58 protein-coding genes and 5 pseudogenes (1 of these 63 cut by a window edge) are annotated in these 54,211 nt (G+C 67.8%); 44 read left to right on the top strand and 19 right to left on the bottom strand.

Annotated features, from left to right (window positions below; genetic code table 11):
• The 4 genes from WT16_RS18270 to dapF all read left to right on the top strand — a co-directional run.
• Positions 1–578, top strand: the 3' portion of a protein-coding gene (locus WT16_RS18270) for an anti-sigma factor (RefSeq protein WP_059929915.1). The gene continues 223 nt to the left of window position 1, outside the view; 578 of the gene's 801 nt are visible here — the last part of the coding sequence; its start codon lies beyond the left edge, outside the window; its stop codon occupies positions 576–578.
• A 43-nt stretch (positions 579–621) separates the two neighbouring features.
• The gene (locus WT16_RS18265) at positions 622–1,671 is read left to right on the top strand and encodes a YceI family protein (RefSeq protein ID WP_063533905.1); all 1,050 of its coding nucleotides are present in this window, start codon (positions 622–624) and stop codon (positions 1,669–1,671) included.
• Between the two features lie 40 nt (positions 1,672–1,711).
• Entirely contained in the window at positions 1,712–2,071 is a 360-nt protein-coding gene (locus WT16_RS18260) for a hypothetical protein (protein WP_063533904.1), read from the top strand.
• A gap of 327 nt (positions 2,072–2,398) precedes the next feature.
• Positions 2,399–3,253 (top strand): diaminopimelate epimerase, encoded by an 855-nt coding sequence (gene dapF / locus WT16_RS18255; RefSeq protein WP_063533903.1) that lies wholly within the window; start codon positions 2,399–2,401, stop codon positions 3,251–3,253.
• Between the two features lie 153 nt (positions 3,254–3,406).
• Here dapF and WT16_RS35040 read toward each other — a convergent pair.
• Positions 3,407–3,684: pseudogene (locus tag WT16_RS35040) on the bottom strand (hypothetical protein); the annotation flags it as partial.
• A gap of 129 nt (positions 3,685–3,813) precedes the next feature.
• Between WT16_RS35040 and WT16_RS18245 the strand changes: the two are divergent.
• The 4 genes from WT16_RS18245 (at position 3,814) to WT16_RS18230 (ending at position 8,947) form a co-directional block, all read left to right on the top strand.
• The gene (locus tag WT16_RS18245; RefSeq protein ID WP_006027303.1) at positions 3,814–4,323 is read left to right on the top strand and encodes a sigma-70 family RNA polymerase sigma factor; all 510 of its coding nucleotides are present in this window, start codon (positions 3,814–3,816) and stop codon (positions 4,321–4,323) included.
• Positions 4,320–5,324, top strand: a complete 1,005-nt coding sequence (locus WT16_RS18240; RefSeq protein ID WP_063533901.1) for a FecR domain-containing protein — start codon at positions 4,320–4,322, stop codon at positions 5,322–5,324. Before WT16_RS18245 ends, WT16_RS18240 begins: the two co-directional genes overlap by 4 nt.
• A 132-nt stretch (positions 5,325–5,456) precedes the next feature.
• Positions 5,457–8,051: a TonB-dependent receptor gene (locus WT16_RS18235; protein ID WP_063533900.1), complete on the top strand. Its 2,595-nt coding sequence runs from the start codon at positions 5,457–5,459 to the stop codon at positions 8,049–8,051.
• A 95-nt stretch (positions 8,052–8,146) separates the two neighbouring features.
• Positions 8,147–8,947, top strand: a complete 801-nt coding sequence (locus WT16_RS18230) for a hypothetical protein (RefSeq protein ID WP_059930297.1) — start codon at positions 8,147–8,149, stop codon at positions 8,945–8,947.
• A gap of 63 nt (positions 8,948–9,010) precedes the next feature.
• Here WT16_RS18230 and WT16_RS18225 read toward each other — a convergent pair whose 3' ends face one another.
• The 4 genes from WT16_RS18225 to WT16_RS18210 are packed head-to-tail and all read right to left on the bottom strand — an operon-like array spanning position 9,011 to position 13,893.
• Positions 9,011–9,982, bottom strand: a complete 972-nt coding sequence (locus tag WT16_RS18225) for an ABC transporter permease (protein ID WP_059929901.1) — start codon at positions 9,980–9,982, stop codon at positions 9,011–9,013.
• Positions 9,975–11,075 carry an ABC transporter permease gene (locus tag WT16_RS18220; protein WP_063533899.1) on the bottom strand — a complete coding sequence of 367 codons (1,101 nt, stop codon included), beginning with the start codon at positions 11,073–11,075 and terminating at the stop codon, positions 9,975–9,977. Before WT16_RS18220 ends, WT16_RS18225 begins: the two co-directional genes overlap by 8 nt.
• On the bottom strand, positions 11,072–12,856 hold the full coding sequence (locus tag WT16_RS18215; RefSeq protein ID WP_063533898.1) for a sugar ABC transporter ATP-binding protein: 1,785 nt from the start codon (positions 12,854–12,856) through the stop codon (positions 11,072–11,074). Before WT16_RS18215 ends, WT16_RS18220 begins: the two co-directional genes overlap by 4 nt.
• Positions 12,853–13,893, bottom strand: coding sequence for a sugar ABC transporter substrate-binding protein (locus WT16_RS18210; RefSeq protein ID WP_063533897.1), 1,041 nt, complete (start codon positions 13,891–13,893; stop codon positions 12,853–12,855). The genes WT16_RS18215 and WT16_RS18210 overlap by 4 nt, the downstream gene beginning before the upstream one ends.
• A gap of 647 nt (positions 13,894–14,540) precedes the next feature.
• Between WT16_RS18210 and WT16_RS18205 the strand changes: the two genes are divergently transcribed.
• Together WT16_RS18205 and WT16_RS31790 are read left to right on the top strand one after the other, a co-directional pair.
• The gene (locus WT16_RS18205) at positions 14,541–15,233 is read left to right on the top strand and encodes an isoprenylcysteine carboxylmethyltransferase family protein (protein ID WP_015602682.1); all 693 of its coding nucleotides are present in this window, start codon (positions 14,541–14,543) and stop codon (positions 15,231–15,233) included.
• Between the two features lie 173 nt (positions 15,234–15,406).
• Positions 15,407–15,730, top strand: coding sequence for a hypothetical protein (locus tag WT16_RS31790; protein WP_015602490.1), 324 nt, complete (start codon positions 15,407–15,409; stop codon positions 15,728–15,730).
• Positions 15,731–15,823: 93 nt separating this feature from the next.
• Here the strand turns inward: WT16_RS31790 and WT16_RS18195 are convergent, their stop codons facing one another.
• The 3 genes and pseudogenes from WT16_RS18195 to WT16_RS18185 all read right to left on the bottom strand — a co-directional run bounded on the left by WT16_RS18195 (position 15,824) and on the right by WT16_RS18185 (position 18,270).
• The gene (locus tag WT16_RS18195) at positions 15,824–17,083 is read right to left on the bottom strand and encodes an acyl-CoA dehydrogenase family protein (RefSeq protein ID WP_063533896.1); all 1,260 of its coding nucleotides are present in this window, start codon (positions 17,081–17,083) and stop codon (positions 15,824–15,826) included.
• A gap of 131 nt (positions 17,084–17,214) precedes the next feature.
• Positions 17,215–17,694, bottom strand: a pseudogene (locus tag WT16_RS18190) (MFS transporter); the annotation flags it as partial.
• A 327-nt stretch (positions 17,695–18,021) separates the two neighbouring features.
• On the bottom strand, positions 18,022–18,270 hold the full coding sequence (locus WT16_RS18185) for a hypothetical protein (RefSeq protein WP_006027291.1): 249 nt from the start codon (positions 18,268–18,270) through the stop codon (positions 18,022–18,024).
• Positions 18,271–18,770: 500 nt separating this feature from the next.
• Between WT16_RS18185 and WT16_RS18180 the strand changes: the two genes are divergently transcribed.
• The gene (locus WT16_RS18180) at positions 18,771–19,043 is read left to right on the top strand and encodes a DUF4148 domain-containing protein (RefSeq protein ID WP_063533895.1); all 273 of its coding nucleotides are present in this window, start codon (positions 18,771–18,773) and stop codon (positions 19,041–19,043) included.
• 38 nt (positions 19,044–19,081) lie between these two features.
• Here WT16_RS18180 and irlS read toward each other — a convergent pair whose 3' ends face one another.
• From irlS to WT16_RS18145, 7 genes are all read right to left on the bottom strand, one after another.
• A complete protein-coding gene (gene irlS, locus WT16_RS18175; RefSeq protein ID WP_063533894.1) occupies positions 19,082–20,437 on the bottom strand; it encodes a heavy metal sensor histidine kinase IrlS in 1,356 nt (451 codons plus the stop codon).
• Positions 20,434–21,123: a heavy metal response regulator transcription factor IrlR gene (irlR, locus tag WT16_RS18170; protein ID WP_006027288.1), complete on the bottom strand. Its 690-nt coding sequence runs from the start codon at positions 21,121–21,123 to the stop codon at positions 20,434–20,436. The genes irlS and irlR overlap by 4 nt, the downstream gene beginning before the upstream one ends.
• Positions 21,124–21,129: 6 nt before the next feature.
• The gene (locus WT16_RS18165; RefSeq protein WP_063533893.1) at positions 21,130–24,363 is read right to left on the bottom strand and encodes a CusA/CzcA family heavy metal efflux RND transporter; all 3,234 of its coding nucleotides are present in this window, start codon (positions 24,361–24,363) and stop codon (positions 21,130–21,132) included.
• Positions 24,364–24,447: 84 nt separating this feature from the next.
• Positions 24,448–25,917, bottom strand: a complete 1,470-nt coding sequence (locus WT16_RS18160) for an efflux RND transporter periplasmic adaptor subunit (RefSeq protein WP_059929886.1) — start codon at positions 25,915–25,917, stop codon at positions 24,448–24,450.
• Between the two features lie 10 nt (positions 25,918–25,927).
• On the bottom strand, positions 25,928–27,310 hold the full coding sequence (locus WT16_RS18155) for a TolC family protein (RefSeq protein WP_059929883.1): 1,383 nt from the start codon (positions 27,308–27,310) through the stop codon (positions 25,928–25,930).
• A gap of 80 nt (positions 27,311–27,390) precedes the next feature.
• Entirely contained in the window at positions 27,391–27,636 is a 246-nt protein-coding gene (locus WT16_RS18150) for a hypothetical protein (RefSeq protein WP_006027284.1), read from the bottom strand.
• A gap of 211 nt (positions 27,637–27,847) precedes the next feature.
• Entirely contained in the window at positions 27,848–27,988 is a 141-nt protein-coding gene (locus WT16_RS18145) for a hypothetical protein (protein ID WP_009914975.1), read from the bottom strand.
• Between the two features lie 281 nt (positions 27,989–28,269).
• On the opposite strand from WT16_RS18145, the gene lepB reads away from it, so the two are divergent.
• On the top strand, positions 28,270–28,956 hold the full coding sequence (gene lepB, locus WT16_RS18140) for a signal peptidase I (RefSeq protein ID WP_063533892.1): 687 nt from the start codon (positions 28,270–28,272) through the stop codon (positions 28,954–28,956).
• A 60-nt stretch (positions 28,957–29,016) separates the two neighbouring features.
• On the opposite strand, the gene WT16_RS18135 is transcribed toward lepB, so the two are convergent.
• Complete coding sequence (locus WT16_RS18135) at positions 29,017–29,505, bottom strand: adenosine-specific kinase (RefSeq protein ID WP_015603292.1); 489 nt, start codon at positions 29,503–29,505, stop codon at positions 29,017–29,019.
• A gap of 212 nt (positions 29,506–29,717) precedes the next feature.
• On the opposite strand from WT16_RS18135, the gene WT16_RS18130 reads away from it, so the two are divergent.
• Both WT16_RS18130 and WT16_RS18125 read left to right on the top strand, forming a co-directional pair.
• Entirely contained in the window at positions 29,718–30,692 is a 975-nt protein-coding gene (locus tag WT16_RS18130; RefSeq protein WP_009914977.1) for a cysteine synthase A, read from the top strand.
• 99 nt (positions 30,693–30,791) lie between these two features.
• Positions 30,792–31,277 (top strand): YbaK/EbsC family protein, encoded by a 486-nt coding sequence (locus tag WT16_RS18125; protein WP_063533891.1) that lies wholly within the window; start codon positions 30,792–30,794, stop codon positions 31,275–31,277.
• Positions 31,278–31,400: 123 nt separating this feature from the next.
• Here WT16_RS18125 and WT16_RS18120 read toward each other — a convergent pair whose 3' ends face one another.
• Positions 31,401–31,739, bottom strand: coding sequence for a DUF3693 domain-containing protein (locus tag WT16_RS18120; RefSeq protein ID WP_059641215.1), 339 nt, complete (start codon positions 31,737–31,739; stop codon positions 31,401–31,403).
• Positions 31,740–32,127: 388 nt separating this feature from the next.
• On the opposite strand from WT16_RS18120, the gene WT16_RS18110 reads away from it, so the two are divergent.
• The 17 genes from WT16_RS18110 (at position 32,128) to WT16_RS18020 (ending at position 45,115) form a co-directional block, all read left to right on the top strand.
• Positions 32,128–32,988 (top strand): dATP/dGTP pyrophosphohydrolase domain-containing protein, encoded by an 861-nt coding sequence (locus WT16_RS18110; RefSeq protein ID WP_015602157.1) that lies wholly within the window; start codon positions 32,128–32,130, stop codon positions 32,986–32,988.
• The gene (locus tag WT16_RS18105; RefSeq protein ID WP_015601415.1) at positions 32,985–33,485 is read left to right on the top strand and encodes a hypothetical protein; all 501 of its coding nucleotides are present in this window, start codon (positions 32,985–32,987) and stop codon (positions 33,483–33,485) included. Before WT16_RS18110 ends, WT16_RS18105 begins: the two co-directional genes overlap by 4 nt.
• Positions 33,486–33,515: 30 nt before the next feature.
• Positions 33,516–33,701, top strand: coding sequence for a hypothetical protein (locus WT16_RS18100; protein WP_015601027.1), 186 nt, complete (start codon positions 33,516–33,518; stop codon positions 33,699–33,701).
• The gene (locus WT16_RS18095; protein ID WP_009897093.1) at positions 33,698–33,919 is read left to right on the top strand and encodes a hypothetical protein; all 222 of its coding nucleotides are present in this window, start codon (positions 33,698–33,700) and stop codon (positions 33,917–33,919) included. The genes WT16_RS18100 and WT16_RS18095 overlap by 4 nt, the downstream gene beginning before the upstream one ends.
• A 522-nt stretch (positions 33,920–34,441) precedes the next feature.
• Positions 34,442–34,642, top strand: coding sequence for a hypothetical protein (locus tag WT16_RS31785; RefSeq protein ID WP_082874914.1), 201 nt, complete (start codon positions 34,442–34,444; stop codon positions 34,640–34,642).
• A gap of 270 nt (positions 34,643–34,912) precedes the next feature.
• Entirely contained in the window at positions 34,913–36,322 is a 1,410-nt protein-coding gene (locus WT16_RS18080) for a DNA cytosine methyltransferase (RefSeq protein ID WP_063534888.1), read from the top strand.
• A gap of 10 nt (positions 36,323–36,332) precedes the next feature.
• Positions 36,333–37,730: a hypothetical protein gene (locus WT16_RS35035; protein WP_231892080.1), complete on the top strand. Its 1,398-nt coding sequence runs from the start codon at positions 36,333–36,335 to the stop codon at positions 37,728–37,730.
• Between the two features lie 205 nt (positions 37,731–37,935).
• Entirely contained in the window at positions 37,936–39,729 is a 1,794-nt protein-coding gene (locus WT16_RS18065; RefSeq protein WP_063533888.1) for a replication endonuclease, read from the top strand.
• 15 nt (positions 39,730–39,744) lie between these two features.
• Positions 39,745–40,011, top strand: a complete 267-nt coding sequence (locus WT16_RS18060; RefSeq protein WP_015600468.1) for an ogr/Delta-like zinc finger family protein — start codon at positions 39,745–39,747, stop codon at positions 40,009–40,011.
• Positions 40,008–40,214 (top strand): ogr/Delta-like zinc finger family protein, encoded by a 207-nt coding sequence (locus WT16_RS18055; RefSeq protein WP_063533887.1) that lies wholly within the window; start codon positions 40,008–40,010, stop codon positions 40,212–40,214. The genes WT16_RS18060 and WT16_RS18055 overlap by 4 nt, the downstream gene beginning before the upstream one ends.
• 89 nt (positions 40,215–40,303) lie before the next feature.
• Positions 40,304–40,957 carry an AAA family ATPase gene (locus WT16_RS18050; RefSeq protein ID WP_009914986.1) on the top strand — a complete coding sequence of 218 codons (654 nt, stop codon included), beginning with the start codon at positions 40,304–40,306 and terminating at the stop codon, positions 40,955–40,957.
• 74 nt (positions 40,958–41,031) lie between these two features.
• Entirely contained in the window at positions 41,032–41,313 is a 282-nt protein-coding gene (locus WT16_RS35030; protein WP_231892079.1) for a hypothetical protein, read from the top strand.
• A gap of 103 nt (positions 41,314–41,416) precedes the next feature.
• Positions 41,417–41,950, top strand: coding sequence for a PAAR domain-containing protein (locus WT16_RS18040; RefSeq protein ID WP_063533886.1), 534 nt, complete (start codon positions 41,417–41,419; stop codon positions 41,948–41,950).
• Positions 41,947–42,684, top strand: a complete 738-nt coding sequence (locus tag WT16_RS18035) for a VRR-NUC domain-containing protein (protein ID WP_015601730.1) — start codon at positions 41,947–41,949, stop codon at positions 42,682–42,684. Before WT16_RS18040 ends, WT16_RS18035 begins: the two co-directional genes overlap by 4 nt.
• A 14-nt stretch (positions 42,685–42,698) precedes the next feature.
• Complete coding sequence (locus WT16_RS18030) at positions 42,699–43,814, top strand: DUF3396 domain-containing protein (RefSeq protein ID WP_041861678.1); 1,116 nt, start codon at positions 42,699–42,701, stop codon at positions 43,812–43,814.
• Positions 43,815–44,459: 645 nt separating this feature from the next.
• Positions 44,460–44,756, top strand: a complete 297-nt coding sequence (locus WT16_RS18025) for a type II toxin-antitoxin system RelE/ParE family toxin (RefSeq protein WP_006027262.1) — start codon at positions 44,460–44,462, stop codon at positions 44,754–44,756.
• A 2-nt stretch (positions 44,757–44,758) separates the two neighbouring features.
• A complete protein-coding gene (locus tag WT16_RS18020; RefSeq protein ID WP_004202809.1) occupies positions 44,759–45,115 on the top strand; it encodes an addiction module antidote protein in 357 nt (118 codons plus the stop codon).
• 43 nt (positions 45,116–45,158) lie between these two features.
• Here WT16_RS18020 and WT16_RS18015 read toward each other — a convergent pair whose 3' ends face one another.
• Both WT16_RS18015 and WT16_RS18010 read right to left on the bottom strand, forming a co-directional pair.
• Positions 45,159–46,214, bottom strand: a complete 1,056-nt coding sequence (locus tag WT16_RS18015) for a phage portal protein (protein ID WP_063533885.1) — start codon at positions 46,212–46,214, stop codon at positions 45,159–45,161.
• The gene (locus WT16_RS18010; RefSeq protein ID WP_063534887.1) at positions 46,211–47,980 is read right to left on the bottom strand and encodes a terminase ATPase subunit family protein; all 1,770 of its coding nucleotides are present in this window, start codon (positions 47,978–47,980) and stop codon (positions 46,211–46,213) included. Before WT16_RS18010 ends, WT16_RS18015 begins: the two co-directional genes overlap by 4 nt.
• 143 nt (positions 47,981–48,123) lie before the next feature.
• On the opposite strand from WT16_RS18010, the gene WT16_RS18005 reads away from it, so the two are divergent.
• The 13 genes and pseudogenes from WT16_RS18005 to WT16_RS17950 all read left to right on the top strand — a co-directional run.
• Positions 48,124–48,933 carry a GPO family capsid scaffolding protein gene (locus WT16_RS18005; protein WP_063533027.1) on the top strand — a complete coding sequence of 270 codons (810 nt, stop codon included), beginning with the start codon at positions 48,124–48,126 and terminating at the stop codon, positions 48,931–48,933.
• A 44-nt stretch (positions 48,934–48,977) separates the two neighbouring features.
• Complete coding sequence (locus tag WT16_RS18000; protein ID WP_063533028.1) at positions 48,978–49,991, top strand: phage major capsid protein, P2 family; 1,014 nt, start codon at positions 48,978–48,980, stop codon at positions 49,989–49,991.
• Positions 49,988–50,677, top strand: a complete 690-nt coding sequence (locus WT16_RS17995) for a terminase endonuclease subunit (RefSeq protein WP_063533029.1) — start codon at positions 49,988–49,990, stop codon at positions 50,675–50,677. Before WT16_RS18000 ends, WT16_RS17995 begins: the two co-directional genes overlap by 4 nt.
• 99 nt (positions 50,678–50,776) lie before the next feature.
• Positions 50,777–51,256 carry a head completion/stabilization protein gene (locus tag WT16_RS17990; protein WP_063533030.1) on the top strand — a complete coding sequence of 160 codons (480 nt, stop codon included), beginning with the start codon at positions 50,777–50,779 and terminating at the stop codon, positions 51,254–51,256.
• Positions 51,256–51,507 carry a hypothetical protein gene (locus WT16_RS17985; RefSeq protein ID WP_063533031.1) on the top strand — a complete coding sequence of 84 codons (252 nt, stop codon included), beginning with the start codon at positions 51,256–51,258 and terminating at the stop codon, positions 51,505–51,507. Before WT16_RS17990 ends, WT16_RS17985 begins: the two co-directional genes overlap by 1 nt.
• The gene (locus WT16_RS17980) at positions 51,504–51,710 is read left to right on the top strand and encodes a tail protein X (RefSeq protein ID WP_063533032.1); all 207 of its coding nucleotides are present in this window, start codon (positions 51,504–51,506) and stop codon (positions 51,708–51,710) included. Before WT16_RS17985 ends, WT16_RS17980 begins: the two co-directional genes overlap by 4 nt.
• Before the next feature lie 14 nt (positions 51,711–51,724).
• Positions 51,725–52,069, top strand: a complete 345-nt coding sequence (locus WT16_RS17975; protein WP_004553021.1) for a putative holin — start codon at positions 51,725–51,727, stop codon at positions 52,067–52,069.
• Between the two features lies 1 nt (position 52,070).
• Entirely contained in the window at positions 52,071–52,343 is a 273-nt protein-coding gene (locus WT16_RS17970) for a phage holin family protein (protein ID WP_004524440.1), read from the top strand.
• The gene (locus tag WT16_RS17965; protein WP_063533033.1) at positions 52,340–53,152 is read left to right on the top strand and encodes an N-acetylmuramidase family protein; all 813 of its coding nucleotides are present in this window, start codon (positions 52,340–52,342) and stop codon (positions 53,150–53,152) included. Before WT16_RS17970 ends, WT16_RS17965 begins: the two co-directional genes overlap by 4 nt.
• A pseudogene (locus WT16_RS17960) lies at positions 53,149–53,439 on the top strand (LysB family phage lysis regulatory protein); the annotation flags it as partial. The gene WT16_RS17965 and the pseudogene WT16_RS17960, both read left to right, overlap by 4 nt.
• Positions 53,426–53,697: pseudogene (gene lysC, locus WT16_RS35025) on the top strand (Rz1-like lysis system protein LysC). The pseudogenes WT16_RS17960 and lysC, both read left to right, overlap by 14 nt.
• Positions 53,690–54,106: a phage tail protein gene (locus tag WT16_RS17955; RefSeq protein WP_063533035.1), complete on the top strand. Its 417-nt coding sequence runs from the start codon at positions 53,690–53,692 to the stop codon at positions 54,104–54,106. The pseudogene lysC and the gene WT16_RS17955 overlap by 8 nt, the downstream one beginning before the upstream one ends.
• Positions 54,103–54,211: pseudogene (locus WT16_RS17950) on the top strand (phage virion morphogenesis protein); the annotation flags it as partial. The gene WT16_RS17955 and the pseudogene WT16_RS17950, both read left to right, overlap by 4 nt.

The following is a 54,211-nucleotide window of genomic DNA, read 5'->3' as shown; positions in this document are numbered from 1 at the left end:
CGTGCATCGTGCTGCGCGTGCGCACGCCGTGGTGGCGGCGCGCCGCGTTCGCGGGCGGCGCGCTGGCGGCGGGCGTCGCACTCGGCTGGCTGGGCGGTGCGCTCGCGCCGCAATGGGGCGCGCCCGCGGCCGTGCAGGCCGCGTTCGCGCATGAGGCGGATCACGCGTATGCGGTCTACGCGCCCGACGCGCGGCATCCGGTCGAGATCGCCGGCGGCCGCGACGGTGCGCTCGCCGCCTGGCTGTCGACGCGCGTCGGCCGCCGGATCGCCGCGCCTTCGCTCGACGAGTACGGTTTCGCGCTGCTCGGCGGACGGCTGCTGCCGGGCGCGACCGGCCCCGCCGCGCAGTTCATGTATGAAAACGCGGCCGGGGGACGGCTCGCGCTCTACGTGAGCGCGTCCTCGCAGCGCGAGACGGCGGTCCGGCTGCTGCGCGACGGCGAGCGGCGCACGTTCTACTGGGTCAGCGAACGCACCGCGTACGCGCTCTCCGGCCAGATCGCCGAAGACCGGCTGCGCGCGATCGCGGCCGACGTCTGCGGCGAGCTCGGCGGCCATCCGGAGCGGTGGCGATAGGCGCGAGCCGGGCCGCGACGTCGAGGCAACCGAAGAGTCGATCATGGGGGCCGCCGGTTCATCCGCGAAAGCAGTCGTCGCGGCGCTTGCGTGCGCGGTCGGCGCGTGGCTCGCGGCGGGCGTGGGCGCGGCGGGCGCGTCGGGCGTCTCGGGCGTCTCGGGCGTGTTGGGCGTGTTGGGCGTGTTGGGCGTGTTGGGCGCGGCGGATGCGTCACGCCCGTCAGGCACGTCCCGCGCATCGGGCACGTCGGCTCCGGCCGGCGCGGCAGACGTGTCCGGCGCCGAGCCGGCCGGCACGCTCGCCGCGTCGCCGCATCCCGCTCCGCGCTACCGGCTCGACCCTCGGCACTCCGGCGTCACGTTCCGCGTCGACAATTTCTGGCACGCGCATCTGACGATGCGCTTCACGCAAATGCACGCGGAACTGGCCGGCGGCGACGACGATCGGCTCGCGAGCCGCGTCGACGTGACGGTCGATGCGGCGAGCCTCGGCGCGAACGTGCCGTTCGTCGCCGCGCTCGTGAAGGGTTCGGCGATGCTCGACGTCGCGCGCTACCCGGAGATCCGCTTCGTCGGCACGCGATTCGAGCGCACCGGCGCGGCGACGGCCCGCTTGACCGGCGATCTGACGATCCGCGCGACGACGCGGCCGATCACGCTCGCCGTGCGCTTCGACGCCGGGCAGCCGGGCGCCGACGCGCGCGACGGCGACGCGCGCGACTCGGCCTGGCGGCGCGAGGCGCGGGGCCGGCGCGAATTCGGGCCATACGATGCGCGCCCGCGCGATGCGGCGCTGGACGATGCCGATTCGCCCGATGCGATGCCGCGCGACGCGGATGCGAGCCGGATTGTCCCGAGCGGCAACGCCGTTCGGCAGCGCGCGGCCCGGCGCGGCACCGAACCGCCGGAATCGCCCGAATCGCGCGAATCGCCCGGGCGACCCGCGCCGGACGCGGCGCGCACGCTCGCGTTCGTCGCGGACGGTCACTTCAGCCGGACCGCGTTCGGTCTGTCGCGCTGGCTGCCCGCCGTCGGCGACGACGTGCAACTGCGCATTCGCGCCGAGTTTGTCAGGGCGCGCGCAGGTCCGTAAGCCCGCACGTGTGTTTTTCTTCATTGGAGGAGCAGTCCTCATGATCAAGATTCTGCTGATCGCGATCGCGTGCGCGGTGCCGGCCGCAGCGCTCGCGGAGCCGCCGAAGGAGTCGAACGGCATGGTCGTCGACGACGACGGCATGACGCTCTACACGTTCGACCGGGACACGATGCCCGGCCAGAGCGCGTGCACGGGAGGCTGCACGGCGAATTGGCCGGCCGCGCTCGCCGACGCGTACGACAGGCCGGGCGGCGGCCTCGGCTTCATCGCCGCGGCGGGCGGCAAGCGCCAGTGGACGTACAAGGGGCATCCGCTGTACCGGTTTTCCGGCGATACGAAGCCCGGCCAGCACAACGGCGACGGCTTCGGCGGCATGTGGCACGTCGCGAGGCCGTGACGGAGCGGGGCGGCGGGCCCGAGGAACCGCCGCGCCGCATCGCCGGAAATGGCCCGCCGCGTGTTCCTCGGCGCGGGTGCGGGCGGGGCGTGCCGTGCCTCGTCAACGCGCGCGCCGACGCGGTTTCGGGCGCGCTGACGGGCGTGCCGTCGGCCGCGAGGCGAAGCGGCGGCAGGCGGCGGCACGCACGGAGCGGTCCCTCGTCTGACGAGGCGCATTCGGGGATTCACGTAGAATCGGCTGCGGAAGCGGCATGATGGGCGAGGATCGGGCGATCGGCGCCGAGATCGCCGTTGGAAGACCAATCGATCGAAAACGGGACATCGCGTGACAATACGATTTGCCAAGATGCATGCGCACGGTGACGACTTCGTCGTGATCGACGCGCGCGGCGGGATCGATCCGATCACGAGCGAAATCGCCCGGCGCCTCGGCGACCGCAATCGCGGCATCGGCTTCAATCAGCTCGCCGTCGTGCTCGACTGCGACGATGCGACCGCGCGCGTGCAGTTCTGGAATGCGAACGGCACGGCTCTCGACACCTGCGGCAGCGCCACGCGCGGCGTGGCGGACATGCTGATGCGCGAGGCGGGGACTTCGTCGGTCGTGCTGAGCACCCGCCGAGGCTTGCTGACCTGCGCGCGGGACGCGGCGCAACGCGTGTCGGTCGACATGGGCAAGCCGCTGCTCGGCTGGCGCGACATCCCGCTCGCCGAGCCGGCAGACACGAACGCGTTGCCGCTTCCCGGCAGTCCGACCGCGTGCAGCATGGGCAATCCGCATTGCACGTTCTTCGTCAGCGATCTGGCCGCCGTCGACGTGGCGGCCATCGGGCCCAGGATCGAAGCCGATCCGCTGTTCCGCAACAGGACGAACGTGCACTTCGTCCAGGTGATCGACCGCGGCCGCATTCGCCTGCGCATCTGGGAGCGCGGCGGCGGCATCCCGCTCGGATCGGGCTCCTGCTCGTGCGGCGCGGCGGTCGGCGGGATTCGGCGCGGCCTGCTGGACGATACCGTCGACGTCGAATGCGACGGGGGCGCGGTGACGGTGCAGTGGGACGGGCGCAGCGGCGTGGTCCTGACCGGCTCCGTCGAGCCGGTCTTTTGCGGGACGGTCGCAAGCCGGCTTTTGCCGGCGATCGGGGCCGGCGCGCCCGTCGCAACAACGCCTTCAACCTGACGGCCGGATCGGCGAGCCGGTCCGGCGCGAACGCGTCGCCGCGCTCGACGATCATCCGCGCGAGCTTCATCTCCTTCGCGAATCCGGCCGCCGGGCCGAAGCCGCTCGCGGCAACGAGCCGCTCGTTCACATCGAAATGGAAGTGGATCTCGGCGCCGACGGATCGATCCGCGCGATCGTCGCGACGACATGCCCGATGCGGTCGTCGCGCCACGCGGCGAGCGGGCGCAAGCCGCACTGTCCAGCGCCGCGCTCGCCCGTCAGTACCGCTTTCGACAGCGGCGGCCGCTCGTACGGCGATGCGGTTCCGCGCCAATCAGCACGATCCGGCCGGGCCATCCCGCCTCGCGCAGCGCCTGCGCCGCGCGACCGCTGCACGGGCGCCGGAATGACGCGTCGTCGTCGGCTTCCGGCTGGAGCCGGCGCTGCAGCACCGAAGCGTCGAGACGGCCCCACAGACCGGGTCGTCTCGTTCACCGTCCGGTTACAAGTTTGTATATAATAATCATTCGCATTTACAAAACAGCATCCCGGCACGATGGTCCGGGGGGATCACGTCCATGCCGGCCAACACTCTGCACCTGCAGCGGGAGATCGCTGCGCTCTACTCCGGTCATCGCGGCTGGCTGCACGGCTGGCTGTCGAAGAAGCTCGGCTGCGGCGAGCGCGCGGCCGATCTCGTTCACGACACGTTCATCCGCCTGCTCGCGCGCGACGAGCCGATCGGCGCGGCCGAGCCGCGCGCGTTCCTGACGACCGTCGCGCAGCGCGTGCTGTACAACCACTGGCGGCGCGAGCGGCTTGAGCGCGCGTATCTCGACGCGCTCGCGCAGTTGCCGGAGGCGGTCGCGCCGTCGCCGGAGACGCGCGCGATCCTGTTCGAGACGCTCGTGGAGATCGACCGGAGGCTCGACGGGCTGCCCGCCGCGGTCAGGCGCGCGTACCTGCTCGCGCAGCTCGACGGGATGACGCACGCGCAGATCGCGGCCGAACTGCGCGTGTCGCTCGCGACCGTCAAGCGCTACCTGGTGAAGGCGGGCGCGCAGTGCTACTTCGCGATCGCCGCATGAGCGGCGCGAAGCCGGCCGGCGGCCCGCCCGCGGTGCCCGCGCCCGTCGCGCGCCGCGCGGTCGAATGGTGGGTCGAGCTCGGCTCGGGCCACGCGACCGACGCGATGCGCGCGCGTCTCGCGCGCTGGCGCGCCGAGCACCCGGCGCACGACGCCGCGTGGCGGCACATCGAGGCCGTCAACGGGCGGCTCGGCCATGTCGCCGATACGCTGAGCGCGCAGGCCGCCCGCGCCGCGCTGCTGCCGCCGCGCTCGCGCGGACGGCGCGCGGCGGTCAAGGCGCTCGCGGCGCTGCTGTTCGCGGGCGGCGCCGCCTGGACGGGCGGCGCATACGCGCCGTGGCGCGCGTGGGGCGCGGACGTGCGCACGGCCGTCGGCGAGCGGCGCACGATCGCGCTCGCGGACGGCACGACGGTCGTCCTCGACACCGACACCGCGATCGACATCCGTTTCGACGACACGACGCGCGGCGTGCGCCTGCTGCGCGGCGAAATCATGGTGACGAGCGGCCACGACGCGGCGCGCGCGGTCGCCCGTCCGCTCGTGATCGCGACCGCGCACGGCGACGTGCGCCCGGTCGGCACGCGCTTCTCGGTGCGCGAGCGCGGCGACGCGACGCGCGTCGACGTGTTCGACGGCGCGGTGCGGATCGCGCCGCTGCGCGCGGCGGGCGAACCGCCGTTGATCTCTGCGGGGCAGCGCGCGGACTTCACGCGCGACGCGCTCGCCGGGCCGCCGCGCGCGATCGGAGGCGACGCGGGCGCGTGGGCGGACGGCATTCTCGTCGCATCGAACCTGCGCCTCGCCGAGCTGCTGGCTGAGGTCGAGCGCTACCGCCCAGGCCGCGTGCGTTGCGGCGCGGCGGTCGCGAACCTGCGCGTGTCGGGCACGTACCCGCTCGACGACACCGACCGCATCCTCGACACGCTGCGCGAGACGCTGCCCGTCGACGTCGAGTACCTGACCCGCTACTGGGTGACGGTCGTCGCGGCGCGCGAATGAGCGCGCGCCGAGCGCTTTTGGAATCCTGAACGCTTCCGAAAAAAATTCCCGCCGGGCCTGAGCTGTTTTCGATGTTCGCGTGACATGGGAAATGAAGGCTGCATTCCACCCATCGTCAACGAGTCATCGATCATGGATTCATTCCGCAATCGCCATTCTCGCCACGCGTGCGCCGGCGCGCCGGCCGCTTCGCTCGAGCCGGCCGCGTCCGCCGCGCGCATCGCGCGCGCGCCCAGCCGTGCGCATGCGGCGCAGCGCGGCGGGCGCCGGCGAAGCAACGTGGCTGCGCCACGGTTCGCGCCGCGCCGCGTCGTCGCGAGCGTGGCCGCCGCCGCGCTGTTCTCGGCATTCGCCGCGCCCGGCGCATCGCGTGCGGCCGAGCCGGCCGCCGCGACGCGCACGTACGACATTCCAGCCGGGCCGCTCGACGCCGCGCTGACCCGCTTCGGCCGCGAGGCCGGCATCCTGCTGTCGTTCCCGGGCGAGCTGACCGCGGGCCTGCACAGCCCCGGCCTGCACGGCCGCGCGGAGGCGGCCGCGGCGCTCGACCGGCTGCTGACGGGCACGGGCCTCGTCGCGGCCCGGCAGCCGAGCGGCGGCTACACGCTCGTCAGGCTGCCCGCCGCGCCGGCCGCACCGGGCGCGGGGACGGCGCTCGCGACCGACACGACGCTGCCGACCGTCGCGGTGCGCGCGAGCGGCCCGCATGCGGACAGCTATCGCCCGCCGCGCGAGGCGGCGGGGCTGCGCAGCGACGCGCCGCTCGCCGAGGTGCCGCAGGCCGTCAACGTGGTTCCGCCGCAGGTGCTGCGCGACCAGCGCCCGCGCAACCTCGACGACGCGCTCGCGAACGTGAGCGGCATCACGCAGGGCAACACGCTCGGCAGCACGCAGGACACGGTGATGAAGCGCGGCTTCGGCGACAACCGCGACGGCTCGGTGATGCGCAACGGGATGCCGATCGTGCAGGGCCGCTCGCTGAACGCGACGGCGGACAGCGTCGAAGTGCTGAAGGGGCCGGCGTCGCTGCTGTACGGGATCATGGACCCGGGCGGCGTGATCAACGTGGTCACGAAAGAGCCGCAGCTCGCGCGCCGCCACGTGGTCTCGGTGCTCGGCTCGACGTACGGGCACGGCAGGAACGGCGGCGAAGCGACGTTCGACTCGACGGGCGCGATCGGCGATTCGCGGCTTGCGTACCGGCTGATCGTCGATCAGACGAACGAGCAGTACTGGCGCAACTACGGCGAGCATCGCGAGACGCTCGTCGCGCCGTCGCTCGCGTGGTATGGGCGCGATACGCAAGTGGTGCTGTCCTACGAGTACCGGCGCTTCCTGATGCCGTTCGACCGCGGCACCGCGCTCGATCCGCGCACCAACGCGCCGCTCGCGATCCCGGCGCGCCGCCGGCTCGACGAGCCGTTCAACGACATGCGCGGCGAATCGAATCTCGCGCAGCTCACGGTCGACCACCAGCTCGCGCCCGGCTGGAAGGCGCACCTCGGCTACAGCTACAACCGGGAGACGTATGACGCGAACCAGATTCGCATCACGGCGGTCGACCCGGCCAACGGCACGCTCACGCGCAGCAACGACGCCACGCATGGCTCGCGCAGCACCGACAGCTACGCAATGGCGTACCTCGATGGCCGCGTGACGCTCGCCGGGATGCGGCACGACGTGCAGTTCGGCGTCGACAGCGAATACCGGCAGGTCTACCGCGCGGACATGCTGCGCCAGTCGATCAGGACGCCGTTCAGCTACCTGAACCCGACCTACGGGCTGATTTCGCCGTCAACGAGCGTGTCGGCGTCCGACAGCGACCAGAGCGACACGCTGCACACCGCCTCGGTGTTCTTCCAGGACAGCATCCACCTGACCGACAAGTGGATTCTCGTCGGCGGCGCGCGCTTCGTCCGCTACAGCCAGCTCGCGGGGCGCGGCCGGCCGTTCCAGGTCAACACGAACCTGAGCGGCACGAAGTGGCTGCCGCGCGCGGGCATCGTCTACAAGTGGAACGACGCGCTTTCGCTGTACGGCAGCTACACGCAGTCGCTGAAGCCGACGTCGAAGATCGCGCCGATGTCGGGCGGCTACGTGATCGACGGCTCGACCGCGCCCGAGGAGGGCGCGTCGTGGGAGCTCGGCGCGAAGCTCGACATGCCGGGCGGCCTCGCGGGCACGCTCGCGTTCTTCGACATCGACAAGAAGAACGTGCTCGTGTCGCAGTACAACGACGCGACGAGCCAGACCGACTGGCGCACGTCCGGCCGCGCGCGCTCGCGCGGGATCGAACTCGACGTGTCGGGGCGGATCGGCGAGCGCTGGAACGTGATCGCGAGCTACGCGTACATCGACGCGAAGACGACCGAAGATCCGCTGTACGCGGGCAACCGGCTGTGGAACGTCGCGCGGCACACGGCGTCGCTCGCGGCCGTCTACGACGTGGGCACGGTGTTCGGCGGCGACGATCTGCGCGTCGGCGCGGCGGGGCGCTACGTCGGCGCGCGGCCGGGCGATTCGGCGAACAGCTTCACGCTGCCCGCATACGCGACCGCCGACGCGTTCGCGACCTACGACACGCGGATCGGCAAGCAGAATCTGCAGTTCCAGTTGAACGTGAAGAACCTGTTCAACCGCACGTATTACCCGTCGAGCGTGAACCGGTTCTTCGTATCGGTCGGCGACGCGCGGCAGGTGTCGCTGCTGACGACGCTGCAGTTCTGAAGCGTGGCGCCGTTTTTCAAGGCGGATTTTTTTGAATCGACGACGCGCGCTTCGGGCCGTGCGCCGCACGGCGCGAAGCGCGCTTGGAGAAACCGATGAAGCAACGATCTGATCGTCCGGCGCCCGCGCGCCGCCGCGTGCTGCGCGGCCTGGGCGGCGCGGCGCTCGCATGCGGCGTTGCCGCTGTTGCGGCGGCCGTTGCCGCGGCGGCCGCGCCCGTTTCCGCGCATGCGGCCGAGGCGACGCCCGCGCCCGGCGACGCGCCGAAGGTGGGCGCGGGCAAGCGCATCGCGATGCTCGTCCAGCTCGGCGGGCCCAACCTGAAGACCGACGAGCAGGCGAAGGCGCATCTGGAATCGCGCGGCTACGCGGTGCGGCTCGTCGACGAAGCGCAGCCCGTGGAAGCCGCGGCCGACGCCGACCTCGTGATCATCTCGTCGACGGTGTCGAGCAAGCGCGTCGCGCGCGGCTGGCGCACGCTCGCGAAGCCGCTGCTGACGTGGGAGAACGATCTGCTCGACGATCTCGCGATGACCGGCAAGCGTCACGACGTCGATTTCGGCGAGACGGGCAAGGAGCGCCATCTGTGGCTCGTGAACGCGCCGCATCCGATCGCGGCGGGGCTGCCGGCGGGCGCGACGAACGTCTACGGCCGGCGCGCGTCGATGAGCTGGGGCAAGCCCGGGCTTGGCGCGAGCATCGTCGCGACCGTCTACGGCGAGCCGGACAAGGCGGCGATCTTCGCGTACGAAAAGGGCGCGACGATGGATTACGAAGCGCTCGCGCCCGCGCGCCGCGTGATGTTCTTCCTGAACAACGACACGTTCGGCAACCTGTCGCCGGAAGGCGTCGCGCTGTTCGACGCGGCGCTCGACTGGACGGCGGGCCTGCGCTGAGCGGGCGCGGCATCGGCCGGGCCGTCGGTCGCGCGGGCGGCGCACGCGCTGCGTCCAGGCGATCTATCCCGCTTCCCGCGCGAGCCGCCCCCGCCCGAATCCCGAGCCGAGCACGAGCACCGCGAACACGAGCGCGCCGCTCGCCACTTGCTGCCAGTAGAAGTTCCAGCCGATCAGCAGCAGCCCGTTCGCGACGAAGCTCACGAGCAGCACGCCGATCAGCGTGCCGGCGACGTTCGGCCGGCGAGCCGCGGACAGCGTCGCGCCGATGAACGTCGCGCCGATCGCGTTCAGCAGATACGCGTTGCCCGCTTGCGGCGCGTACGACTTGACCGTCGACGACAGCACGAGTCCCGCGACGCCGTAGACGAGCGCGCTCGCGACGAACGCTCCCGCGGCCAGCGCGCCGACGCGCAGCCCCGAATGGCGCGCGACGCCCGGCTGCGCGCCGAGCGCGCGCGCCTGCCGGCCGGGCGTCGAGTGCTCGAGCGCGACGTGCAGCGCGAGCGCGAGCGCGGCGACGATCCACAGCGGCGCCGCGACGCCGAGCCAGGCGCCGTGCGCGAGCGCGTCGAACGCGGCCGGCGGGGCGGCGCTCAGCAGATAGATCGGCTGCCCGCCGCCCGTCGCGAGCTGCTGGATCGTCTGGCCGATGAAGAGCGTGCCGAGCGTCGCGAGAAACGGCGCGATGCCAAGCCGCGTGACGAGGAGCGCATTGCCCGCGCCGACCGCGAGCGCCGCGCCGAGGCCCGCGAGCGCGGCGCCCGTGAAGCCCGCGCGATGCGCGAGCGCCGAGACGAACGCGAGGCTCGCGACGTCGATCGCGGTGCCGAGCGACAGATCGATCGCCCCGATCGACAGCGCGAGCGTCATCCCGAGCGCGGCGATCGCGAGGAGCGCGAAGTTGTTGACGAGCACGCGCTCGACGTTCGCGAGCGTCGCGAAGCCGGGCGCCGCGGCTGCGAAGAACGCGAGGACGGCGACGAGCGCGCCGAGCGCGGCGAAGCGCGACAGACGATCGGCTGCGTCAGGCATCGAACGGCCCCTCCGACTGGCGTCGGCGCAGCAGCGCGACGGCCGCGACGACGGACAGGATCAGCGCGCCCTCGACGCCGCTGACCCAGTAGCTCGACACGTTGTTCAACTGAAACCCGTTCGCGAGCATGCCGACGAACAGCACGGCGACGAGCGTGCCGGGAATCGTCGGCACGAGCCGGCGCGAGAACACGACGCCGAGCAGCACCGCCGCGACGACGGGCAGCAGATCATCGCTCGCGCCGGGCGCGCTGCCGCTCAGCAGCGCGGATGACGCGAGTGCGGCGAGCGCGGCGGACAGGCCGCTCGCGACATAGCTCGACGCGACGTAGCGGCGCGCGTCGACGCCCGCGGCGAGCGCCGCCGCGCGATGCGCGCCGACCGCGTGCAGCCGCAGCCCGTAACGGGTGCGATGGACGAGCGCGCCGAGCACGGCCGCGACGCCGACGAGCGCATACGCGAGCCACGGCGCACCGAACGGCCCCGCGCCGGCGAGCGCGGCGACGAGCGGGCTCGCCGACGATACCGGCGTGTTCTCGGTCAGCACGAGCTCGAGGCCCGCGCAGACGTTCATCGTCGTCAGCGTCGCGAGGAGCGGCAGGATGCGCAGCCACGCGACCGCCCACGCATTGAGCGCGCCGACCGCGACGCCGGCCGCGCAGGTCGCGGCGAGCGCGAGCGCATCGCTCTGGCCGCCGCGCGTGAGCGTCGCGAACACGGCCGCGCACAGGCCGAGATTCGCGGCGATCGACAGATCGAGCCCGCCCTTGATCGCGTCCGCGCCGCCGCCGATCATCACGATCGTCAGGCCGAACGCGAGCAGGCCGGTGACGGCGCTTTGCTGCAGCACGTTGCCGAGGTTCGCGAACGTGAGGAACAGCGGCGAGCTCGCGGAAAAGCCCGCGAACACGAGCGCGAGCGCCAGCCATGCGCCGCCGCGCAGCAGCAGGCGCCGGTCGATGGCGCGCTCGCGCGCGTGCGCGTGCGCGTCTTGCGCGGAAGGCGCGGAAGGCGCGGAAGGCGCGGAAGGCGCGTCCCGCGTGCGTTGCGTCGCCGCGCTCGCGCGGCCGAGATCGAATGCGCCGCCGCTCATGCCGCCGCCTCCGCCGCGGGCGGCGCCGCGTTTGCGTTGCCCGGCGCTGCGGCGCGCTCCACCGCATCGTGCGCGCCGGCGCCGCCGTGCCGCGCGCCGCGCGCGAGCGTCGCCCACGCGAGCACGTCCTGCGTCGTCGTCTCGGCGGATGCGCACTGCGTGACGATCTCGCCGCGCGCCATCACGTACACGCGGTCCGTCACGTCGAGCAGCTCGGTCAGGTCGCTCGAGAACAGCAGCACCGCCGCGCCCGAGCGCGCGAGCGTATCGATCAGCGCGTAGATCTGCGCTTTCGCGCCGACGTCGACGCCGACCGTCGGCTCGTCGAGCAGATAGACCGTCGACGCGCGCCCGAGCCACTTCGCGAGCGCGACCTTCTGCTGGTTGCCGCCCGACAGGAAGCGCACCGGCCAGTCGGCGCGCGCGGGGCGGATGTCAAGCTGCCGGATCAGCGCCTGGGCCGCGCCGGCTTCGCGGCGGCCGCGCACGAAGCCGAACCGCGACACGCTCGGCAGGCTCGCGAGCACGACGTTCTCGCGCACCGACAGCGCGAGCGCGACGCCGTGCGCGGCGCGGTTTTCCGGCACGAGCGCGATGCCGTGCGCGACCGCGTCGCGCGGCCGGCGCACGCGCACGGGGCGAGCGTCGATCGCGATGTCGCCGCGCACGCCGCGCGCGAGGCCGAACAGCGCGCGGATCACGTCCTTGCCGCCCGAGCCGAGCACGCCCGTCAGCCCGACGACTTCGCCGCGCCGCACCGTGAGCGACACCGGGCCGAAGCGGCCGGGCAGTGCGAGGTCGCGGGCTTCGAGCGCGATCGCGCCCGGCGCGCGCGGCGCGGCGCGCCCGCCGGGCTGCGCGGGGGCGGAGCCGGTTGGCGCGTCGGGCCGGGCGTCGGCCTGGATGCCGTCGCCCGCGCCGGCGCGGGCGACGGGATGCGGCGCGCCGATCATCGCGGCGACGAGCGCGTCGCGCGATACGTCGCGCGCGTCGAAGTGCGCGACGTCGGCGCCGTCGCGCAGCACGCTCACGCGATCGCACACGCGCGCGATCTCGTTCAGGTAATGCGACACGTAGAGGATCGTGTGCCCGTCGGCGCGCAGCCACTCGATCGTCTGCAGCAGCCGGTCGACCTCGCTCGACACGAGCGCCGCGGTCGGCTCGTCGAACACGAGGATCTCGTGGCGCCCGATCAGCGCGCGCGTGATCTGCACGATCTGCTGCTCGGCAACGGACAGCTCGCCGATCAGCCGATCGGGCGGCAGATCGACGCCGAATTGCGCGTGCAGCACCGCGCGACAGTCGCGGCGCATCCGCCCGACGTCGAGCGGCAGCAGGCGGGCGAGCCGCGACGCGCGGCCGCCGAGCGTCGGCGGGTGCGGGAAGAACAGCGCCTCGGCGACCGTAAACGTCGCGGGCAGCAGCCGCTCCTGGTGGATGAAGCCGATTCCCGCGGCGCGGCGGCGGGCGAAGCCGCCATCGGAGACGGAACCGGCGCCGCCCGCGGCGAGCGGCGCGCCGCCGACCGCGATCTCGCCTTCGTCCGGCGCGTGCAGGCCCGCGAGGATCTTGACGAGCGTCGACTTGCCCGCGCCGTTCTGGCCGATCAGCCCGTGCACGGTGCCGCGCGGCACCGCGAGAGACGCGCAGCGCAGCGCGGCGACGCCGCCGAAGCGCTTGACGACGCGCCGCACGTCGAGCGCGAGCGGCGCGTCGGCGGCGCCGTGGGTGGCCGCGGGCGTGGAGGCGGACGCCGCGGACATCGGGGGCGCCGCCGTCATCGCCGCACGACTTCGGCGGCGGCGGACGTCTGCCCGAGCGTGCGCGGCGCGCCGCCCGCGTCGTCCTTCGTGACGAGCACCGACGGCACGAACGTATACGCGGGCAGCGACCGGTCGCCCGCCAGATAGCGCGCGACGTTGCGCACCGCGGTGCGGCCGATCAGCGCCGGCTGCTGCGCGACGACGGCCGCCGCGCTCGATTTCGGATTCTTCACGAGCGCGACCGCCTCGGGGCTGCCGTCGACCGCGTACGTGCGGATCTCGCCGCGGCCGGCCGCGTCGACCGCCTGCGTCGCGCCGACCTGCGGAATGTCCCACGCGGCCCAGATCGCCGAAATCGAGCCTTTCGGATATTTCTGCAGCAACTGGCTCACCTGCGCATACGCGTTCTGCGCGGTGTTCGGGATCACGTCGCGCAGTTCGGGCTCGATGATCCTCACCTTCGGATACCACTTCAGCACCGCTTTCAACTGGTCGTAGCGGATCGCGCACACGGGCACGCCGTAGAAGCCGTTGAACACGAGGATGTTGCCTTCGCCGCGGATGTCGTTGACGAGCTTCAGCGCAAGCTGCGAGCCGATCACGAAGTTGTCCGACGTGACGACGTTCACGCTCGACGGCGAAGCCGTGTCGATCGTGAAGAGCGGGATGCCCGCCTGCCGGATTTTCCGGAGCCACGGCTCGAGCACGGAGGCGGTGCCGAGCTGCTCGATGATCGCATCGGGCTTCTGCGCGATCAGCGTCTGGATCTGCGCGATCTGGCGGCTGTCGTTGCGGCCGGCGTCGAGTGCGATCGGCGTGCCGCCGAGGCGCTTCACTTCGTCGACGGCGCCCTGGTATGCCTGCAAGTCCCAGTAATGATCGGTGCCGGCCGCCGTGATGCCGATCCGCTTGCCGGCGAGCGGCAGCGGCGCGTGGCCGGACGGGCCGGGCGGCGCACCGGCGGTAGCGGCGGACGCGGAGGCGATGCCGATCGCGAGCGCGGCGGCGAACAGCGTGGACAACAGGCGGGCGAGCGGAGCAAGCGGGCGTGACATGATTCGTGGGCGCGGGATGCGGACAGTGAGACGAACGAACGATTCTGTGCAACAGCGCCGGCGAAGGGAACGATGGATTCGTGCTTTGGTTATGGGATTGCCGCAAATGCTCGGGCCGCACAAGCAAAGATGCGCAGCGGGAATCGGCGGCGCGGTGGACGGCTTCGCGGACGAGGTCGATGTCGGTGATCGGTGTGAACCCTCGATCGTCATCTCGATTTTGTCGGTGCAATGAAAAATAAACTTCAGCGGAATGCCAAATAAATCGAGCGGCGCACCGTTAAATCGAATGGGCTTGATTGCAGGCGAGCCGGAAAATGTCGGCGATTGCAAAGAATCCGATAAAGCAAAATCCTCCGTGAGTGCTTCCGGAATGACCGGATCCCGCGCCAGACGTGCTGGAAAACCCGTATGAACAGCCCGCGCGCGGGTGATTCGGCGAAGATCGCACGGTTCGTTTTGACGAGAGATTCGCAAACGATTGCATTTGACGGAGTCGGGAAAATCGTCGTCTCGATTTTCGAACAATTAACCTAATTTTTAGATTCGGCGTGCGGGTGCGCGGCGGCAGCGTGATAAGCTCGACCCACATAAAAGCAGTGCGCGACGAACAGGGGGGCGCGATGGAGCACGAGGTCCGACCATCGATGGCCACGACGCGGCGGCACGGCGCCACGGCCGCGCTGGCGGCGGCCGCCCGTCCGTGCGCCGCGCCCCGGGCCGCCGGTTTCTGCGGCATCCTGATCGAAGTGTTCGCGCGCGTCGTCGCGGCGCTCGCGCTCGGGGTTTTCGCGTATGCGGCGTACACGCAGTGGCGGCTCGATCCGTCGCGCATCACGCTGATCCTGCTCGCGGTCTCGACGACGCTGACGGTCGGCCTGTCGCTGTTCGCCGAGCCGCCGAAAAAGCGCGACTGGAGCCCGCTCGCGCTGTTCTTCTCGCTCGGCGGCACCTTCTACTATCTCGTCTTCCAGCTCACCGCGAGCCGGCAACTGATTCCGGAAACGGCGGGCGCGGCGATCCAGTTGTTCGGCCTGTTCTGGCAACTGTTCGCGAAGGTGTCGCTGAGAAAATCGTTCGGCATCCTGCCGGCGAATCGCGGCGTCGTCTCGCGCGGCGCGTACCGGTTCGTCCGGCATCCGATGTATCTCGGCTACCTGATCATCGACGCAGGCTTCCTGCTCACGAACTTCAGCGCGCGCAACCTGATCGCGGTCGCGCTGCAGATCGGATTGCAGGTCGGCCGGATTCGTCGCGAGGAGCGGCTCTTGTCCGAGGACGCCGCGTATCGCGCCTACAGGCGCTCGGTCCGCTACCGGGTGATTCCGGGCCTGTTCTGAGCAGACCGCCGCGCCTCTGCATCGGCCGGCCCGATCGGACGCCTACCAGAAATGCTAGGTTCGCGAGGCGGACGATGGCCTAGTATTCGAACTGGCTTCACGGGCTGGCGGGGCGCGTTCCGGCGGGCCGGCGCCGCCAGCCGCCGCAACCCGGCCCGCCTGGGAGATGCGACATGGCTTACAAGAATCTCGTCAATCAAAGTGGATTGCCGCTCAACATCGAGCTGGTGACTCGCCAGGGTTCCGATCCCAGCCAATCCGGCTCGACGATCGCCGTATCGTTGGCCGTCAACGGAAAGCAGACGGTCGAATATGGCAACAACCAGAATCCGTACCTGAACGGGCTCGTCATCACGGCGGCGGCGAACGGCGCGTTCGCGAACGGCTCGCAGATCGTGACGACGCGCGGCAGCACGTGGGACAACGTGCTGAACACCAACAACACGCTGACGTTCAGCGGCGCGGGCGGCCTGAACGTCGTCGGCAGCAACACCTGACGCCGGCGCGCTAGCGGTCGGCCCGCCCGCCGCACGCACGGGCGACGGGCGGGCATGCGCGGCGTTCCGCGACGCGTCGCGCGCCGACGTCCGTCATGCCGCCTTTTCCTGATCTTCCCGCGTGCCGGGTCCCGTGCCGATCTGCCAGACGTACGGCGGCTCGGTCCCGTTGACGGCGCGATCTCCGACGATCCTCGCCTTGTAGACGAGCGGATTGTGCGACGCGACCGTGCGCGCGTTGCGCCAGTGACGATCGAGCGCCTTCGTCGCGCTGATCGCCGATGCGCCGAGCGCGTCGAACAGATGCGTCGCCGCGCGCAGCACGAGCTCCGACACCACCAGTTGCCCTTGCGCCGATTCAATTTCGGCCGCGACGTTCGCATCGTGCACGGCGGCCGCGTCGCCGCCGGCGTGCGCTTCGTAAGCGCGTTGCGACGGCTGCGCGGCGCGCAGCGCGATCGCCTCGGCCGCGTACGCCCACGCCGAGATTTCGCCGACGACCTGCAGGATCTGCGCGTCGTCGCTCACGCGCGGCGCGTTGCCGTGGCTGTAGATCCGCTTGCGCCCGCGCACGAACGCGCTCGCGTCGCGCTCGACCGCGCGGCCGATGCCGGCGAGTGTCGCGAGGTGGAACAACTGATAGAACGCGGTCTGGTACTTGAAGCGCCGCGCGAAATCGACGACGTTCGCTTCGTCGACGTGCGCATCGACGAAGCGCGTCGTGCCGCTGCCCGTCGTCGCCTGGCCGAAGCCGTCCCAGTCGTCGTCGCGGATCACGCCGTCCTGATGCGTCGCGACGGCGGCGATCACCGGGCTGCCGTCGTCCGCGCGCTGCGCGTAGACATCGATCCAGTCGGCGAAGATCGCCCCTGTGCTGTAGTACTTCTCGCCGTTCACGACCCAGCGGCCGTCGCGCTTCGCCACCTTCGTGCGCACTTCGCCGAGCGCGACGTCGCCGACCTCCGTCCACGCGTTGCCGACGAGCTGGCCGCTTGCGAAGCGGTCGAACCACGCCTGCCGCGCGGGGCCGGCCGGCGCGTTCAGCCAGTCCTCGACGAACGCGAAATGGCCGCGCAGCGCCTGCGGGAGATTCGAATCGGCGGCCGCGAGCTCGATCAGCAATTCAAAAAGCTGCGGGATCGACGCGCCGGCGCCGCCCGCGTGCACGGGCACGCGCACCGCGCCGAATCCGGCTTCCTTCAGCCAGCGAATCGGCTCGTGCGGCAGCGCGCGCGTGCGGTCGCGCTCGATCGCGCCTTCGGCGATGCGCGCGAAGATCGGCCGGAAGCGGGCTGTGAGCGACGCGTAATCGGCGCCGGTCGAGATCGCCGGATCGGCAGGGGCGTGAGACATGGCTGAGTCCTCGGGTGAGTGAACGGAAAGTGATTCGACGCAAGGCGGGCGATTCGCGCGCGTTGCATCGGCGCGGGGCGGTCGGCGGCGGTCGTTCGCTGCGCGAATGCCGAACGCAGCCGCCATGCCGCCTACGCCGCTTCTCGCACGCGCGTCCGATCGCCTTCGGGATGCGCGTCGACATCGACATCGCGCGCGGTCGGCTCGAAGCGAATCGCCGCCAGAAACACGATCGGCACGAACGCGGCGATCGACACGATCCAGAACATGCCGGTGCCGAGGCGCGCGTTGAGGATCGGCAGCACGAACAGCGCGAACGCGCTGCCGATGCCTGTCAGCGCGCGCGCGAAGCCGAGCCCCGTGCCGCGAATCGACGTCGGATACGACAGCGCCGGATAGATCATCATCTGCGCGCCGGGGCCGAAGCCCTCGGCGAACAGCCACAGACCGAGCATCAGCACCGCGGCGCCGATCCCGAGCGCGGTCTGCGGATGGCCGAGCAGCGCGAGCGCGACGAGCGCCGCGACCTGCAGCGCGAAACCCGCGATCGCGACGCGCCGCGACGGCAGCCGGTACGCGAGCCGCATCCCGAGCAGCCCGCCCGAGAGCGCACCCGACGCGTTGATGAGGCGCGAGACGTCGCTCGCGGAGCGGATCGGTGTCGAGATCGGCGCGTCGAGATCGAGTGTGCTCAAGGGGGAAGCTCTTCGGTTGGGTCGGTTCGCATGGCAAGTCGCAGTTATACGAAGATACGAAGCGGGCCCGTAAAACACAAAGAAGCAGTTCGCGATTCGTTATGAAACGCGGCGCGATAAGCAATCGACGGGGAAGGGCGGATGAGGGAAGGGCGGTGAGGCGATGACGGCGAACCGCTGGCCGTCGGGCCGCGAATCGGCACGATCGGACGTGGGCGCGGCATGCAGCGCAAGCCTGCTGATTCAGCGCTGCAACCGGGGAAAGATGCACGGATGCATCTTCACGTACAGCGTCTGATTCACGCACGGACGTCCCGCGTAGTCGACGACTGCGTTCGCCGGGCGTCGCGATTCGCTCGCCGGATTGTCGCCGCCGCCCCGCTCCGGCGAGGCGACGGACGGCCCCGCTGCGCCGGAGCGGGGCTCCTGGCGAAGCGGGGCGCAGGCTGCCAGCGCGATGCCGAACGCGATTGCGATGATCGGCGCTTTCATGATGCTCCTCTTGTTTCGTATCGTTCGATTCGGCCTCGACGCGGCTCGGTGGAGCGGTCGCGTCGATGTCGATGTGCGGACATGTTGCGTGCGCGCCGCTGCGCGAACGTGATCCGAACATGACGAGGATGTCGCCGAAGCAGGACGTGCGATAGGCGCGGGTGCTTCGGCAATGCGGCGCGCGCATCAAAAAAAGGCCGGACAGGGGAACTGTCCGGCCAAAGAGCGATAGCACCTGCTGGTGCCAATGCGCCTCGCGTGCTCGAGGGGAACCCAGAACCTCGGTCCAATTTCGTCTGAGCGGCGATCTTGGAATGCAGATGCTACGGGATCGTCGCAGCGCCACGCTGACGCGAACGTGACATTTCCGTCATCGAATCGATGTCGCGTAGCGCGCAGATGACGGATTTGTCATCGCACGCTCATGGCTGCGTACCGTCCGACGGTCAAAGTGGAGGCTACTGTCGCCCGACAGGGATCTACTCGATGGAGCACTCGCGATGAACACGAAAAAACTGATGGCATGGGCCGCCGCCGCGGCGCTGACGACGCTGGCCGTCTCGCCCGCCGCATTCGCGCAAGGCAAGACGCGCGACGAGGTTCGGCAGGAACTGATTCGCGCGCAGCACGAGGGCATCGTGCCCGCCGGCAAGAACGACTATCCGCCGAGCGAGGCGCTCGTCCAGCGCAACCAGGAGCTGCACGCGATCTCGGTGCACAACGGCAAGAGCAGCCTCGCGCTCGATCAGCACGATCGGGCCGTCGCGCGCTGACGCGCGGGCGAACGGCGCAGGGCGGGCGGCGCGCCCGGTCAAGCCGCGTGCGCGGGAAATGTCAGCCAGAACGTCGTGCACACGTGCGGCTCGCTGTCGACGCCGCACGTGCCGCCGTGGTTTTCCATGATCGAGCGCACGATCGCGAGGCCGAGCCCGGTGCCCGACGCCGAGTTGTGCCGCGCCGGATCGACGCGATAGAACCGCTCGAAGATCCGCTCGCGGTGTTGCGGCTCAATGCCGTGGCCAGTGTCCGATACGCGGACCGTCGTCGCGCTGGCGGTCTGCGTGCAGTCGATCGTGATCGTCGAGCCGCGCGGCGCGTGATTGAGCGCGTTGCTGATCAGGTTGCTGAGCGCGCGGTGATAGAGCAGCGCGTCCGCCCGCACGCCGGCCTTGCCGCGCACGACGATGCTCACCTCCGCGTCTTCTGCCATCGGCTCGTAATAGCCGGCGACGCGCCCGGCCTCCGCCGCCGCGTCGAGCGTGCGGATCGCCAGATGGCGCTGAGCGTTGTCGGAGCGCGCGAGGAACAGCATGTCCTCGATCATCCGCGACAGACGCTGATATTCGTCGATGCTCGATTCGATCACGTCGCGGTACTCGTCGGCCGTGCGCGGCTTCGACAGCGCGACCTGCGCCTCGGCGAGCAGGTTCGTGAGCGGCGTGCGCATGTCGTGCGCGAGATTCGACGAGAACTGGCTCAGCCGGACGAACGATTCGTCGAGGCGCTTGAGCATCCCGTTGAACGCATGCTCCATCTCCTTGAGCTCGCCCGACGTATCGAGCTCCGGCAGCGGCTGCGCGAGCCGGCTCGACGACATCTGCTCGGCGCGCGCGACGAGCCGCCGCAACGGGCTCAGGCCGAGCATCGCGATGCCGTAGGCGAGCGCCGCCGTCAGCACGACGGCGAGCACCTCGATCACGACGACCGTGTAAGCATACGCGCGCAACAGCGCACGGTCGTTCTTGCCGTCGTACTGCACGACGACGCGCGCGGTGCGCGTCCCGGCGCCGCGCAGCGGCGCGTCGCCCGCGAGATAGCCGAACGTCGTGCCGGCGGGCGCCGCGCGCGGCGCGACGAAGCCGCGTGTCGCGAACAGCAACCGGCCGCCGGTATCGTAGATCGCGAGATCCAGATTCTGGTGGCCGTGCAATTGATCGACCCATAGATCCGATTTGCGCGGGATGTCGTCGACGTTCTCGACGTTCGCGAGATGCGTGCGCATCGCCGCGAGCGTCGCGGACATTTCGTGCGACGACATGTCCGCGAGCCGGTTGTGCAGCGCGCTGTAGAGCGCGATGCCGCTCAGCGCGAGCGTCGCCGCGGTCGACAGGATGATGAGCGCCGTCAGGCGCGCGCGCAGCGTGCGGGGCAACAGGCGTCTGATCATCGGCCGGGCGCGCTCCCGCCCCTGACTTCGAGCACGTAGCCCATCCCGCGCACCGTGTGGATCAGCTTCGGCTCGTACGCGTCGTCGATCTTCGCGCGCAGCCGGCGGATCGCCGCGTCCACGACGTTCGTATCGCTGTTGAAGTTCATGTCCCACACCTGCGACGCGATTGTCGCGCGCGGCAGGATCTCGCCCTCGCGGCGCATCAGCAGCCACAGCAGCGCGAACTCCTTCGCGGTCAGCAGCACGACGTCGCCCTGGCGCGTGGCCTTGCGCCGCGTCAGGTCGAGTTCCAGGTCCGCGATCCTGAGGACCGTCGATTCGCGCGCCTGCCCGCGGCGCAGGATCGAGCGCACGCGCGCGACCAGCTCGACGAAATCGAACGGCTTGACGACGTAATCGTCCGCGCCGAGCTCGAGCCCCTTCACGCGGTCGCCCACGTCGTCGCTCGCGGTCAGGAACAGCACGGGCGTCGAGCGCTCGCGCCGCAGCCGCTCGAGCACGGTCCAGCCGTCGTGGCCGGGCAGCATCACGTCGAGGATGATCAGGTCGTATTCCTCGGTCTCGGCCTGATGCAGGCCCGTCACGCCGTCCTCGACCCAGTCCGCGACGAAGCCCGCCTCGGTCAGCCCCTTGCGCAGGTACATGCCGGTCTTCGGCTCGTCTTCCACGATCAGTATTCGCATCCGGATTCACCTCGATGATTCGCGCCGACGGCGCAGCACGGCCGCGGGCTCGAGCCCCGCGAGCCGGTCGATAAGACGTTCGCTAAGCGTCGCGCGCAGCGACGCCGAGTGCGCCACCCGATAGAGTACCGGCAAAACGAGCAGCGTCAGCGCGGTCGACGACAGGATGCCGCCGATCACGACGGTGGCGAGCGGGCGCTGCACCTCCGCGCCCGTGCCCGTGGCGAGCGCCATCGGCAGGAAGCCGAGCGACGCGACGAGCGCCGTCATCAGCACCGGCCGCAGCCGCGTGAGCGCGCCGTCGCGCACGGCGGCGTCGAGCGGCACGCCTTCGTCGCGCAGGTTGCGGATGAACGAGATCATCACGAGGCCGTTGAGCACCGCGACGCCCGACAGCGCGATGAAGCCGACCGCGGCCGTGATCGACAGCGGAATCCCGCGCAGCCACAGCGACGCGACGCCGCCCGTCAGCGCGAACGGGATGCCGGTGAACACGAGCAGGCCGTCCTTCGCGTTGTTGAACATCACGAACAGCAGCACGAACACCATCGCGAGCGCGAGCGGCACGACGATCTTCAGGCGCTCGCTCGCGCTTTGCAACTGCTCGAACTGGCCGCCCCACGACAGCCAGTAGCCGGCCGGCACCTGGACGTCGGCCGCGATCCGCTCGCGCGCGTCGGCGACGAACGAGCCGACGTCGCGCCCGCGCACGTTCGCGCTCACGACGACGCGGCGCTTGCCGTCCTCGCGGCTGATCTGGTTCGGCCCGGGCGAGACGTCGACCGTCGCGAGCTCGGCGAGCGGCACGTAAGGCGCCTGGACGACCGGGCCGCTCGCGCCCGCCGGCGCGGGGAAGGGCAGCGCGATCGGCAGCCGCTTGATGGCCTCGACATCGGTGCGCAGCTCGTCGGGCAGCCGCACGACGATGTCGAAGCGGCGATCGCCCTGGAACAGCAGGCCCGCCTTGCGCCCGCCGACCGCCGCGGCAACCGCGTCCTGCACGTCGCCCACCGTCACGCCGTAGCGCGCGAGCTTGTCGCGATCGAGGTTGACGGTCAGCACGGGCAGGCCCGTCGTCTGCTCGACCTTCACCTCGGACGCGCCCGGCACCTTCTGCAGCGCGGCGGCGATCCGCTCGCCCGTCGCGTCGAGCACCGCCATGTCGTCGCCGAAGATCTTGACCGCGACATCGCTGCGCACGCCGGAGATCAGCTCGTTGAAGCGCAACTGGATCGGCTGCGAGAACTCGTACGCGTTGCCGGGCAGCTCGGCGAGCACCGCCTCGATTTCCTGGCGCAGCGTGTCGCGCGACTTGCGCGGATTCGGCCACTGGTCGACGGGCTTGAGCATGATGTAGCCGTCGGACAGGTTCGGCGGCATCGGATCGGCGGCGATCTCCGCGGTGCCGGTGCGCGCGAACACGCGTTCGATCTCGGGGAAGCGCGCCTTCAGCGCCTTCTCGATCGACTGCTGCATCGCGACCGACTGCGTGAGGCTCGTGCCCGGAATGCGCTGCGCGGACACCGCGAGGTCGCCTTCGTTCAGGCTCGGGATGAACTCGCTGCCGAGCCGTGTGGCGAGCACGAGCGCGAGCGCGACGACGGCCGCCGCGCCCGCGAGCACCTGCCTGGGCCGCGCGACGAACGCGTCGAGCGCGGGCGCGTACAGGCGCTTGGCGGCGCTCATCAGCCGGTTTTCCTTTTCCTCGATGCGGCGGCCGATGAAGAGCGCGACCGCGGCCGGAATGAACGTGACGGTGAGCGCCATCGCGGCCGCGAGCGCCATCACGACGGTGAGCGCCATCGGATGGAACATCTTGCCCTCGACGCCCGTCAACGCGAAGATCGGCAGATAGACGACCATGATGATCAGTTGCCCGAAGATCAGCGCGCGGCGCGCTTCCTGCGACGCGGCGAACACCTCGGCGAAGCGCTCGTCGCGCGTGAGCGGGCGGCCCGCCGCGTGCTGCGCGTGCGCGAGCCGGCGGATGCAGTTCTCGACGATCACGACCGCGCCGTCGACGATGATGCCGAAATCGAGCGCGCCGAGGCTCATCAGGTTCGCGCTGACCTTCGCGTTGACCATGCCGATGAACGTCATCAGCATCGACAGCGGAATGACGAGCGCGGTGATCACCGCCGCGCGGATGTTGCCGAGGAACAGGAAGAGGATCGCGATCACGAGCACCGCGCCTTCGAGCAGGTTCTTCTTGACCGTCTGCACGGCCTTCTCGACGAGCACCGTGCGGTCGTACACGGGAATCGCGCGCACGCCGGCGGGCAGCGTGCGGTTCACGTCGGCCATCTTCGCGGCCACCGCCTTCGCGACCGCGCGGCTGTTCTCGCCCATCAGCATGAACACGGTGCCGAGCACGACTTCCTCGCCGTTGGCCGTCGCGGCGCCCGTGCGCAGCTCGCGGCCGATGTCGACTGCGCCGACGTCCTTCACCCGCACCGGCACGCCGCCCACGTTCGTGAGCACGATGTTCGCGATGTCGTCGACCGAGCGCGCCTGGCCCGGCACGCGCACGAGGTACTGCTCGCCGCGCTTTTCGATGTAGCCCGCGCCGACGTTGTCGTTGTTGCGCTCGAGCGCGCGCACGACGTCGGCGAGCGTGAGCCCGTACGACATCAGCTTCGTCGGGTTCGGCGCGACGCGGTATTCCTTCACGTAGCCGCCGATCGAGTTCACCTCGGTCACGCCCGGCACGTTGCGCAACTGCGGGCGCACGACCCAGTCCTGCAGCTCGCGCAGGTCGGCGCTCGTGTAGCGCGCGCCGTCCGGCTTGCGCGCGGCCGCCTCCGCTTCGACGGTCCACAGGTAGATCTCGCCCAGGCCCGTCGACGTCGGCCCCATCGCGGGCGCGACGCCGGGCGGCAGCTTGTCCTTCGCCTCCTGAATGCGCTCGTTGACGAGCTGGCGCGCGAAGTAGATGTCGGTGCCGTCCCTGAAGATCACGGTGACCTGCGACAGCCCGTAGCGCGAGATCGATCGCGTTTGCTCGAGGTTCGGCAGGCCGGCCATCGCGGTCTCGACCGGATACGTGATGCGCTGCTCGGCCTCGAGCGGCGAGTAGCCGGGCGCGGACGTGTTGATCTGAACCTGGACGTTCGTGATGTCGGGCACCGCGTCGATCGGCAGCTTCTGGTAACTGTAGACACCGAGCGACGCAGCCGCGGCGATCGCGAGCATCACGAGCCAGCGGTGCGCGATCGCAAAGCGGATCAGGCGCTCGAACATGGTGGCGGTCCTCTGGAATGCGAAGAAAACGATGCGCGCCGACGCGAGGCGCAAGGCGCAGCGGCGAGCGGCGCGAGCGGCGCGTCAGTGCTCGTCGGCGACGCCCTTGCCGAGCTCCGCCTTCAGCACGAAGCTGTTCGCGGCGGCGTAGGTCTGGCCGGGCGCGAGGCCCTTGACGACCTCCACCGTCTTGTCGTCGCGCCGGCCCGTCTCGATCGCCTGCGCGACGAAACCCTTCGGCGTTCGAACGAACACGGCGGGCGCGCCGTCGACGTCCTGCAGCGCGTCGCTCGCCACGGCGACGGGCACGTTCTGCGTGCCGGCGTCCACCGTCACGTTGACGAACATTCCGGGCCGCCACGCGCCGTCGGGATTCGGCAGCACGACGCGCGCGGGCGCGGTGCGGGTCTGCTCGCCGAGCAGCGCGCCGACATACGCGATCGGCCCGCCCGATTTCGATTCGAACGCGGCCGCGCTGACGCTCGCGTGGCGGCCGACGCGCACGTCGTTCAGGCGCTGCGCGGGCACGGCCATTTCGGCCCACACCGACGACAGATCGGACACGACGAATACGTTCGCATCGGCCGCGATCGCCTCGCCGGGCGCGATGTGCTTCTCGACGATCGTGCCCGCGAACGGCGCGCGCAGCTCGTAGCGGTTGAGCGCGCCGGGCGCGGCGCGCGCGTTCAGCGCGGCGAGCTTCTGCCGCGCGTTCGCCGCGGCGATTTCCGCCTCGCGCAATTGCACCTGCGCCTGCAGGTAATCCTGCTCCGCAGAGATGCGCTCCTCCCACAAGGTCTTTTCGCGCGCGTACGACGTGCGCGCGGCCTGCAGCCGGCGCTCCGCCGTCATCAGCTCGCTGCGCCGGTCGGCGAGATCCGCGCTCGCGATCACGGCGAGCAGTTGCCCTTGCCTGACGTGCTCGCCGATCGACACGGCGACCCGCTCGACGATCCCCGCGACGCGCGGCACGACGTGCGCGGTGCGGTCCTCGTTGAACTTGATCTCGCCGGGCAACTGGAAGCTCGTGACGATCTGCGCGGGGGCCGCGCGCGCGACGCCGATCTTCGCCGCGCCGATCTGCCCGTCGTTCAGCGCGATCGCGCCGTCCGCGCGCGAGAACGGGAACGACGCGCGGCGCGCGCCGACCTTCACGTCGATCGACGCGTCGAACACGTGCGGCTTCGCGATCGGCTGCGCCGACGTGTATTTCGCGCCGGCCTGCGTGAACTGCAACGCGATGCGGCCGCCGTCGTGGCGGGTCAGCGTGCCGGAGACAGTTGCGCCTTTGTCGACGGGCTTGCCGTCGACGAACGGATAGACGACGAGGCGCGCATCGTCCGGCTTCTCGGACAGCGCGATTTCGGCGGACAGCGCGCCTTGCGCGCGCATCGCGCCGCCGTGCGGCCCGGTTGCGCCGGATGCGGCAGCGGCGGCGCCGGCCCCGGAGGCCGCCGACGTGGACGGCGCGGACGGCGAGCGCGCGAGCGCCAGCGCGATGGCGAGGACGCCGGCCGCGGCCGCGCCGGCGACGATCAGTTGCGTGCGTTGCATGGCGAGTTATTCAGCGAAGTTGGGCGAGGGGGCGGGCGGCGTCGCGCGCCGGCGCGCCGATGACGCGCTCGATATCGGCAAACGACTGATGCGCGTCGGCGAGCGCCTGCACGTAGCGCGACTGCGCGTCGAACAGCGTGCGCTGCGCGTCGAGCACGTCGAGGAAGCTGAACTTGCCGAGCTGGTAGCCGCGCGACATCGCGTCGAGCGACTGCCGCGCGGCGGGCAGCACGTCGGCCTTCAGCCGCCGCGCTTCGCTCGTCGAGCGCTCGTAGTTCGCGTAGGCTTGCGCGAGATCGAGCCGCAGGCGCGCGCGCTCGGCGTCGAAATCGGCGTTCGCTTTCGCGGCCTGGTGGACGGCTTCGAGAATCGCGCCCCTGTTCGTATCGAAGAGCGGCAGCGGAATCGACACGCCGACGACCGCCTGATTGTCCGGCGCGCCGCCCGTGACGACGTGCTTGACGCCCGCGCTGACGGTGATGTCCGGCACGCGCTTCGCGCGCTCGATCGCGATCTGCGCGTTCGTGCGCAGCATGTCGGCCTTCGCCGCGCGCGCTTGCGGCGCGTCGTCGAGCCGGCCGAGCAATTGCGGCAGCGGCTCGACGCCCGGCAACGCGTCGAGATCGCCCGACGCGACGCGGCCGCGCACGTCCGCGCTGCGCGTCGCGTTCGCGAGCCGCGCGAGCGCCGCCGACACGCGCGTTTGCGCATTCGACAGATCGATCTGCGCGGCCGTCTGCGCGACGCGCGCCTTCGTCGCCTCGACGGGCGACACCTTGCCGGCGCGGGCGCGCTTGTCGGCCATGTCGGCCGAGCGCGCGGCGATCGCGGCGGATTCCTCCGCCACTTGCAACTGCCGCTGCGCGGCGAGCACGCCGTAGAACGCGCCCGTCACGTCGGCGCGCAGCGCGGCCGCGCGGCCGTCGAGCGACGCGAGCGCGAATGCGCGGCCATACGACGCGGCGTCGATGCGCGAGCGCCGCTTGCCGCCGAGCTCGATCGTCTGGCTGACGAGGCCCGTCGTCGTCCGCTCCCGCCGGTCGAAGCCTTCCTGCAGGAACGACACGGTCGGATTCGGCCGCGCGCCCGCCTGGACGAGCGCGCCGACGGACGCGTCGGCGCCGGATTGCGCGCTTTTCAGCAGCGGATTGTTCGCCGCGGCGAGAGTCAGCGCATCGTCAAGCGACAGCGCGGGCGAAGCGGCGGATGACGCCGAAGTCGACGCAAGCGGCGCGGGGAACGCCGAACGCGCAGCGGGCACGGAGGACGCGCGGGCGTCGGACGATGCGGCGGCCTGGCGGTCGGGCGCGGATGAGGCCGGCGCGGGCTGCGCTTGCGCCGCCGACGCCGTGATCGCAGCCGACACGAGTGCGGCGAAGATACGCTTGGGCATGAGTGATCGGGTTCCGGTGAAACGCGATCGATGCTACGGGCGTGCCGCAATGCAAACATGAGGCGAGCATGACATTTTTGTCACGTTCGCGACGGCGGGTTCGCGCCCGGCGCGCTGCGGTCTCGCTGCGACAGCGTCGCGCGGGCCGACGGGCAGCCGGATGCGCAGCCGCTCGACGGCGCGTCGCGATGCGGCTGTTGCCGGGGCGTCTCCGCGCGAATCGGCTTGCGCTCCTTGAACACGCGCTCGGGCATTCCGTGCGCGAACGCGGATGATGCGGCGAAGGCGAAGAGCGCCGCGAAGGCCGTGGATGTTGCTCGTTTCATCGAATATCTCGCTCGGGTAGTGTCGCCGCAACGGCGGACCCGTTCAGTGTGACGACAGAGCGGAGCGCGGCGATGACCGCGAGGTGACAAGTCCGTCAGGAAGGCGGCGCGGCGCGCGGATCGTGCGGGTTTCGGCGGCGGGCCGAATCGCTTCCGTTTGTTTCCGATCGCTGCCTGGAAAGCGCGCCGGCCTCGTTCGATCGCGACGCGGTCAGCACCCGCCCCGGCAGTCGGCCACGCCGAACGCGATCAGATTCCCGGCGACTTCGCGCAGCAGATGCTGCGTGAGCGCGCCGGCGCCGCCTTGAGCGAGACGAAGCAGTTCGATGAGATCTTGCGCAGCGAGGCTCATGTTGGTCTCCTTCACCGCGGCGCCTCTCGAGCGCCGCCGCAGAACATGAAATTCTCTTTGTTGTGACCCAAGTATCGTCGACGCAATGGGCCGTTCCAATCAGCGGGCGACGAACTTCGAGTCATCCGGCGCGGCTGTTTGTCGGTGATTTCCTACGCCATGCCCGGCGGAAATCGGGAAGCGCAGAGCGGGGCGGAGAGCGCGCTCACGCGCCCGCGCGCCGGCGCTTGCGATATAGTTCCCGCACACACGGCTACGGCGCGCACGCGCAACCTGACAGCATGATGACGATTTTGGCGTGGTGGAAGGAGTACAGGAAGCTGATCGCCTTCCTGTTCTTCATGGTGGTCTTTCGCAGCGCGGTGGCCGACTGGAACGTCGTGCCGGGCGGATCGATGTTGCCGACGATCAGGCTCGGAGACCGCATCTTCGTCGACAAGCTCGCCTATGACCTGCGCGTGCCGTTCACGCACGTTCGCGTCGCGCATCTGGGCGATCCGCAGCGCGGCGACATCGTGACCGTCGATTCGTCGGCCGCGCACGAACTGCTCGTCAAGCGCGTGATCGGGCTGCCCGGCGACGTCGTCGAGATGCGCGACAACGTGCTGTACATCGACGGCAAGCGGGTGCGCTACGCGCCGCTCGGCGCGAATCTGCTGTCGAGCGACGCGACTGCCCGGGGCGAATACCGGGCCGAGCGGCTGGCGGGCGCGACGCACGTCGTCCGTCTGTCTCCCGACGCGCCGAGCCCGCGCAGCTCGTTCGGGCCGGTGGTCGTGCCCAACGGCGCTTACCTGATGCTCGGCGACAACCGCGACGACAGCGCGGACTCCCGCTATTACGGCTTCTTCCCGCGCGACGAGATCATGGGGCGCACGCGCCGCGTGGCGTTCTCGCTCGATCCATCGCGATTCTATCTGCCGCGAATCGGGCGGTTCGGCGCACGCCTCGACGGCCCGCTCGGCTGATCGGAATCGAGCCGGCGCGCGGCAAGCGCGCCCGGCTCGCCATCCGGTGACGCGCGGCGGCTACGCCTTGTAGCCGATGCTGCGCAGCAGTTCCTTCCGCCAGCGCACGTCCTCGTCGTTTTCGACGCCGAGCGGCGGAAAGCCGTCGACAACGCCGAGAATGGCGCGTCCCTGATTGGACTGCGCGACGATGACCTCGGTCGGATTCGCGGTCGCGCAGAAAATCCGGCAGACCTCGGGCACCGCCTTGATCGCGTTCAGCACGTTGAGCGGATAGAAGCCGTCGCCGAGAAAGACGAGAAAGCAATGGCCGGCGCCGATCGCGGTCGCGTTCCGGCAAGCGAGCTCGGTCAGCGCGCCGTCGGTGCCGGAATGGCGCACGAGGCGCTTGCCGGACGCCTCGCAGAACGCGAGGCCGAACCGGATGCCGGGCACGGCGCCGACGAGCGCCTCGTGGATGTCCTCGACCGACTTGATGAAATGCGTCTGGCCGAGAATGAAGTTCGTCGTCTCGGGCTTGTCGATCGCAACGGTGAGCAATTGCAGCATGTCGCACCTCGTTTCGTAGTGACGCGAGCGCCCGCGTGGACGCGCCGACGGGCGAGCGCCGCGGCGCAATCGCGTTCCGGCTCGTTTTCCAGCTTAGTACGCGGCGTCGGGCGACGAAAGCGCGGTGGCGGCCGGCGCGGTCATCTATCCTTGTGTGTAGGCCGCGCCACCTGCGGGGCCAAGCGCGCAAGGGCGGGGAAGGAGGAGCGATCATGGACGTGCGGCATGGTTTCGTCGACTGCGTGGGGCGCACGCCGCTGATCCGCCTGGCGAAGCTCAGCGCGCAGACGGGCTGCGAAATACTCGGCAAGGCCGAATTCATGAACCCGGGCGGGTCGGTCAAGGATCGCGCGGCGCGCTACATCATCGAAGACGCCGAGCGGCGGGGCGTGCTGAAGCCGGGCGGCACCGTCGTCGAGGGCACGGCGGGCAACACCGGCATCGGGCTCGCGCATCTGTGCGCGGCGCGCGGCTATCGCTGCGTGATCGTGATTCCGCAAACGCAATCGCCGGAAAAGATGGAAGTGCTGCGCACGCTCGGCGCGGACGTGCGAGCGGTGCCGGCCGCGCCCTACAAGGATCCGGACAACTATCAGAAGATCGCCGGGCGGCTCGCCGCCGAACTCGACAACGCGATCTGGGCCAACCAGTTCGACAACCTCGTCAATCGCCAGGCGCACTACGAGACGACCGGCCCGGAGATCTGGCGCGACACGGCCGGGACGGTCGACGCGTTCGTCTGCGCGACGGGAACGGGCGGCACGCTTGCGGGCGTGAGCCGCTACCTGAAGGAGCGCAATCCGGAGATCCGCATCGTGCTGGCGGATCCGCACGGAAGCGGGCTCTACAGCTACGTGAAGACGGGCGAGATCCGGGTCGAAGGCAATTCGATCACGGAAGGCATCGGTTCTAGCCGCGTGACGGCCAATCTGGAGGGCACGCCGATCGACGATGCGGTGCGCATCGACGATCTCGCTTGCGTGGCGATGGTTTACCGGCTGCTGCGCGAAGAGGGCCTGTACGTCGGCGGATCGAGCGGCATCAACGTCGCGGCGGCCGTCTGGCTGGCGCAGCAGATGGGGCCGGGGCACACGATCGTGACGTTGCTGTGCGACCGCGGCGACATCTACCGCACGCGGCTCTTCAACCGCGACTGGCTGCGGGAAAGAGGGCTGGAACCGACATAGATGCGGCGATGCGGGATTGTTCGGACGAGCGAACGCGACCTATGCTAGAAAGATCCTGCCAACCGGCGGAGATCAACGTTTATCAGACGGAGGTGTGCCATGTCGATGTCCGCCACCTTGCAGGACTGCCTGCGCCAGAAGGCTTCGCGATACGAAGTCATTCATCATCCGTACAGCCACTCGAACATGGAGGCGGCCGCGGCCGCGCATATTCCGGGCGATCGTCTCGCGAAGACCGTGCTGCTCGAAGATGCGCAGGGCTACGTGGCGGCCGTGCTGCCGACGACGCATGCGGTGCGGCTATCGGAGCTGTGGGCGAAGACCGGACGCCATCTTGTGCTCGCGAAGGAAGTCGAGCTGCGCGAACTGTTCAAGGATTGCGACGTGGGCGCGCTGCCGCCCGTATGCATGGCCTACGGGATGCAGACGTTCCTCGACGATAGCCTTGCGCAGCAGCCGGACGTGTATTTCGAGGCCGGCGATCACGAAGAGCTGGTCCACATGGATCGCGACGAGTTTCTTTCGCTGATGGACGAGGCGGAACGGGCGAGCTTCTCGCACAAGATTCAGGGGGTGGTTTCCTGACGGAAGTGAACGGCCGGGATGGATGCGGCTGGAGTTGGGGCTGAACGGCGGGCTGGGATGGGGAGTCTGTCGGCGCCTTTAATTTGACATAAGGTAAAAAGGGATCGCTAACTTTAGCTGGCGTTACACCTGCGGGACCAAGGCCCCGCAAGCGTTAGCGGGTAGCGCCAGCCACCGAAAACCCTGGAGGCCCTTGGAAAAAACTTCCAATGCATGAACCCAAATTGCCTTCGTGCGATCGTCGCGCGAGCTTTCGGCATGCGCGGTGGCGATCACTTCGAACGGATCGACGCCCAGAATTTCCGCAACGCGGATAGCTGTTTTCTCGTCGAACACTGATTGCTGGTTGCGGTACTTACTGACCGCGCCACGCGTCACCCCCAGCACTTTCGCTGCTGCGTAATCGGAGGGAAGGTCGAGGCGAGCTTTCACCGCGTCGAGCCAATCGACTGTCGTTTTCATAGACAACCCCTATCGAATCAAAGTCAACCCGGCGTCAAAGGTACTGCGACGCTTCACCAGATGCAACTGTCACTGTGCATGAGACGTATCAGCCGTTGACACGTTTCATCAAATGAGACTATTCTCCGCCTGTCGACACGGCAGCCGGTTCCCAACCCCGCCGGTGCTGGACTAGCTATCCAGCCGCCGGTCGACTTTCAAGCCGTAACCGTTCAAGGGGTTGAGAAAGGGGAAGTCAAATGCACGTTTCGCTGCAACAAACGCTTACACCTTCGGCGCTGGTGCGCCAGACGATCGAGCCGTATTTCCGTGCGTTCATGGACGCAATGATCGGATTAGTCCAAAAGTGGACGCAAATGCCGGCCGCGTTCCGCGGAGGATGGGCGGCATGAAGACGATCATGAACGAACTGCGCGACGAGTTGCGCGTCGCGCACATCATCATCCGCAGCGCACTTTCAGTTGCCACGTTCGACCAGAAGATGGAATGGGCGAACATGAACGAGCGTGACGCCGTAATCGGAGAGGGCATCACGCGTGCCAACGAACGGCAAGCGGCGATTGACGGTGGCAGCGTCGATGCGCTGTGTCGCGAGTTGACCTGCGCAGATCGGATCATCGCGAACGCCAAGGCGTTGCTGTCGGAGCACCAGTGCGAGCTGTGGGATGTCGCGATTCGCCACGCGGGCGTGGTATCGCGGCGCCAGGCGTGGGACGAAGTGCGCGGTGAGGTGTTGGCCCGCGCGGCGAACGCACTTGCCGTTGCGAGGATTGGGTTAGATGTGGGTGATTGCGATGGCGGCCGAACCGTCGTCGTGATCAAGCCTATTCGCGAACTGTCGCCCGACGACGTGGCGGCGCTGCGACGCGTGGTCGAAAGTCATGCCGGACAGTCGCGCGGCATGCTGACCAAGTCGGAGTTCGACATGCATGCGCTTCTGCGGCGGCAGCGCGCGTTCTCGGAGCACACGTTCGGGCCGGGGCGCCGCACAGCCGGCGTGTGCAATCACATTCGCAAGGAATTGGCGGAAGTCGAGGCTGCGCCGGACGATCTGCGTGAATGGGTCGATGTGATTCTGCTTGGGCTCGATGGTGCATGGCGTACCGATGCGACGCCCGAGCAGATCACGGCCGCAATTTCGGCGAAGCTGGCAGAGAACGAAGGCCGCGTGTGGCCGGATTGGCGCACGTCAGATCCAAATCGCGCGATCGAGCATATCGACCAAGCGACGGAAGGCGGTCAGGCATGACGACGAAAGACGTGATCGCAGTCTTCCACGGCAATGTGCGCCATGCCGATTTCGTCGGCAAAGCCGTTGTCGAGGAACCAGTTTCGAACGTCGCGAGCATCGTGAATGGTGTATGCGCCAATGCGGCGGTAAATCGCGCCTGCCTCATTTCTGACGCCAATCACGAAACGCGGTGCACATCTGCGGAATTCGTGCGGTGTGTCCGCATGAGCGATGCCGAGACATTCAACCAGTTCTGCATCGAATATGGGTGGCTCGAACTGCGCGTCGATAGTGGTAGTGATCGGGTCCCAAGCCCCTGCGCGATCAAGCTTTTTCATAGGCGATTTGGCGGAACGAACCGGCGCGATCCGATCGAAGAACTGTCCTATTTCCTGAAGTGGATTTCGAAAGGCGGATTCGATGGTGTGCCTGCTTCCGCTGAATGGTTGTCGAAAGTCCGTGAGTATATCGCGCACCTGAAGGCGAGCCGCGCGACGGCGGACGCCAGCTCCTGACGCAAATGAATTCAATCGAGGGATGATGAAATGGCTATTGTCTATAGCATTCCTAATCAACAAGAGGCGGAAGCGACTGCGATTCGGCGAGTGATCCGCGCGAGCAACGCGGAACAGATGGCACGCCGGCGCGCGAGCGATGCGGCTGATGTCGATCGACCACGCGCGACGTTGAAGCGCATCGGGCGGGTGCATTCGATTGTGAGGCTCGCGTGACTGATTTCGATATCGCGCAAGCACAGCCGCGCGTCGTTGCGCCGGGGGTGGTCGAAGTCGGCCCTTTCTTTGAGCGGTATATGCGCGGCGGCTACTTCATCGTGAAAACGCCGTCGGGTTGCCGGGAATATCACTGGTGCGAGCAGCCGGACGCGAGCGACACAACGGTCATGATGACGCGCGATGAAGCGTTACAGCTTGCTTCGCATCGGTGGTAGGGCATGGAGCAATCGAATGAGCGCGGGGTCGCTGAACGGCGAGAAGCGCTGTTCGAAGACCTCGCGGAACTTGGGATAGGCGCGGGCGTTTGCGTGCCGACTTTTGTTGTGTACACCCCACCGCGTACGGCGCGTGGCGATCAAGCGGCGGCCAATGCGATGAACGAATTACGACCGCTGCTCGCGAAGCTCGCGCGGCGTCGGTCGACTCAGCGATAGGAGTGCGGATGAAAAGGAACGAGAAGACGTTGCCGCTTTGGGCGATCTGGTTGATTTCGCTCGTCGCGGTCATTGCGTGGTGCGGTGTACATGGCGAGCCGGAACAGCCGGTGCAGCAGGAGATTCGCCCGGTTTCGTGCGCTTAGCACGCGGCAGCCGGGCTGTCGTGTGGTCACTCGCCGTGCAAACTTTCGGCCTCGGATAGCACGGCGAGTTTTGGGCGGGGCGGCTTCCAAAGCGCCCCGTTTTTTTTCGAGTTCACAGGCTGGATGCGTTGCGGCGTCCACGCGTGAGGGGGTGACTATGATCCGAATCTCAAACACAAGTCCGTACAGCGACCGGGAGACGTTCACGTGGGCGGCGCTCGATGAGGGCAACCCGTTCCGCAGCGAAGACGCGGCGTGCTCGCTCGACGCACCGAATCGCTCGCCGGCTGGATCGACATTGCGCATCGATCCGGAGGGAGAGTCCGAATGGCTCGGGCCATTCGCCGCAGCGCGCTAAACGTGGTTTCGCGGGTGATGACAATGGAAGACGCACCGAAGATGCGCCAGATTTTGGCGGGTAGGAAAAGTGGGCTCTATAGGTATTGGCGTAGAGCGTCAATTCCGGCGCATATCGCGATTGATCTGGCGCGTGCGGGGACGGAGACGCCAACCGGGAATCCGGTCGTTGACTACTTGATTCATTTGCATGAGGTGGCAGACGCATGAGCGCTTCGACCGCCTTCGCCGAGCCACCGGCCCCGTGCGCGTCTGCATCCGGGCTCTGCGAATGATCTACGGCTCCGTTTGTTCAGGCATCGAGGCGGCTACGGTTGCATGGCATTCGCTCGGCTGGCGGCCAGCATGGTTCAGCGAAATCGAGCGGTTTCCCTGCGCTGTCTTGCGCCACCACTACCCAACGGTTCCCAATCTCGGGGACATGAAGCGTTTCAAGGAATGGCCTGATGCAGCTATCGATCTTCTCGTCGGCGGAACTCCCTGCCAGTCATTCAGCGTCGCCGGACTCCGCAAGGGGCTGGATGATCCGCGTGGCAACCTCATGCTCACCTATCTTGCGATTGCTCGCCGCTACGCTCCCCGCTGGCTGGTCTGGGAAAACGTCCCCGGTGTCCTGTCGTCCAACGGCGGACGGGATTTTGGAACCTTCCTCGGGGGCTTGGCAGAACTCGGGTATGGGTTCGCATACCGGGTTCTTGACGCTCAGTACGTCCGAGTGGAATCACACCCTCGCGCCGTCCCTCAACGACGACGGCGTGTCTTCGTTGTCGGACATCTTGGAGACTGGCGACGTGCCGCAGCGGTTCTTTTTGAGCGCGAAGGCATGCTCGGGTATCCGGCGCCGCGCCGCAAAGCGCGGGAAGGTGTTGCCGCCTGCCTTAGCGCACGCCCTCAGAGCGGCGGCGGACCCGGAACCGACTTCGAGTACGACGGCGGACTGATCGCAAGCACGGGCGACGTATCGTATTGCCTGAATGCGGGCGGGATGAGCCGGCAGGACTTCGAGACGGAAACGCTCGTTGCACATACGTTGAAGGGAAGTGGCTATGACGCGAGCGAAGATGGCACGGGCCGCGGTGTACCGCTCGTCGCGCGTGCGTATGACCTTCAGCAGGTGACAAACCCTAGTAATCGGTCGAACCCACAATCGACCGATCCGTGCTTCACGCTTGCAGCTACCAGTGAGCCGGTGATCGCCTTCGATTGCAAGGCCGGCGGCGACACGTCGTTCAGTATCGGCGAAATCGCGGGCACGTTGCGCGGAGAGGGGTTCGGCGGCGGACATGCGGCCGTCGCGTTGAGTTTGCGCGGACGTGACGGCGCCAATCTCCCGGAGTTGTCGGAGGGCGTCACGCCGGCGCTTCGGGCAAGCCAGGGCGGAAGCGACAAGGCGCACGCGATGATCGGGTCGACGGTGCGGCGGCTGACGCCACGCGAATGCGAGCGCCTGCAAGGCTTCCCGGACGACTACACGCGGATTCCCATTCGTGTAATGCGGACGCGGCCGAGCGCCAAACGGTTCCGAAAATACCCGGACCTCTTTGCTTCCAATCTGGACGGCTCGTGGACAGCGTACGTGGAAGACGGCCCGCGCTACAAGGCGCTCGGCAACAGCATGGCCGTACCTGTTATGCGCTGGATCGGTTCGCGAATCGAGCTCGTCCAATCACTGACTACCTGAGGACACCACCATGAACGACCAACAACAGAGCCGCGCTGATGCGCTGACGGACCACAGCCGCATGCTGAGCCAATGCGCGCATGAAATTCTGCTCAAGCTCGACATCATCGACCAGCGAGAAGGCGGCGCAAGCGCCGAGACAGAACGGATTCAGGAAGACGTCGAAATCCTGCAAGGCATCGCGCACGACCTCGACCTGATCGCCGCGTCCCCTATCGAGCAGCCCGCACCGCTCACGGCGCAGGCTGAACAGCATGCAGATTGGCGCGGAGATTTCGAGCGACAAACAAGCGCGGCGGGTTTTGACCTATCCCGTGAGGAATGGGGAGGAGAGTATTGCCATCCCGATTCAGCGGACGCATTCCGTTGGTATTACACCGGTCGTCTCGACGAAGCATGTTCAGGTGCCACATCTTCGCAGCCCGTAGCAGCGCTGCCGCAGCCCGTGCTCGATGCGCTTCGCTTCTACGCAAACGGCCACCATTTCTACATCGACCGCGATCACCAGGACTTTGACACGGTGAGTGGCGAGCCAGTGAACTGGCTGTATAGCGAGCGCGACGACGACATAACGATGATCGAGGACGGCAGCATCGCGAAGGCTGCACTTTGCGGCGGTGTGCTCGGCTCCGAGGAACCGGAGAAGCCACTCGAAGGCGAAGTGTTCAGTGTGCAGGTCGCCACCTCTGCCAATGAGACAGGTGCGGAAGGCGCAACGTCGGACTCATGGGCGCGTCGCTTCGAGCAATGCATGCACAGTCTGGTGCCTGCCCTCAATTACATTCAGGCGCACCCCGGTCAATTCGACGCGCGGCCCGGCGACGACCTGCTGCCGATTATCGGCGCATGGTTCCCGAAGCTCGCGGCCCTCGTTAGCTCCCCCGCTACGGCGGCAGCAGCGCCGGCCGACGAGCGGGCGGCGTTCGAGGCTTTCTGCGAGCATTATGTCGATGCAGCAGATGAAATCGACCGGGAATGGTTGTTCCGGATGCTTCGGAACTGGTCTGCTTGGCAAGCCCGCGCGGCAGCATCGCCCGCTGCGAAGGCGGTGGCTCAGTGGCAATACCGGATCGTCGCGGACCTTCCGGCAGGGCAATGGCACAACTGCTCTGAAGAAACCGCGAAGCGCCTGCAAGCGCCTGAGTACGCAGCAGATCACGAAATTCGCGCGCTCTACGCCGCCCCGCAACCCGCGCAGGCCGACGCACCGGATGAAGAAGCATACGTCGCAAAGCGCATGGCCGAAACGCTGGCGACCGTCTACACGACGATCATCGGGGACGATGAAGTCGACGCCGACGACGGCCTCAACGCTATCGAGCGCGTCGTGCGTGCTGCTCAGGTGCTCCGGCTCGAAGTCAATCTTTACCGCGCGCAGGCCTACGCACCGGCAGAGGCACGCGTGTAATGCGGGCGCGGCCGAGCGCCAAACGGTGCCGAAAATATCCGGACCTTTTTGCGCCCAATCTGGACGGCTCGTGGACAGCGCACGTGGAAGACGGCCCGCGCTACAAGGCACTCGGCAACAGAATGGCGGTGTCCGTGACGCGTTGGATCGGTGAGCGAATCGAGCTCGTCGAACAGCTCGCGACGGCAGCGGCGAGGGCTCGATAATGTGGATCTACGCGTACGACGTAGCGGATTTCCTGCCCGGAATCCCCGAAGCGAAGGCAGCCGCGAAGCGCCTGCCGGCGCGTTGGTATCGGCGCGCGCTGAGCCACGCGGAAGCGGCCGGCCATGCGAGCGCCGTGAAGTTTGCACGGCCCGACCAGCAGGTCGCGGATCGTATGTTCGACGTGTCGGAAGCTGCGCGTGCAATTCGCGAGTTTCTCGACGAGCACGCCCCCGACAGTTTCCCTGTCCGGCCGGACGCCAACGATTTCGAAATCTGTCTGAAAGCCCGTCGAATCGCAAACGATGTCTCGCTGCGGTCGCACGGGCTGTCGATACTCGACGCGCACATTGTCGCGGAGAATGCGTGCGCGATGTATGGCGTCGACCTACCCGATTTCGAGCATCCGGCCGAACGCGTCGCACGCGTGCGCTGCGAGTTGTGGTGGCGGCGACAATTGCGCAAGAAGCACATCCGCGCGCTGGAACATAGCAATATCCGGTTGCATTACGTTCATCGCAAAGCCGAGCCATACGCCAGCGACGACGCGGTGCGGCGCCGTGTCGCGCAGAATCGCCGCAACGACCGGACGCTCAAATCCGTGACGGTCGAGAACGAGAATGGTCAGCAATTCACGCTTGCCGAACTGGCGGCCAAGGGCATTTCGAACAAGGCACTGAAGCGCGGCGAGCTGTTCACGCGTCTGCGCGGCCTGGAAGAACTCGCCGACGACGCGAAGCTGCGCGGTGTCATGTTCACGCTGACTTGCCCGAGCCGATTTCATTGCGTCCGAACGACAGGGGGCGTAGTCGAACCGAACCCGGTGTACGCCGATGCGTCGCCGCGGGAAGCGCAAGCCTATCTGCGCAAGGTGTGGCAGCGCATCCGCGCAGAGCTGAAGCGCGAAGGCATCGTGTTTTTCGGCATGCGCGTTGCGGAGCCCCACCACGACGGCTGCCCGCATTGGCATGGGCTCGTGTTCAGCGACAAGGTGGAGCGGTTTTGCGCGGTGATGCGCAAACACGGGCTGCGGGATTCCGGCGACGAGCCGGGCGCGCAGCTCCACCGCGTTCGGTTTGAAGTGATCGACAAGGCGAAAGGGTCGGCTGTCGGCTACGTCGCGAAGTACATCTCGAAGAACATCGACGGCTACGCGGTCGGCGAGCACAAGACGAACGATGGCTACGTCATTCAGGCGGATATGTGGGACGGCGACGAAATCACGCCATCGCAGCGCGTTGAGGCGTGGGCGGCGTTGTGGGGCATTCGCCAGTTTCAGCAGTTTGGCGGGGCCCCGGTCGGCGTGTGGCGCGAACTGCGCCGCGTGAAGGAAGAGGACCTACCGAGCGAGGCAGAGTCTCCGCAAATCCGCGCTGCATGGGCGGCCGCGCAAAAGACAGACGAGCGGCCGGCGGATTGGGCGGCGTACTCGCGTGCAATGGGCGGCATCGCGGGCGAGGCGCGCATGGTCTATGTCCGACACACGATTGAGCAGCGCGAAGGGCGATACGGCATCGGCCCGGTGCGAGTGCCGCACGGCGTCGAAGCGCTCGGCGTTGCGCACGTCGTCGATGGGCTTTGCTCGTACGCGCGCGAAACGAAGATCTTCGTCCCGTCAACGCGGCACGAGTGGCGGGTCGTTCGGCGTGGTGGCGGAGCCGCCCGCCCTTGGACTCGTGTCAATAACTGTACGCGGGACGATCGGCCAGGGGTGGCCGAGATAGCCGCGGAAGCTGTACGGATCGGTGCCGGCGGGGCAGGGAACGGCGCGAAACGGGGTCATCGGAACCTGTAGAGCGAGGAAAACCCTATGACGCATATGACGATCGAATGCCCGTGCTGCGGGGGCGAAATCGAGGCACGCCACACGGAGGGGATGTCGGCGACGCTGCGCCGCCTCTACTTCGTGTGCGACGACTGCGGCTTTCGAACGCCGGCCGGTCTCGAAATCCTGTTCTCGCTGTCGCCGCCGGCGCGGCCGCGGCCCGACGTCGCGCTCGAAGTGCGGCCGTCCGATCGACTGCGCGGCTTCGTCGATTCGCGTACGACACTCGGGCTGATGGAGGCGGCGAAGTGAGATTCACGATTGCTTGCCCTCACTGCGGCGCGCGCGGCATCGCCCGCGTGCTGGAACAGAAGTCCGCGCTGGCGTGGGAGATCGATTACCAGTGCGACGACGTAGTGTGCGGCCATACGTACCGCGCACGGCTCGAAATGACGCCGACGGCGCCCGTGCAGCGGCGCGAGCGCATCGGCGAACAGATGCGGCTCGCTGTCTGAGCTGCTGCGAAGTGGAGCGGTATCGACACGGTGTCGAAACGGCATCGAGTCGATATCGATTCGATATCGAACAGAGATAGGGGTGATTGATGATTCTGGCAGTGGGGAACCCGAAGGGCGGCGTCGGAAAGTCGACGACTGCGGTACAGCTCGCGATTGGTCTGGCGCTCGACGGCGCGCGCGTCTGGCTCGTCGACGGTGACAGCCAGCGAACGAGCCTGTCGGCGATCACGGCTCGTGCGCACACGGGCCGGCCGTTGATCGCGGCGTCGGCCTATGCGGACGGCCCGTCGTTGCGGGCCCAAGTGCTGCAGCAGTGCGTGCAGTTCGATCAGGTCGTGATTGACGTTGGCGGGCGCGACTCCGGCGCGTTCCGGGCGGCCCTGACCGTTGCCGACGCGGTGCTGATTCCGGTTCTCCCGCGATCCTTCGACGTGTGGGCGCTCGATGACATGGCGAAATTGCTCGATGAGGCTCGCGCAGTGCGCGAGCTGCGCGCATTCGCTTTTCTGAACGCCGCGGATGTGCAAGGGGCGGACAATCGCGATGCCGAGTCGATCATCGCAGGCTACGCGGGCATCGAATTGCTGCCGTGCCGTCTGCATCGTCGCAAAGCGTTCTCGAACGCGAGCGCGGCCGGGTTGCACGTCGAAGAAATGCCGCGCCGCGACACCGTAGCGTGTGCAGAAATCGAGCGTGTGCAGGATGCCGTGCTGCGAGCAAGCGGGGCGCTCGCGAGCTAGTGAAAAGACATCATGTCGATATCGAAAGGATATCGACATGGTATCGAGAGGATAGTTAATAGATAGGGGTTGACATGTCGATTACGAAAAGACCGACGCTTTCTCAAGGCGAGGCGGCGATTGCCGCATTCATTTCGGGTGCACCTGACGCGCGGCCGGCGGCACCGCCTGTTGTAACAGTCGAGCCGCAGAGCCCGACGGCGCCGCGCCGGCCGAGAAAGAAAAAAATCAGCATGGATATCGATGCCGAACTGCTTGAGCGCGTCGACCGTGCGGCGCATGCAATGGGTATATCGCGAAACGCCGTGCTCGCCTTGGGCGCGTCGCGCTTCGTTGACGAGACGATGCGCAATTGACGACGCTCGCATCGTGAGCGCAGCAGCCCTGACAGAACTGACAGGGTTGACGCTCTGGAGTACATGCTACATTCCCCCGCGAAATACTCCGGGGGTTGTCAACATGGGATTTGCATTCATCTGCGAAGGCGACACGACGACGCACGGCGGCCGCGTCGTCGGCTGTAACACGGCCAATACCGCTTACGGCAAGGCAATCGCGCTGCTCGGTGATATGGTGACGTGCCCGCGCTGCTGCGGAATTTTTCCGATTGTGAGCGTGAAAAGCGGACTCAACATGACGTTCGGCGACCGGCCGGTCGCGACCGATGGCGACAAGACGGCATGCGGTGCGACGCTGATCGCTTCGCAAGGCACCGCAACGGTTGCGCCCACGGCGGGCCAAGGTAGCCCCATTGGCGGCGGAAAGAGCGTCATCGCGCAGGCGCGCTCGGCGCCGAATGAACCGTATCGCGGCCGCTTCCAGTTGCTCGACGACCATACACGCGAGCCACTCGCGAATCACGCATATACGATCACGTCCGCGGACGGTCGGACCGTCCACGGTCAAACCGACGCGAACGGATTCACAAGCTGGCTCGACAGTGACGAAGTTTCGTCGCTGACGTTCACCAACTCGGGCGCGAGCCCCGCATGAGCGACTACGGAACAAGCAACGCCGTCGGCGGCATGTCGACGGGCGAAGGCCAAACCACGCGAGTTGGGTTGAGCCGCGGGCAATTGTCGCCGCAGGATCATGCTGTGTTATGTGATGCGATTTGCCGTTGCAGCCGTGTCGGCGTCGCGACGACGGACGGCAAGATTTTGCGCCAGGCATGCGTATCGCAACGGCTGAAGGCGAAAAACTTGGTCGCCAAAGGGCTGACCGGCGCGCCGACGCAGTACCTTCCGGAAGTCACTTACGACATGCGGCAATCTCCCCCCGCGCCCGTGATGAGTAGTGCCGACTCGCTCACGCCGCATAGCTGGTTGCCCGCATGGATTCAGAAGTATTTTCCGGGCGGCATGGACTCATACAAGCAAGCGAAGAAGACGTACTTCCGCCGGCCTGATGTCGTGATCGTGAACGATCCAAGCCAGCCGCCGATCCAGTCCAACATTAAGCAGGTCGTCGAGATGAAGTTTCCGCCCGACGACTTTTCGAAGGGCCAGCGCGAGGCGTATCTGGATATCGCCGGCGATGACCGAAAGCTTGCGGCGATTGGGCCGGAAGATTGCCGGTGCGGCGATGCGGATCGTCAATCGCAGCCGTCGACCTCCGCTCAAAAGCAACCCAGTCTGGAAGACATGTTCGGCGACAAGCTGCCGTCGTCGGGCGGTATCATGCCGCTGATGCCGCCGATCCCCCCCGTACCGTTACCGCTTCCCTGATTCGAACTATGGCAATGACGCAAGATGAACTGGCCGCATGGGCGAATGATCCGGGCCGGGCCGGATCACTCCCTTATGGGCTGTTTGAGCCAAACCATCAACGCAAGATCGTGGGCGCGATTTTGGCCGTCCGCGGCGTACTGTACTTCCGAGACGGGCACACGCCGCAGAGGCGCGAGGCGCTAACTCGCTGCTTCGAACGCTACGACGCTGCGCTTCGCACATATCAGCGCGCACTTGAGCAATCGCAAGGACGCGAACCATCGAAGGGCACGCCACTCCGCTGGCTGTATCAGGAGGGGAAGCAACCGACGGCGATTGAAAAAGCTCCGTCGTTTTCCTCGCTCGCGAAGGACATTCCGTCTGATGATCTACTCGTCGTCGGGTTGTCAGATGCGGAAGAGAAGGAAGGCGCGGGGGCGATGGAGTTTGTGACGTTCTGTCTCGAAGACTGGCAAGCAGCGCTGAATCGCGGGCTCGATGTGCTGTCGTTCTCAGTCCCGCCGGCGTTCCTGACGTTGTGCCCGAATGTTTTTCAGCCACTTTTCGCACAAGCGGCCGACGATCTGGACGCCGTACACGGGCACGCCGGGTATGCGGTGAATCTGTCACTGCTGCGGCGCGATCCAAACGAGGCGTCGGAGTATTTTCTGGCCCGTCGCTATGGTCCGGGGCTCGATGTAGGCGACCCAGTTCGAAGAGGCGTGCGCCGACTCACGAACCGTATCAAAACGGTCGACTGGCTCACGGCAATCAATGCCGATATGGTACGCGAGCTCGGCGGCCGGCAGAGTCTGGCTCTCCCTCCCGATTGGTTCGGGCTGCGGTCCTACGGTAACGACGGCTTGCTCATTCAAGCAGGAGTGGCACCGCAAACGGGAATCGCAGGGGAGAAGGGGCAAGCGCCCGAACCGCCGCCAGCATATGTACTCGTGAATCAGGCGCTGCGTCCACTCATTGCCGATGCCGTTGGCACGCTTCAGAGCGGCACGCCGAGTAGCACCGCGCCGCTTTTAAACACCGAAGTCTCGACAGAGGCTTGGCTGCACCGATTCGATATCGATCCCGATCGCATCTACGGCTATTGGGAAGCGCTGCACAAGACACCGAAGCTACCGCCGTCCCCCTGACGCATTTGGCATCGTTGCGCAAGGCGCAGTAGTGGTGCCAAATTCCGCATGAAAGTGCATGAAAACGCACGAATTTGCCACGATGCGAAATCGCCGGAAGCCCGCGCCAGTAGGCGCTCGCGCGGTGGGCGGCGAATGCATGAAATGTGCCCCATCAAGAAAGACCGCGGGCGAGGAGGGGGACCGCGCAAAGGCCGCCGCGGCGACCGCCGGCGCGTGGGCGGGCCGGACCCTCAAATGCCCCCGTGCGACCGCGTCACGGCCTCGTGGAGCCGCTCATGGCGCGCGGCCGGAACGCGGCCACCCCGCCAGCGCCAAGCCGCTGTAGGCCCTCTATCCGCACCGACGGATTCGCCCTATACCGCTTTCGCGGCCGCGCGGCAACAGTGTTCGGGACAATGGGACGCCAGACGGGACAACGGGACGCTAGTCGGGACACGAATGGGACAGCGACGGGATGCCCTATGCGCCGTCGCGCCGAGCGACTCCGCAGCTCGCGCTCGTCAGACGCAAAAATGGCCGCGCCCGGTTGCCCGGTGCGCGGCCCTTCGCGTGGCGAATGCGCTTCGTTACACCGGCTTGTGCGACTTGAGCCACTCCTTCACAGCCGTAGCTGAATTGTCCCTTATGGGTTACAATTCTCGCATGTTCAAAGTTCTGACGACCCCCCAGTTTGACAAATGGCTCGACGGGCTTCGCGACCCGGTCGGTAGCGCGGCGATCAACCTGCGCATCGAGCGGGCAAAGCTTGGCAATCTCGGCCAATGGCGCGCAGTCGGCGACGGCGTCAACGAAATGAAGATTGATGTGGGGCCGGGATATCGGGCCTACTTCGTGCGACGCGGAAAAATTATCGTCGTGGTGTTGTGCGGCGGGGACAAGTCGACGCAGAAGAAGGACATCAAGCTAGCGAAGCAAATCGCCGGCGAACTGGAGGATTGAGTATGAAAATCAGCGAACTGGCCGAGTTCGACGGCTCGAAGTACCTGAAGGACGAAGAAACGATTCGTCACTACCTGGCGCAAGCGTTCGAGGATGGAAATCCGCGCCTGATTCAAGCCGCGCTTGGGAACGTTGCGAAGGCGCGCGGCATGACGGCGCTCGCGCGCGAGTCCGGCGTGAAGCGTGAAGCGCTCTACCGCGCGCTGTCGGAAGGTGGGAACGCGGAATTCGCAACGATCATGAAAGTTGTGGGCGCGTTGGGGCTGCACCTGACCGTTGCGCCGGCCGAACCTGCGCCGGTGCCCGCGCCAGCAACAACGCGTGCACGCTCGCGCGTTCGCACGGCTGCACACGCGTAACGCCATCGACGGCCGGATGCGCGGCGTTGCACTGGCCTGCGCGCTACGCCGCGACCGGCGCCGGCGGAATCTCGTAATCGTCGAACGTCACAACCTCGTCGCCGAGCCAGTCGTTCAGCTCGGCGAAGCGGGCCTGCAGCGGCCTGATTTCGTTGCGCCCGAACACGCGCGCGGCGGTGTCCGGCGTGCCGAAGCCGCCCGAATTGCTCGGCACGATACCGAGCAGTTGCGGCGGCACGCGATGCGCGGCGAGCAGATCGTCGCGCGTCACGTTCTTGATGTTGAAGAACTCGTCTTTCGCGGCAACCTCTGACACGGGAATGAGCTGGATGCCGTCCTTCTTCCCGCCCGGCGCGTACATGAAGACGTTGCGGAAGTTGCCCGGCCCCTTCGCGTTCTTCAACGCGTCACGCATGTTGTCCACATCGTCCTGCTTCTGCGCGGCGTCGGTCATGTACAGGATGAAGCCGGCGTGGCTGCCGTTCTCGTAATACTTGCGCCGGAACAGCGTCGACGATTCGTTCAGCCAGGCCGAGTGCAGCGAGCTCAGATACTCGGGCAGGCCGTACACCTCCTGATTGATGTCCGGCCGCACGAGCTGAAACACGCTGTCGGGCTCGAACTCGTGCCGGTCCTGCCAGCCGTTCACGTACACGAAACCGCTGAAATCCGCCTTGCGCCGCGTGTACTTCGCCAGCGCGGGCTCGAGGCGCAACGTGCCACCGAGCCGGTTTTGTCTGCGCTCCAGGTAGCCGTTGCCGAACGTCAGGAAATCGAGCGCCCAGCGCTCGAACGCGTGCCGCGACAGCCAGCGGTGCGGGCGGAACGTCGACGCGAGCACGTTCGCCTTGAAGAACAGCGCCGAACTATGGTGCGTGCTCGCGCGAAACGATTTCGCCAGGCCGGCGAAGCTGACCGGCGGCTCGAACCATTCGCCGTTCGACCAACACTCGACGTAATCGAGAATCTCGGCCCGGTTCATGACGGGCGTCGGATCGTCGAACGTGAAGACCTCGGCGCGCGCCGGCGCGGCGCTGCCGGCGCTCGGATTTGGCGCGGCCGCGAACGTGCGCGGCGCGCGCGATCGGCGCTTGCTCATGCGTAAAACTCCGTGAATGAAGATGAATGAATGCCGCCGCCGGCGAGCGGCTCGCGGTCGATCGCGTGCAGGCAGGCCCACGCCAGGTCGGCGTGGCCCGTCTCGTCGGTGCGGCCGGCGGTGTAGGTCGCCTGACGGCCGCTCGCCGTCATCGTCTGTTTGATCGCCATGAACGCCGCCGCCAGATCGGTCCAGCCCGCGTCGAATTGCAGGCGGCCGTTACGGACGACGGATTGGCCCTTGAGCACGAGGCGGGTTTTCACCTCGGGCGAGTAGTTCAGCGCGACGGCGGCCGGAAAGAACTTGCACACGAGCTGGTAGACGCCTTGCCCCATGCCCGTGGTGTCGATCGCGATGTAGCCGACGTTGTAGCGCTGCGTGATCGCCTCGATCGCTGCGGCCTGTTCCTCAAAGTCGTTGCCGCGGAACTGGTGACGTTCGAGCACGCGGAAGGCGCCGTCGTCGACGCGCGGCGGCGCCACGACGACGAGCCCCGCCGAGTCGCCCGTGAGCGCCGGATCGTAGCCGACCCACACATCGCGATGACCGAACGGCCGCAGCAGCAGCGGCGAGAAGTCGTCCGCCCATTCCTCCCACGAGTCGACCATGCAGCGTTGCAGGTCCGACAGCTTGAACACCGACAGCGAATCGTCGATGAAGTGGCACATCAGCAGGTTCGCGAATTCCTCGGCGCTGTATTCGCGGCGCAGCTCGTCGATGTCGAACAGGTTGCAGCCGCCCGCCATCGCGTCGAGCACGGTCACGATCTGCCGCCACTGCGCGTCCTCGCACAACATGCCGCGCACGAGCGCCTCGTGGCTCGTGTCGATCTGGATGCGCTCGCCCGCCGCGCGGCCGCGGTTCGCATGCGCGCCGCTCCAAAATGCGTACGCCTCGTGCGTGATGCTCGACGGCGTGCTGAAGTACGTCTTGCGCCAGCGCTTGTGCATCGCCATGCCGGAGGCGACCTTGTTCAGCTCGCGGAACTTCGGCACCCAAAAGTATTCGTCGAAATAGAAGTTGCCGTGGTACGACTGCGCGGTGCGCGCGTTCGTGCCCAGGAAGTACAACGTCGCGCCGCTCGGCAGGATGATCGGATCGCCCGTGAGCTCGATGTCGGCCGCCTCGCGCGCAAACTGCGTGATGTACTGCTTGAAGACGTGCGCCTGAGCCTTGCTCGCCGACAGGAAGATTTGATTGCGGTCGGTTTCGAGCGCGTCGACCAGCGCCTCGCGCGCGAAGTACCACGTCGCACCGATCTGCCGCGATTTCAGGATGTTGCGCGTGCGCTGATCGCCGTTCCGATACCAGACCTTCTGATAGTCGAACAGTGAATCGCGGAACGCTTCGATGATGCGCCTGTGCTGTTCCTCGCTGATTTCGTTGCGCGGCGCGCGGCGCTTCGGGCCGGCATTGCGTGACGCAATCTTCGGGTTCAGGTCGGATTCCTTCCCCGTCTCGTCATACTTGCGCACGCGCGCGAGCCGCTCGACCTGCCGGCCGAGCAGGTCGATTTCCTTGTAGTCCGCGCCGTCCTTCTTCTCCTTCGCAATCAGCACCATCAGGCGCACTTCGAGCGATGCTTCGATGCGCTCGACGGGCGTCGCGTTCTTCCATTTCTCGCGGCGGCACCACGATGCGACGGTCGCGGGCTTGATGTCGAGATGGCGGGCGATCGACGCGAGGCGCCAACCTTGCCAATAGAGCGTGCGCGCGACCTTGCGCACGTCGTTTTCGAGCTGATGAGGGTCCGTAGTTTCGAGCATGCGGCCAAGCGTAGGCCGCCGCGTGCGCGCGAGCACGCGCAGCGCGCTGTACCCGCGTGACCCACAAACGCCGCGGATTGAGCCGTGGCGCATGAACGCCGAACATGAGAAGCACGCTCACTCAACCACGTTCGACCCTCTCTATGGCAAGCAAAACCAAATTCTTCCGCGTCGCAGTGGAAGGCGCGACCGTCGACGGTCGCGAGATCAAGCGTGAATGGCTCACGCAGATGGCGAAGCACTACGACCCGAAGCTGTACGGCGCGCGCGTCAACCTCGAACACCTGAAGGGCTGGGCGCCGCTCTCGGCGAACAACCCGTTCGGTGCATACGGCGACGTGATCGCGCTGAAGGCGGCCGAAATCGAGGACGGCCCGCTGAAAGGGAAGATGGCGCTGTTTGCGCAGATCGATCCGACCGACGAGCTCGTCGCGCTGTCGAAGAAGCGCCAGAAGATTTTTACGTCGATCGAAATCAACCCCGACTTCGCCGACATCGGCGAGGCGTATCTCGTCGGGCTCGCCGCGACCGACGACCCGGCGAGCCTCGGCACCGAAGCGCTGCAATTCGCCGCGAAGCGCTCGAACAACCTCTATTCGCCGGCGTGCGAGACGGCGATCGAATTCGAAGGCGCGACCGAAACGGCCGGCCTCAAGGAATGGGTGAAGGGCCTGTTCGCCCGCAATCGCGAGAACGACGACGAGCGCTTCGCCGACGTGCGCGAAGCGGTCGAACGGGTCGCCACCCATGCGCACCACACGGGCCGCGAAGTCGCGACGCTGAGCGCGGCTGTCACGAGCGCCACGAGCGCGGCCGCCGACGCGAAGAAGCGCGCTGACGAAGCGTTCGCCGCCGTCGAAGCGCTCACCGAGAAACTGTCGAACACCGGCAACGGCGCGCCGCAGCGCCCGCCGTCGACCGGCTCGACGGGCGAGCTCGTGACCGACTGCTGACCGACTGCTGACCCATCCCGCACACCACACAGGAGAATTTCCCGATGAGGAAGGAAACGCGCAAAGCGTATGAAAAGTTCGCCGCGCAAATCGCCAAGCTGAACGACACGGCCGACGTGTCGGCGAAGTTCGCGGTCGAGCCGACCGTGCAACAGCGGCTCGAAACGAAGATGCAGGAATCGAGCGAGTTTCTCAAGCGCATCAACGTGCTGCCCGTGACCGAGCTCGAAGGCGAAAAGCTCGGCCTGTCCGTGTCCGGCCCGATCGCGAGCCGCACCGACACCACGAAGGCCGCGCGTCAACCGATCGACCCGACGGCGCTCGACAGCAACCGCTACCGCTGCGAGAAGACCGACTACGACACGGCGATTCCGTATCGCAAGCTCGACATGTGGGCGAAGTTCGCCGACTTCCAACAGCGCATCCGCGACGTGATCCTCAACCAGGGGGCGGTCGATCGCATCATGATCGGCTGGAACGGCGTGAAGGCGGCCGCGACGACTGACCGCCAGGCGAACCCGCTGTTGCAGGACGTGAACATCGGCTGGCTGCAACAGTACCGCGAGCGCGCGGCGCAGCGCGTGCTGCACGAAGGCGCGAAGCAGGCCGGCAAGGTGCTCGTCGGCAAGGCGGGCGATTACGAGAACCTCGACGCGCTCGTGATGGACATCGTTTCGTCGATGATCGACCCGTGGTTCCAGGAAGACACGGGCCTCGTCGTGATCTGCGGCCGCGAGCTGCTGCACGACAAGTATTTCCCGATCGTCAACGCGACGCAGGCGCCGACCGAGCAGCTCGCGGCCGATCTGATCGTGAGCCAGAAGCGCATCGGCAATCTGCCGGCCGTGCGCGTGCCGTTCTTCCCAAAGCGCGCGCTGATGGTCACGAAGCTGTCGAATCTGTCGATCTACTACCAGGAAGGCGCGCGCCGGCGCACGCTGAAGGAAGTGCCGGAACGCGACCGCATCGAGAACTACGAATCGTCGAACGACGCCTACGTGGTCGAAGACTTCGGTTGCGGCTGCGTGGCCGAAAACATCGAACTGGCGGCGGCATGACGATCAACACGCCCGCCCGCGCACACTTCAATCGCGTCTCGGCCGCGCGCGCGGCGGCGGCCGCGTCGCCCGGCGCGACGATGAAGGGCGCGACCGCCTATGAGCTGATGCTCGCGAAGCTCGCGGCCGACCGCCGCGCGCTCAAGGGCATTCAGTCGATCGAGCGGAAGATCGAGCTGAAACGCAAGCTGCTGCCGGACTACGCCGACTACGTGGCGGGCGTGTTGAGCGGCGGCCGCGGCGCGCAGGACGACGTGCTCGTGACGGTCATGGTCTGGCGCATCGACGCCGGCGACTTCGACGGCGCGCTCGCGATCGCGGCCTACGCGCTCGCGCACGGCCTGACGCTGCCCGACCAGTTCGAGCGTTCGCTCGCGTCGCTCGTCGCCGAGCAGTTCGCCGACGCCGCGCTGTCGTCGTTCCTCGACGGCGAGACGTTCGACGCGGCGAGCCTCGAGCTCGTCGACGATCTGACGCGCGCGGCCGACATGCACGACCAGGTGCGCGCGAAGCTGTACAAGGCGCTCGGCTACGCGACGCAGGCCGCCGCGCCGGCGCGCGCGCTCGACTATCTGCGCCGCGCGGTCGCGCTGAACGATCGCGTCGGCGTGAAAAAGGACATCGACCGGCTGACGAAGCAGGTCGAAGCTGCGGGCCGTCGGGGCGACGGCGCCGACGGCACGTAAAGAGCCCACCTCGGCATGGCGGCACCGGCGCCCAGGCCCTACGCCTGACGGTCACGGACCTGGTGCGCCGGTCCACCGCCACCTCATTGTGAACCGACCATGAACAGCTTTGTTGCCACCGCCGCGCCCGCCGTCGCGGCGACGCCGATCGAAGGCACGTTGACGAACGACGGCTTCTTCCCGGACATCGATCTGTCCGCGCTGCGCGACGCGATGCGCCTGGACGGCACCGTGACGGCCGAGCGGCTGCGGCACGCCGCGCGCGACGCGCTGCTGACCGTGAACGACGAGCTCGCCGCGTGGCGCGCACGGCAGCGCGCGGCGGGTGCGGCGACGCTCGCCGACGTGCCGGCGCCGCGCATCGATGGCGAATCGGCACACGTGGCCCGCTACCGGCGCGCGGTGTACCACCTGACGCTCGCGGACGTGACCGAGAAGTACCGCGGCTACGACACGACGAAGAGCGGCGGCCAGGTCGCGGCCGATCTGGCTGCGACGGTCGACGACGCACGCCGCGCTGCGCGATGGGCGATCAGCGACATTCTTGGCCTGGCGCGCTCGACGGTGGAACTGATCTGATGGCCCGCCCCCTGTACCGCATTCGTCAGTTCGCGCAATCCCGCGTGCGCGGCGGAAAGCTGTTCTGCGCCGGCGCGTGCCAGGTGCAGCAGCGCGTCGCTGGCCTGTTCTGGCTGGAGATTGCCTATTGCTCGGATCACACCGGCGCGGAGGCCGCAATACGAGCCGCCGTGCTCGCGCGCCGGCGAGCCCGACTCAAGCCGCGCGTGCTCGGCCTGTTCGATCGCGACGGGCAGGCGCTCGGCGAATGAAGATTTCAGCGCTGCAAGGCGAGACGCTCGACGCGCTGTGCTGGCGGCACTACGGCAGCACGGCGGGCACGGTCGAAGCCGTGCTCGAAGCGAACCCCGGCCTCGCCGAACTCGGCGTGGTGCTGCCAATGGGAACCGTCGTGGAGATGCCCGAGCGCAGCGCGATCGAGACGACCACGCCGCTATTGCAACTGTTTGACTGACCGGAGCCGAATGAATGGCTGAACCGAACACCACCTCGGCTGCGGCGCTGTTCGCCGCGGTCGGCCTCGCCGGCATCGCGCCGGGCGTCGACGGCGACGCGCTGATTGGCGCGTTCGCGGGCGCGGCGCTCGTCGTCGTCACGTCGAAAGACCTCGGCCTCGCGAAGCGCGCCGCGTACATGCTCATCTCGCTCGTGATGGGCTACCTCGCCGCGCCCGAAATCATTCACGCCGTGCCGATCCGCTCGACGGGCGTCGCCGCGTTCTTCGCGGCCGCGCTCGTGATCGCGGTCACGCTGACGCTGATCGAGCGCGTGAAGGGCATGGACCTGTTCGCGCTGTTTCGCAAGGGAGACTGACGTGCATGTCTCGTCCGCACTCGTCGCGCTCGCCGCGCACCTGGCCGTCATCGTGCGCGTGCTGACCTACCGCAAGAACGGCGCGCGGCATCGCTTCCACGTCGCGTGGGCAGCCTGGGTGATCGTCGCGATTTCCGGCGGCTCGGCGATCGAGCTGCTGTTTCATCCGAAGCCGACCGGCTTCTTTCACGCGGCGCTCGCGGTTCTGCTCGCCGTGTTGGTGTACCTCGCGCGCGGCAACGTCGCGCGCCTTCTACGGAGTGACGAAGCGTGAACATCCTTCGATTCAACGATCACGGCGCGGAAGTCGGGCTGCTGCAGCAGCGCCTCGTGCGCGCCGGCTACCCGGTCGACGTGTCGCACCTTTACGACGAACAGACCGAGCGAGCCGTCCAGACGTTGCAGGCGGCCGCGGGCCTCGTCGTCGACGGCATCGCCGGCCCGAAGACGTACCGGGTGCTCGCCAGCGGGCAGCGCGACCCCAAGCACCTGACGGACGCCGACCTCGCGCGCGCGGCCGCGACGCTCGGCGTATCCGTCGCGTGCGTGCGGGCTGTCAACGAAGTTGAGTCCCGCGGCGTGGGCTTTCTGGACGACGGCCGGCCGAAGATCCTGTTCGAGCGGCATGTCATGTATCAGCGGCTCGTCGCGAATGTCGGCAGGGAAGCGGCGGACGCTGCCGCCGCACGATGGCCGGGCGTCGTCAACCCGAAGCGCGGCGGCTACCAGGGCGGCGCCGCCGAATACGTGCGGCTCGACACCGCGGCGCGGATCGACGCGACATCCGCTTACGAGTCCGCGAGCTGGGGCGCGTTCCAGATCATGGCGTATCACTGGAAACGCCTGGGTTACGCGAGCGTCGACGAATTCGTGTCCCGTATGGAGCTGGGCGAAGCCGAGCACCTCGACGCGTTCGTGCGGTACGTCGCGGCCGACAAGAAACTGTTGGTCGCGCTTCGTGCCCGGAAGTGGGCGGCGTTCGCGGAAGGCTACAACGGCCCGGAATTCGCGATCAACCTGTATGACGTGAAGCTCGACCGCGCGTATGCGAAGTACGCCGGCGCGGGCAAGGCGGCCGCATGAGCTTCGCCCGCCTGACGCCGTGGCTGGCGCTGATCGCGCTGATTGCGTTGGTCGCGAGTTGCCAGCACGGCCGCGCGCTGCGCGCGCAGCTCGACCGGGCGACCGACGACGCGCGCCGCGCGAAACACGAGGCGCAGGCGAGCGCTGCCGTCATCGAGCGTCTGTTGGCCGATGCCAAGGCGAAAGATGCGCAGCGCGCGCAGCTCGATCGCGCGCGCGCCGGCGTCGACGCGACGCTCGCGACCTATCGAAACGAACTGCGGAGACTGATCGATGAAAACACCGCCGTGCGCGCCTGGGCTGCTGGCGCTCTGCCTGACGACGTTGTGCGCCTGCACGCAAGCCCCCCTCAATGGCGCCGACGATTACGCTCAACGAATGCGCGGCGGTGACGCCGTGCACGATGCCGGCGATGGCGCCGCGCACCAACGGTGAGCTGAGCGACGCGTTGCACGTCGCGCGCGCGGCGTGGGCGCTGCGCGTCCGAAGTCGACATGATCGCGACGTGTCAGGCGCGCGTGCGGCGGGCGGACGGCCATGAATAAGCCGAACAGCCTGCGCGCGGCGCTCGTCGCCGCGTTGCCGCAGCTCAACGCCTCGCCGGACCAGTTGCTCGTGTTCGTCAACGAAGGCCGGATCGAGGCGACGGGCACGCGCACGGCGTCGTTCGACTATGAATACGAGTGCGAGATCATCATTCGCGACTTCATCGGCAACCCGGATGACGTGATGATCGCCGTTGTCGAATGGGCGCGCGCGAATCAGCCGGACCTCGTGACGAATCGGGACGAGCGCCGCAACTGCATGACGTTCGTCGCCGACATCCTGTCAAACAACGCCGTCGACCTCGGGCTCAAAATGAAGCTGTCGGAAAGCGTCGTGGTCGGAACCGATGAAGCCGGCAACCGGACGGTCGAGCACATCGACGACGCAGCCGACGAGTGGCTCTCGTGACGGACGATCTTCAGGCGCTCGAACGGTGGGCGGGTGGGCTGCTCGCGAAGCTGTCGCCGGCGGCCCGCCGTCAACTGCTGCGCGAGCTTGGCCGCGATCTGCGCG

Source organism: Burkholderia sp. MSMB1589WGS (assembly GCF_001636105.1).
GTDB classification, from domain to species: Bacteria; Pseudomonadota; Gammaproteobacteria; order Burkholderiales; family Burkholderiaceae; genus Burkholderia; species Burkholderia humptydooensis.
This window is presented reverse-complemented; position numbering and strand designations above follow the sequence as displayed.

Excerpts from the sequence above, each read along its gene's own strand:
- WT16_RS17975 (WP_004553021.1), top strand. The coding sequence starts at position 51,725 with ATGGCTGAACCGAACACCACCTCGGCTGCGGCGCTGTTCGCCGCGGTC.
- irlS (WP_063533894.1), bottom strand. The coding sequence starts at position 20,437 with ATGATCAGACGCCTGTTGCCCCGCACGCTGCGCGCGCGCCTGACGGCG.
- WT16_RS18135 (WP_015603292.1), bottom strand. The coding sequence starts at position 29,505 with ATGCTGCAATTGCTCACCGTTGCGATCGACAAGCCCGAGACGACGAAC.
- WT16_RS18210 (WP_063533897.1), bottom strand. The coding sequence starts at position 13,893 with ATGTCACGCCCGCTTGCTCCGCTCGCCCGCCTGTTGTCCACGCTGTTC.
- WT16_RS17955 (WP_063533035.1), top strand. The coding sequence starts at position 53,690 with ATGAATAAGCCGAACAGCCTGCGCGCGGCGCTCGTCGCCGCGTTGCCG.
- WT16_RS18080 (WP_063534888.1), top strand. The coding sequence starts at position 34,913 with ATGATCTACGGCTCCGTTTGTTCAGGCATCGAGGCGGCTACGGTTGCA.
- WT16_RS18060 (WP_015600468.1), top strand. The coding sequence starts at position 39,745 with ATGACGCATATGACGATCGAATGCCCGTGCTGCGGGGGCGAAATCGAG.
- WT16_RS18240 (WP_063533901.1), top strand. The coding sequence starts at position 4,320 with ATGAGCGGCGCGAAGCCGGCCGGCGGCCCGCCCGCGGTGCCCGCGCCC.
- WT16_RS18035 (WP_015601730.1), top strand. The coding sequence starts at position 41,947 with ATGAGCGACTACGGAACAAGCAACGCCGTCGGCGGCATGTCGACGGGC.
- WT16_RS18235 (WP_063533900.1), top strand. The coding sequence starts at position 5,457 with ATGGATTCATTCCGCAATCGCCATTCTCGCCACGCGTGCGCCGGCGCG.
- WT16_RS18165 (WP_063533893.1), bottom strand. The coding sequence starts at position 24,363 with ATGTTCGAGCGCCTGATCCGCTTTGCGATCGCGCACCGCTGGCTCGTG.
- WT16_RS18265 (WP_063533905.1), top strand. The coding sequence starts at position 622 with ATGGGGGCCGCCGGTTCATCCGCGAAAGCAGTCGTCGCGGCGCTTGCG.
- WT16_RS17985 (WP_063533031.1), top strand. The coding sequence starts at position 51,256 with ATGGCCCGCCCCCTGTACCGCATTCGTCAGTTCGCGCAATCCCGCGTG.
- WT16_RS18155 (WP_059929883.1), bottom strand. The coding sequence starts at position 27,310 with ATGCCCAAGCGTATCTTCGCCGCACTCGTGTCGGCTGCGATCACGGCG.
- WT16_RS18130 (WP_009914977.1), top strand. The coding sequence starts at position 29,718 with ATGGACGTGCGGCATGGTTTCGTCGACTGCGTGGGGCGCACGCCGCTG.
- WT16_RS18195 (WP_063533896.1), bottom strand. The coding sequence starts at position 17,083 with ATGTCTCACGCCCCTGCCGATCCGGCGATCTCGACCGGCGCCGATTAC.
- WT16_RS18040 (WP_063533886.1), top strand. The coding sequence starts at position 41,417 with ATGGGATTTGCATTCATCTGCGAAGGCGACACGACGACGCACGGCGGC.
- WT16_RS18185 (WP_006027291.1), bottom strand. The coding sequence starts at position 18,270 with ATGAAAGCGCCGATCATCGCAATCGCGTTCGGCATCGCGCTGGCAGCC.
- WT16_RS18030 (WP_041861678.1), top strand. The coding sequence starts at position 42,699 with ATGACGCAAGATGAACTGGCCGCATGGGCGAATGATCCGGGCCGGGCC.
- WT16_RS18005 (WP_063533027.1), top strand. The coding sequence starts at position 48,124 with ATGGCAAGCAAAACCAAATTCTTCCGCGTCGCAGTGGAAGGCGCGACC.
- WT16_RS18125 (WP_063533891.1), top strand. The coding sequence starts at position 30,792 with ATGTCGATGTCCGCCACCTTGCAGGACTGCCTGCGCCAGAAGGCTTCG.
- WT16_RS18025 (WP_006027262.1), top strand. The coding sequence starts at position 44,460 with ATGTTCAAAGTTCTGACGACCCCCCAGTTTGACAAATGGCTCGACGGG.
- WT16_RS18260 (WP_063533904.1), top strand. The coding sequence starts at position 1,712 with ATGATCAAGATTCTGCTGATCGCGATCGCGTGCGCGGTGCCGGCCGCA.
- WT16_RS18105 (WP_015601415.1), top strand. The coding sequence starts at position 32,985 with ATGACGACGAAAGACGTGATCGCAGTCTTCCACGGCAATGTGCGCCAT.
- WT16_RS18215 (WP_063533898.1), bottom strand. The coding sequence starts at position 12,856 with ATGACGGCGGCGCCCCCGATGTCCGCGGCGTCCGCCTCCACGCCCGCG.
- lepB (WP_063533892.1), top strand. The coding sequence starts at position 28,270 with ATGATGACGATTTTGGCGTGGTGGAAGGAGTACAGGAAGCTGATCGCC.
- WT16_RS18120 (WP_059641215.1), bottom strand. The coding sequence starts at position 31,739 with ATGAAAACGACAGTCGATTGGCTCGACGCGGTGAAAGCTCGCCTCGAC.
- WT16_RS18245 (WP_006027303.1), top strand. The coding sequence starts at position 3,814 with ATGCCGGCCAACACTCTGCACCTGCAGCGGGAGATCGCTGCGCTCTAC.
- WT16_RS17990 (WP_063533030.1), top strand. The coding sequence starts at position 50,777 with ATGAACAGCTTTGTTGCCACCGCCGCGCCCGCCGTCGCGGCGACGCCG.
- WT16_RS18225 (WP_059929901.1), bottom strand. The coding sequence starts at position 9,982 with ATGCCTGACGCAGCCGATCGTCTGTCGCGCTTCGCCGCGCTCGGCGCG.
- WT16_RS18160 (WP_059929886.1), bottom strand. The coding sequence starts at position 25,917 with ATGCAACGCACGCAACTGATCGTCGCCGGCGCGGCCGCGGCCGGCGTC.
- WT16_RS18050 (WP_009914986.1), top strand. The coding sequence starts at position 40,304 with ATGATTCTGGCAGTGGGGAACCCGAAGGGCGGCGTCGGAAAGTCGACG.
- WT16_RS18110 (WP_015602157.1), top strand. The coding sequence starts at position 32,128 with ATGAAGACGATCATGAACGAACTGCGCGACGAGTTGCGCGTCGCGCAC.
- WT16_RS35030 (WP_231892079.1), top strand. The coding sequence starts at position 41,032 with ATGTCGATTACGAAAAGACCGACGCTTTCTCAAGGCGAGGCGGCGATT.
- WT16_RS18020 (WP_004202809.1), top strand. The coding sequence starts at position 44,759 with ATGAAAATCAGCGAACTGGCCGAGTTCGACGGCTCGAAGTACCTGAAG.
- WT16_RS17980 (WP_063533032.1), top strand. The coding sequence starts at position 51,504 with ATGAAGATTTCAGCGCTGCAAGGCGAGACGCTCGACGCGCTGTGCTGG.
- WT16_RS35035 (WP_231892080.1), top strand. The coding sequence starts at position 36,333 with ATGAACGACCAACAACAGAGCCGCGCTGATGCGCTGACGGACCACAGC.
- WT16_RS18230 (WP_059930297.1), top strand. The coding sequence starts at position 8,147 with ATGAAGCAACGATCTGATCGTCCGGCGCCCGCGCGCCGCCGCGTGCTG.
- WT16_RS18220 (WP_063533899.1), bottom strand. The coding sequence starts at position 11,075 with ATGAGCGGCGGCGCATTCGATCTCGGCCGCGCGAGCGCGGCGACGCAA.
- WT16_RS18000 (WP_063533028.1), top strand. The coding sequence starts at position 48,978 with ATGAGGAAGGAAACGCGCAAAGCGTATGAAAAGTTCGCCGCGCAAATC.
- WT16_RS18015 (WP_063533885.1), bottom strand. The coding sequence starts at position 46,214 with ATGAGCAAGCGCCGATCGCGCGCGCCGCGCACGTTCGCGGCCGCGCCA.
- WT16_RS18150 (WP_006027284.1), bottom strand. The coding sequence starts at position 27,636 with ATGAAACGAGCAACATCCACGGCCTTCGCGGCGCTCTTCGCCTTCGCC.
- WT16_RS31785 (WP_082874914.1), top strand. The coding sequence starts at position 34,442 with ATGATCCGAATCTCAAACACAAGTCCGTACAGCGACCGGGAGACGTTC.
- WT16_RS18205 (WP_015602682.1), top strand. The coding sequence starts at position 14,541 with ATGGCCACGACGCGGCGGCACGGCGCCACGGCCGCGCTGGCGGCGGCC.
- WT16_RS18100 (WP_015601027.1), top strand. The coding sequence starts at position 33,516 with ATGGCTATTGTCTATAGCATTCCTAATCAACAAGAGGCGGAAGCGACT.
- WT16_RS31790 (WP_015602490.1), top strand. The coding sequence starts at position 15,407 with ATGGCTTACAAGAATCTCGTCAATCAAAGTGGATTGCCGCTCAACATC.
- irlR (WP_006027288.1), bottom strand. The coding sequence starts at position 21,123 with ATGCGAATACTGATCGTGGAAGACGAGCCGAAGACCGGCATGTACCTG.
- WT16_RS18065 (WP_063533888.1), top strand. The coding sequence starts at position 37,936 with ATGTGGATCTACGCGTACGACGTAGCGGATTTCCTGCCCGGAATCCCC.
- WT16_RS18180 (WP_063533895.1), top strand. The coding sequence starts at position 18,771 with ATGAACACGAAAAAACTGATGGCATGGGCCGCCGCCGCGGCGCTGACG.
- WT16_RS18145 (WP_009914975.1), bottom strand. The coding sequence starts at position 27,988 with ATGAGCCTCGCTGCGCAAGATCTCATCGAACTGCTTCGTCTCGCTCAA.
- WT16_RS18010 (WP_063534887.1), bottom strand. The coding sequence starts at position 47,980 with ATGCTCGAAACTACGGACCCTCATCAGCTCGAAAACGACGTGCGCAAG.
- WT16_RS17995 (WP_063533029.1), top strand. The coding sequence starts at position 49,988 with ATGACGATCAACACGCCCGCCCGCGCACACTTCAATCGCGTCTCGGCC.